The organism is Spirillospora sp. CA-108201 (genome assembly GCF_050936235.1).
Taxonomy (GTDB): domain Bacteria; phylum Actinomycetota; class Actinomycetes; order Streptosporangiales; family Streptosporangiaceae; genus Spirillospora.
Genome location: NZ_JBNJNE010000001.1, coordinates 2,125,875 through 2,182,105 on the forward strand (window position 1 = coordinate 2,125,875; position 56,231 = coordinate 2,182,105).

Annotated in this window: 50 protein-coding genes and 2 pseudogenes (1 of these 52 only partly in view); 19 read left to right on the plus strand and 33 right to left on the minus strand. The window is 74.3% G+C overall.

Annotated elements, in window-relative coordinates; all coding sequences use genetic code 11:
- Positions 1-30 precede the first annotated feature (30 nt).
- From ACQEU6_RS10470 to panD, 3 genes are all read right to left on the minus strand, one after another.
- On the minus strand, positions 31-573 hold the full coding sequence (locus tag ACQEU6_RS10470) for a serine/threonine-protein kinase (RefSeq protein WP_499331044.1): 543 nt from the start codon (positions 571-573) through the stop codon (positions 31-33).
- Positions 574-653: 80 nt separating this feature from the next.
- Complete coding sequence (locus ACQEU6_RS10475; RefSeq protein ID WP_499331045.1) at positions 654-2,222, minus strand: (2,3-dihydroxybenzoyl)adenylate synthase; 1,569 nt, start codon at positions 2,220-2,222, stop codon at positions 654-656.
- A gap of 2 nt (positions 2,223-2,224) precedes the next feature.
- Positions 2,225-2,626, minus strand: a complete 402-nt coding sequence (gene panD / locus ACQEU6_RS10480) for an aspartate 1-decarboxylase (protein ID WP_499331046.1) — start codon at positions 2,624-2,626, stop codon at positions 2,225-2,227.
- 73 nt (positions 2,627-2,699) lie between these two features.
- Between panD and entS the strand changes: the two genes are divergently transcribed.
- Complete coding sequence (gene entS / locus ACQEU6_RS10485) at positions 2,700-3,947, plus strand: enterobactin transporter EntS (protein ID WP_499331048.1); 1,248 nt, start codon at positions 2,700-2,702, stop codon at positions 3,945-3,947.
- 8 nt (positions 3,948-3,955) lie between these two features.
- Here the strand turns inward: entS and ACQEU6_RS10490 are convergent, their stop codons facing one another.
- From ACQEU6_RS10490 to ACQEU6_RS10500, 3 genes are read right to left on the minus strand one after another with little or no spacing between them, the layout of a single operon-like run.
- Positions 3,956-7,354: a non-ribosomal peptide synthetase gene (locus ACQEU6_RS10490; RefSeq protein ID WP_499331050.1), complete on the minus strand. Its 3,399-nt coding sequence runs from the start codon at positions 7,352-7,354 to the stop codon at positions 3,956-3,958.
- A 52-nt stretch (positions 7,355-7,406) separates the two neighbouring features.
- Complete coding sequence (locus tag ACQEU6_RS10495; RefSeq protein ID WP_499331051.1) at positions 7,407-8,423, minus strand: FecCD family ABC transporter permease; 1,017 nt, start codon at positions 8,421-8,423, stop codon at positions 7,407-7,409.
- Complete coding sequence (locus ACQEU6_RS10500) at positions 8,420-9,469, minus strand: FecCD family ABC transporter permease (RefSeq protein ID WP_499331052.1); 1,050 nt, start codon at positions 9,467-9,469, stop codon at positions 8,420-8,422. Before ACQEU6_RS10500 ends, ACQEU6_RS10495 begins: the two co-directional genes overlap by 4 nt.
- A 127-nt stretch (positions 9,470-9,596) precedes the next feature.
- Here ACQEU6_RS10500 and ACQEU6_RS10505 point away from each other — a divergent pair, with 127 nt between their 5' ends.
- The 6 genes from ACQEU6_RS10505 to ACQEU6_RS10530 all read left to right on the plus strand — a co-directional run bounded on the left by ACQEU6_RS10505 (position 9,597) and on the right by ACQEU6_RS10530 (position 14,945).
- Complete coding sequence (locus ACQEU6_RS10505; protein WP_499331053.1) at positions 9,597-10,271, plus strand: TetR/AcrR family transcriptional regulator; 675 nt, start codon at positions 9,597-9,599, stop codon at positions 10,269-10,271.
- Complete coding sequence (locus ACQEU6_RS10510) at positions 10,264-11,166, plus strand: ABC transporter ATP-binding protein (protein WP_499331054.1); 903 nt, start codon at positions 10,264-10,266, stop codon at positions 11,164-11,166. Before ACQEU6_RS10505 ends, ACQEU6_RS10510 begins: the two co-directional genes overlap by 8 nt.
- Entirely contained in the window at positions 11,163-12,800 is a 1,638-nt protein-coding gene (locus ACQEU6_RS10515) for an ABC transporter permease (RefSeq protein WP_499331056.1), read from the plus strand. The genes ACQEU6_RS10510 and ACQEU6_RS10515 overlap by 4 nt, the downstream gene beginning before the upstream one ends.
- A gap of 124 nt (positions 12,801-12,924) precedes the next feature.
- Positions 12,925-13,320 carry an STAS domain-containing protein gene (locus ACQEU6_RS10520; protein WP_499331058.1) on the plus strand — a complete coding sequence of 132 codons (396 nt, stop codon included), beginning with the start codon at positions 12,925-12,927 and terminating at the stop codon, positions 13,318-13,320.
- Between the two features lie 88 nt (positions 13,321-13,408).
- Complete coding sequence (locus ACQEU6_RS10525) at positions 13,409-14,302, plus strand: oxygenase MpaB family protein (RefSeq protein WP_499331060.1); 894 nt, start codon at positions 13,409-13,411, stop codon at positions 14,300-14,302.
- A gap of 13 nt (positions 14,303-14,315) precedes the next feature.
- Positions 14,316-14,945, plus strand: coding sequence for a TetR/AcrR family transcriptional regulator (locus ACQEU6_RS10530; protein WP_499331062.1), 630 nt, complete (start codon positions 14,316-14,318; stop codon positions 14,943-14,945).
- Between the two features lie 21 nt (positions 14,946-14,966).
- On the opposite strand, the gene ACQEU6_RS10535 is transcribed toward ACQEU6_RS10530, so the two are convergent.
- From ACQEU6_RS10535 to ACQEU6_RS10545, 3 genes are all read right to left on the minus strand, one after another.
- The gene (locus ACQEU6_RS10535) at positions 14,967-16,733 is read right to left on the minus strand and encodes a sensor histidine kinase (RefSeq protein WP_499331064.1); all 1,767 of its coding nucleotides are present in this window, start codon (positions 16,731-16,733) and stop codon (positions 14,967-14,969) included.
- A 291-nt stretch (positions 16,734-17,024) separates the two neighbouring features.
- Complete coding sequence (locus tag ACQEU6_RS10540) at positions 17,025-17,699, minus strand: response regulator transcription factor (RefSeq protein WP_499331066.1); 675 nt, start codon at positions 17,697-17,699, stop codon at positions 17,025-17,027.
- Positions 17,690-19,492, minus strand: a complete 1,803-nt coding sequence (locus tag ACQEU6_RS10545; protein ID WP_499331067.1) for a sensor histidine kinase — start codon at positions 19,490-19,492, stop codon at positions 17,690-17,692. Before ACQEU6_RS10545 ends, ACQEU6_RS10540 begins: the two co-directional genes overlap by 10 nt.
- A 443-nt stretch (positions 19,493-19,935) precedes the next feature.
- On the opposite strand from ACQEU6_RS10545, the gene ACQEU6_RS10550 reads away from it, so the two are divergent.
- The gene (locus tag ACQEU6_RS10550) at positions 19,936-20,643 is read left to right on the plus strand and encodes a nucleotidyl cyclase domain-containing protein (protein WP_499331069.1); all 708 of its coding nucleotides are present in this window, start codon (positions 19,936-19,938) and stop codon (positions 20,641-20,643) included.
- 50 nt (positions 20,644-20,693) lie between these two features.
- Here ACQEU6_RS10550 and ACQEU6_RS10555 read toward each other — a convergent pair whose 3' ends face one another.
- Together ACQEU6_RS10555 and ACQEU6_RS10560 are read right to left on the minus strand one after the other, a co-directional pair.
- A complete protein-coding gene (locus ACQEU6_RS10555; protein ID WP_499340123.1) occupies positions 20,694-21,203 on the minus strand; it encodes an aldo/keto reductase in 510 nt (169 codons plus the stop codon).
- Positions 21,113-21,862 (minus strand): hypothetical protein, encoded by a 750-nt coding sequence (locus ACQEU6_RS10560; RefSeq protein ID WP_499340591.1) that lies wholly within the window; start codon positions 21,860-21,862, stop codon positions 21,113-21,115. The genes ACQEU6_RS10555 and ACQEU6_RS10560 overlap by 91 nt, the downstream gene beginning before the upstream one ends.
- A 68-nt stretch (positions 21,863-21,930) precedes the next feature.
- On the opposite strand from ACQEU6_RS10560, the pseudogene ACQEU6_RS10565 reads away from it, so the two are divergent.
- Positions 21,931-22,068: pseudogene (locus tag ACQEU6_RS10565) on the plus strand (SDR family oxidoreductase); the annotation flags it as partial.
- Positions 22,069-22,160: 92 nt separating this feature from the next.
- On the opposite strand, the gene ACQEU6_RS10570 reads toward ACQEU6_RS10565, so the two are convergent.
- From ACQEU6_RS10570 to ACQEU6_RS10585, 4 genes are read right to left on the minus strand one after another with little or no spacing between them, the layout of a single operon-like run.
- Positions 22,161-22,841, minus strand: a complete 681-nt coding sequence (locus ACQEU6_RS10570; protein WP_499331071.1) for a GntR family transcriptional regulator — start codon at positions 22,839-22,841, stop codon at positions 22,161-22,163.
- A 52-nt stretch (positions 22,842-22,893) separates the two neighbouring features.
- On the minus strand, positions 22,894-23,025 hold the full coding sequence (locus ACQEU6_RS10575) for a hypothetical protein (RefSeq protein ID WP_499331072.1): 132 nt from the start codon (positions 23,023-23,025) through the stop codon (positions 22,894-22,896).
- Between the two features lie 4 nt (positions 23,026-23,029).
- Positions 23,030-23,515 (minus strand): dihydrodipicolinate synthase family protein, encoded by a 486-nt coding sequence (locus ACQEU6_RS10580; RefSeq protein WP_499331074.1) that lies wholly within the window; start codon positions 23,513-23,515, stop codon positions 23,030-23,032.
- Between the two features lie 54 nt (positions 23,516-23,569).
- A complete protein-coding gene (locus tag ACQEU6_RS10585) occupies positions 23,570-23,728 on the minus strand; it encodes a hypothetical protein (protein WP_499331075.1) in 159 nt (52 codons plus the stop codon).
- Between ACQEU6_RS10585 and ACQEU6_RS10590 the strand changes: the two genes are divergently transcribed.
- Complete coding sequence (locus ACQEU6_RS10590; protein ID WP_499331077.1) at positions 23,729-24,121, plus strand: hypothetical protein; 393 nt, start codon at positions 23,729-23,731, stop codon at positions 24,119-24,121. It abuts the gene before it with no gap.
- A 10-nt stretch (positions 24,122-24,131) separates the two neighbouring features.
- Here ACQEU6_RS10590 and dinB read toward each other — a convergent pair whose 3' ends face one another.
- From dinB to ACQEU6_RS10605, 3 genes are all read right to left on the minus strand, one after another.
- Positions 24,132-25,307: a DNA polymerase IV gene (gene dinB, locus ACQEU6_RS10595; RefSeq protein WP_499331078.1), complete on the minus strand. Its 1,176-nt coding sequence runs from the start codon at positions 25,305-25,307 to the stop codon at positions 24,132-24,134.
- A 122-nt stretch (positions 25,308-25,429) separates the two neighbouring features.
- Positions 25,430-28,318, minus strand: coding sequence for a glycoside hydrolase family 48 protein (locus ACQEU6_RS10600; RefSeq protein ID WP_499331080.1), 2,889 nt, complete (start codon positions 28,316-28,318; stop codon positions 25,430-25,432).
- 165 nt (positions 28,319-28,483) lie between these two features.
- Positions 28,484-29,521 carry a LacI family DNA-binding transcriptional regulator gene (locus tag ACQEU6_RS10605; protein WP_499331082.1) on the minus strand — a complete coding sequence of 346 codons (1,038 nt, stop codon included), beginning with the start codon at positions 29,519-29,521 and terminating at the stop codon, positions 28,484-28,486.
- 290 nt (positions 29,522-29,811) lie between these two features.
- Here ACQEU6_RS10605 and ACQEU6_RS10610 point away from each other — a divergent pair, with 290 nt between their 5' ends.
- Positions 29,812-31,305 carry a cellulase family glycosylhydrolase gene (locus tag ACQEU6_RS10610; RefSeq protein WP_499331084.1) on the plus strand — a complete coding sequence of 498 codons (1,494 nt, stop codon included), beginning with the start codon at positions 29,812-29,814 and terminating at the stop codon, positions 31,303-31,305.
- Between the two features lie 44 nt (positions 31,306-31,349).
- Positions 31,350-33,080 (plus strand): glycoside hydrolase family 6 protein, encoded by a 1,731-nt coding sequence (locus ACQEU6_RS10615; RefSeq protein WP_499331085.1) that lies wholly within the window; start codon positions 31,350-31,352, stop codon positions 33,078-33,080.
- A gap of 134 nt (positions 33,081-33,214) precedes the next feature.
- Here ACQEU6_RS10615 and ACQEU6_RS10620 read toward each other — a convergent pair whose 3' ends face one another.
- The 4 genes and pseudogenes from ACQEU6_RS10620 to ACQEU6_RS10635 form a co-directional block, all read right to left on the minus strand.
- The gene (locus ACQEU6_RS10620; protein ID WP_499331086.1) at positions 33,215-34,282 is read right to left on the minus strand and encodes a lytic polysaccharide monooxygenase; all 1,068 of its coding nucleotides are present in this window, start codon (positions 34,280-34,282) and stop codon (positions 33,215-33,217) included.
- Positions 34,283-34,404: 122 nt separating this feature from the next.
- On the minus strand, positions 34,405-35,235 hold the full coding sequence (locus tag ACQEU6_RS10625) for a carbohydrate ABC transporter permease (RefSeq protein ID WP_499331088.1): 831 nt from the start codon (positions 35,233-35,235) through the stop codon (positions 34,405-34,407).
- Positions 35,232-35,402 (minus strand): hypothetical protein, encoded by a 171-nt coding sequence (locus tag ACQEU6_RS10630; protein ID WP_499331090.1) that lies wholly within the window; start codon positions 35,400-35,402, stop codon positions 35,232-35,234. The genes ACQEU6_RS10625 and ACQEU6_RS10630 overlap by 4 nt, the downstream gene beginning before the upstream one ends.
- A gap of 620 nt (positions 35,403-36,022) precedes the next feature.
- Positions 36,023-36,745: pseudogene (locus ACQEU6_RS10635) on the minus strand (extracellular solute-binding protein); the annotation flags it as partial.
- Positions 36,746-36,989: 244 nt separating this feature from the next.
- Here ACQEU6_RS10635 and ACQEU6_RS10640 point away from each other — a divergent pair.
- Both ACQEU6_RS10640 and ACQEU6_RS10645 read left to right on the plus strand, forming a co-directional pair.
- On the plus strand, positions 36,990-38,045 hold the full coding sequence (locus ACQEU6_RS10640; protein WP_499331091.1) for a LacI family DNA-binding transcriptional regulator: 1,056 nt from the start codon (positions 36,990-36,992) through the stop codon (positions 38,043-38,045).
- The gene (locus ACQEU6_RS10645; protein WP_499331092.1) at positions 38,042-40,363 is read left to right on the plus strand and encodes a beta-glucosidase; all 2,322 of its coding nucleotides are present in this window, start codon (positions 38,042-38,044) and stop codon (positions 40,361-40,363) included. Before ACQEU6_RS10640 ends, ACQEU6_RS10645 begins: the two co-directional genes overlap by 4 nt.
- 9 nt (positions 40,364-40,372) lie before the next feature.
- Here the strand turns inward: ACQEU6_RS10645 and ACQEU6_RS10650 are convergent, their stop codons facing one another.
- A complete protein-coding gene (locus ACQEU6_RS10650) occupies positions 40,373-40,642 on the minus strand; it encodes a hypothetical protein (protein WP_499331094.1) in 270 nt (89 codons plus the stop codon).
- Positions 40,588-41,577, minus strand: coding sequence for an ROK family transcriptional regulator (locus ACQEU6_RS10655; protein ID WP_499331095.1), 990 nt, complete (start codon positions 41,575-41,577; stop codon positions 40,588-40,590). The genes ACQEU6_RS10650 and ACQEU6_RS10655 overlap by 55 nt, the downstream gene beginning before the upstream one ends.
- Before the next feature lie 91 nt (positions 41,578-41,668).
- On the opposite strand from ACQEU6_RS10655, the gene xylB reads away from it, so the two are divergent.
- Together xylB and xylA are read left to right on the plus strand one after the other, a co-directional pair.
- Entirely contained in the window at positions 41,669-43,051 is a 1,383-nt protein-coding gene (gene xylB / locus ACQEU6_RS10660) for a xylulokinase (RefSeq protein WP_499331096.1), read from the plus strand.
- 9 nt (positions 43,052-43,060) lie between these two features.
- Positions 43,061-44,221 carry a xylose isomerase gene (gene xylA / locus ACQEU6_RS10665; RefSeq protein ID WP_499331098.1) on the plus strand — a complete coding sequence of 387 codons (1,161 nt, stop codon included), beginning with the start codon at positions 43,061-43,063 and terminating at the stop codon, positions 44,219-44,221.
- A gap of 142 nt (positions 44,222-44,363) precedes the next feature.
- Here the strand turns inward: xylA and ACQEU6_RS10670 are convergent, their stop codons facing one another.
- Genes ACQEU6_RS10670 through ACQEU6_RS10685 form a run of 4 tightly spaced genes read right to left on the minus strand, consistent with a single transcriptional unit; the run spans position 44,364 to position 47,831 of the window.
- Positions 44,364-45,569: an ABC transporter permease gene (locus ACQEU6_RS10670; RefSeq protein ID WP_499331100.1), complete on the minus strand. Its 1,206-nt coding sequence runs from the start codon at positions 45,567-45,569 to the stop codon at positions 44,364-44,366.
- Complete coding sequence (locus tag ACQEU6_RS10675; RefSeq protein ID WP_499331101.1) at positions 45,566-46,252, minus strand: ABC transporter ATP-binding protein; 687 nt, start codon at positions 46,250-46,252, stop codon at positions 45,566-45,568. Before ACQEU6_RS10675 ends, ACQEU6_RS10670 begins: the two co-directional genes overlap by 4 nt.
- Positions 46,249-47,292 (minus strand): peptidoglycan-binding protein, encoded by a 1,044-nt coding sequence (locus ACQEU6_RS10680; RefSeq protein WP_499331103.1) that lies wholly within the window; start codon positions 47,290-47,292, stop codon positions 46,249-46,251. Before ACQEU6_RS10680 ends, ACQEU6_RS10675 begins: the two co-directional genes overlap by 4 nt.
- The gene (locus ACQEU6_RS10685; RefSeq protein ID WP_499331105.1) at positions 47,292-47,831 is read right to left on the minus strand and encodes a hypothetical protein; all 540 of its coding nucleotides are present in this window, start codon (positions 47,829-47,831) and stop codon (positions 47,292-47,294) included. The genes ACQEU6_RS10680 and ACQEU6_RS10685 overlap by 1 nt, the downstream gene beginning before the upstream one ends.
- 179 nt (positions 47,832-48,010) lie before the next feature.
- Here ACQEU6_RS10685 and ACQEU6_RS10690 point away from each other — a divergent pair, with 179 nt between their 5' ends.
- Positions 48,011-48,667 carry a response regulator transcription factor gene (locus ACQEU6_RS10690; protein WP_499331107.1) on the plus strand — a complete coding sequence of 219 codons (657 nt, stop codon included), beginning with the start codon at positions 48,011-48,013 and terminating at the stop codon, positions 48,665-48,667.
- Positions 48,664-49,929 (plus strand): sensor histidine kinase, encoded by a 1,266-nt coding sequence (locus tag ACQEU6_RS10695; protein WP_499331109.1) that lies wholly within the window; start codon positions 48,664-48,666, stop codon positions 49,927-49,929. The genes ACQEU6_RS10690 and ACQEU6_RS10695 overlap by 4 nt, the downstream gene beginning before the upstream one ends.
- Here the strand turns inward: ACQEU6_RS10695 and ACQEU6_RS10700 are convergent.
- Together ACQEU6_RS10700 and ACQEU6_RS10705 are read right to left on the minus strand one after the other, a co-directional pair.
- The gene (locus ACQEU6_RS10700; RefSeq protein ID WP_499331110.1) at positions 49,912-50,982 is read right to left on the minus strand and encodes an ABC-2 transporter permease; all 1,071 of its coding nucleotides are present in this window, start codon (positions 50,980-50,982) and stop codon (positions 49,912-49,914) included. The genes ACQEU6_RS10695 and ACQEU6_RS10700 overlap by 18 nt on opposite strands.
- A gap of 48 nt (positions 50,983-51,030) precedes the next feature.
- Positions 51,031-51,984, minus strand: a complete 954-nt coding sequence (locus ACQEU6_RS10705) for an anti-sigma factor RsbA family regulatory protein (RefSeq protein ID WP_499331111.1) — start codon at positions 51,982-51,984, stop codon at positions 51,031-51,033.
- Positions 51,985-52,214: 230 nt separating this feature from the next.
- Between ACQEU6_RS10705 and ACQEU6_RS10710 the strand changes: the two genes are divergently transcribed.
- Positions 52,215-52,721 (plus strand): mycothiol transferase, encoded by a 507-nt coding sequence (locus tag ACQEU6_RS10710; RefSeq protein WP_499331112.1) that lies wholly within the window; start codon positions 52,215-52,217, stop codon positions 52,719-52,721.
- Here ACQEU6_RS10710 and ACQEU6_RS10715 read toward each other — a convergent pair.
- The 3 genes from ACQEU6_RS10715 to ACQEU6_RS10725 form a co-directional block, all read right to left on the minus strand.
- Entirely contained in the window at positions 52,711-54,027 is a 1,317-nt protein-coding gene (locus ACQEU6_RS10715) for a glycosyltransferase family 4 protein (RefSeq protein ID WP_499331114.1), read from the minus strand. The two genes, ACQEU6_RS10710 and ACQEU6_RS10715, sit on opposite strands and share 11 nt — an antisense overlap.
- A 60-nt stretch (positions 54,028-54,087) precedes the next feature.
- Positions 54,088-55,281, minus strand: coding sequence for a L,D-transpeptidase (locus ACQEU6_RS10720; protein ID WP_499331116.1), 1,194 nt, complete (start codon positions 55,279-55,281; stop codon positions 54,088-54,090).
- 192 nt (positions 55,282-55,473) lie between these two features.
- On the minus strand, positions 55,474-56,231 hold the 3' portion of the coding sequence (locus tag ACQEU6_RS10725) for a L,D-transpeptidase (RefSeq protein WP_499340125.1). Its footprint extends 385 nt past the window's final position; only the last 758 of its 1,143 coding nucleotides appear in the window; its start codon lies off the right edge, out of view — the gene reads right to left on this strand; the stop codon is at positions 55,474-55,476.

Below are 56,231 nucleotides of genomic sequence, written 5' to 3' on the forward strand. Positions count from 1 at the left end.
TGTCCGGTTCGGTGTTCAGCACGGAGTGCATCAGCTTGGGCAGGGACTCGCCGTGGAAGGGGTGCGGCCGGACGCGGCGAACAGGATCGTGGCGCCCCAGGCCCAGACGTCCACGGCGGGCCCGGGGCTCTTCCCCTGGAACACCTCGGGCGCCATGTACCGGGGTGTTCCCTTCATCCCGGTCGCGCTCTGCGACATGTCCTCGGTGCGGGCGATGCCGAAGTCGATGACGCGGGGGCCGTCCGGTCCGAGCAGCACGTTGGCGGGCTTCAGGTCGCGGTGGACGACGCCCGCCCGGTGGACGGCGGTCAGCGCGGTCGCGCTCCCGACCGCCAGCCGGTACAGGTCGTCCGGCTTGTACGGGCCGTCGTCGTCGACGGCCTGCTGGAGGTTCGGGCCCGCGACGTACTCGCTGACGACGTACGGCAGAGGGTCGTCCAGGTCGACGGCGAGGACGCGCGCCGTGCAGAACTGCGAGACGCGCCGCACCGCCTCGACCTCGCGGACGGACAGGTCGCGGTGCAGGGCGGAGTAGGAGCGGGTGCCACAGACGTCTCCCAGCCCAATAGACATGATCGTCTATTAGGCTGCCGATCCGGGCGGCGGCATTTCGCGCGAACCAGTGAACACCGGTCGACGAACGGGCGGAGAACTCATCGGAGGCGCGCGGCGAGCGCCTTCTTGCTGATCTTGCCGACCGGCGTCCGGGGGAACGCGGCGGCGGTCTCCAGGCGGTCGGGGTGCTTGTAGGCGGCGACGCCCCGGGCGCGGAGGAAATCCTTGATCTCGCGCAGGCCGGGGGCCTTCTCCCCCTCCCGGATGATCAGGAAGGCGCAGGTGCGCTCACCCATCACCGGGTCGGGGACGCCGACCACGGCCGCGTCGTGGACCGCCGGGTGGGCCAGGAGGTGGTTCTCCAGCTCCTCGGCGGAGATCTTGTCGCCGCCCCGGTTGATCTGGTCCTTCTCGCGGCCCTCGACGATGAGGTGGCCGGACGGCAGCTCCCTGACCAGGTCGCCCGTGCGGTAGAAGCCGTCGGGGGTGAAGGAGCGGGCGTTGTGCTCGGGTGCGCGGTAGTAGCCGCGGAGGGTGTAAGGGCCCCGGGTGAGGAGTTCGCCCACGTCGCCCGGGGCCACCTGCTTGCCGTCCTCGTCGACGACGCGGATCTCGTCGGCCGGGGAGAGGGGGCGGCCCTGGGTGCGTTCGATCAGGTCGCGCGGGTCGTCCAGACGGGTGTAGTTGAGGAGGCCCTCGGCCATGCCGAAGACCTGCTGGACCTGGCAGCCCAGAGCGTCCGGGATCTCGGCGGCGCGTTCGGCGGCGAGCTTGGCGCCGCCCACCTGGAGCAGCCGCAGGGACGAGATGTCCTCGTCCGACCAGGTCACCGCGTCCAGCCAGAGAAGGGCGATCGGGGGGACGACCGCGCAGACGGTGGCGCGCTCGCGCTCGATGAGGGGGAACGCCTCGTCCGGAGAGCCGGAGGGCGAGAGGACGACCGTGCCGCCCGCGGCGAAGACGCCGAGGATTCCGGGGCAGGCCAGGGCGAAGTTGTGCGCGGCCGGGAGCACGACCAGGTAGGCGGTGTCGCGGTCGAAGCCGCAGAGTTCGGCGCTGGCCTCCAGGTTGTAGACGTAGTCGCGGTGCGTCCGGGGGATCAGTTTCGGGAGGCCGGTCGTGCCGCCGGACAGGAGGAAGACCCCCACGTCCGACGGGTCGGGGGCGGGGGCCGCCACCGGCTCGGCGTCGACGGAGGCCAGGGAGGCGAACTCCGCGGCGTCGCCCTCGACGATCACGTGCTCCACGGGGAGGGTGCGGGCCAGGGCGCGGTAGTCGAAATCGCCGTCGCGGTCGGCGCAGACGTAGGCGCGGGCCTCGGAGAGTTCGCAGAGGTAGCGGATCTCGCTCTCGCGGTGCGCGGGGAGCGCCAGCACTGGCGCGGCGCCGATGCGGACGAGGGCGAGGAAGGCGACGACGAAGCCCGCGGTGTTCGGGAGCTGCACGACCACGCGGTCGCCGCGGCGCAGGCCCAGGGCGAGGAGGCCGGCGGCGGTGCGGTCGGCGCGGGCGTCGAGTTCGGCGTAGGTGAGGCGGTCGTCGCCCGCGACCAGGGCGAGCGCGGCGGGGTCTCCGCGCAGCACGTCGCCGAGGAGGCGGTCGGTCCAGTAGCCCTCCGCCTCGTAGCGGGCTTCGAGGCCGGCGGGCCAGGGGGTGAAGCCGTCCACGGTCACCGCCCCGCGAGCTGCGCGGGCGCGCCGGGGACCGGCTCGGACGGGTCGGACCCGAGGGCGACGACGCGGTTCGCGGCGTCGACGTGGACGACGCGGGGCTCGTGCCGGGACGGCTCCTCCACGCCCGCGTAGGTGATGATGATCACCAGGTCGCCGGGCCGGACGAGGCGGGCCGCCGCGCCGTTGATCCCGATGACGCCGCTGCCCGCCTCGCCGGCGATGGCGTAGGTGACGAGCCGGGCGCCGTTGTCGATGTCGACGAGGTGGACCTGCTCGCCCTCCACGATGTCGGCCGCGGCCATCAGGTCGGCGTCGATCGTCAGCGAGCCCACGTAGTGCAGGTCCGCCTGGGTGACGGTCGCTCGGTGGATCTTCCCGTTCATCAGCGTCCGCTGCACGTCTCCTCTTTCTCACGATCAACTAAGGCTAGGCTAACCTTAGCTACTCGATCGGCAGAGGAGAACCCCGAGGATGCTCCGGCGACTGGTCATCGACGTCGGGCCGCTGCGCGCCAGCAGGCCGTTCCGCAACGTGTTCATCGCCCGCACCGTCTCGGTCTTCGGGATCGGCATGCTGGCGGTCGCCCTTCCGGTGCAGGTGTACGACCTGACCGGGTCCACCGTGCACGTGGGCGGCGTCTCCGCCGCCGAGGGCTTCGCGCTCCTCGCGGGATTCCTGTGGGGCGGCGTGCTGGCCGACCGGCACGACCGGCGGCGCCTGATGCTGCGAGCGCGCGCCGCGGCCGGGATCGGGTTCGTGCTGCTGGCGCTCAACGCGTTCCTGCCCTCCCCCTCGCTGGCCGCCCTGTACGCGCTGGCGGCGTGGGACGGGCTGATGACCGGCGTCAGCATCACCGCGCTGCTGGCCGCGACGCCCGCGCTGGTCGCACCCGACAAGCTCGTCGCGGCGGGGGCGCTCAACGCGCTCACGGTCCGGCTCGGGTCGATGGCCTCCCCCGCGCTCGGCGGGCTCGTGGTGTCGGCGTTCGGCGTGGGCTGGAACTACGCGGCCGCGGCGGCCGGGACGCTCGGCACCCTCGCGCTGCTGACCGGGCTGCCGCCGCTCAAGCCCGCCGCCGCCGAGGAGGCGGACGCCAACCCGCTGAAGTCGGTGTGGGACGGGTTCCGCTTCGTCGCCTCGCATCGGGTCGTCGGGTCGCTGATGCTCCTCGGCCTGCTGTTCATGGTCGCGGGCGGCATCCCCGTCCTGATGCCCGCGTTCGCGAGCCGGAGCCTGGACGGCGGCGCCACCACGGTCGGGCTGCTGTTCGCCGCGCCGGCGTGCGGCGCGGTGCTGGCCTCCCTGACGAGCGGCTGGACCGGGCAGGCCCGGGCGCCGGGCCTGGCGCTGCTCGTCGCGTCCGTCTCCGGGTTCGCCGCGCTCGCGTGCCTCGGCCTGGCCCGCCACCCGGCGCTCGCCGTCGCGATCCTGTTCGTCTACGGGTTCGTCCAGTCGATCGAGGAGATCCTGCGGTACGGGCTGATCCAGTCCCACACGCCCGACTCGCATCTCGGACGGGTGAACGCGCTGTGGTCGGCGCAGGAGACGGGCGGCGGCGCCATCGGCTCGCTCGGAGCCGGGGCGCTCGGCCGGTACCTCGCCCCGGGCGCCGCCATCGCCTTGTACGGGACGGTCAGCGCCGTCCTCGCCCTGGCGCTCGCCCTGACCCTCACCGGGCTCCGGACCGCGACGCTGCGGCCGGAGCCCGAGCCGGGCTGATCCCCGGATCATCCGAGGCGCGCGGTCAGCTCCTCCTCGGTCATGGCCTCGACCTCCAGCCAGATGGCGGCGACGGACTCCAGGCGTCCCGGCGTCTCCTCCAGCTCGGCGAAGCGGCGGCAGATGCGCGCGACCGTCCGCTCGGCGAACAGGACGCGGACGGGCAGCGCCGTCGTGTCGAGCGCCTCGCGCAGCCGCGCGAGCACGGTGGTGGCGAGAACGGAGTCGCCGCCGAGGGCGAAGAAGTCGGCGTCCGCGCCGACGCGTTCCCTCCCCAGCACCTCGGCGACGATCCGGGCCAGGACCTTCTCCAGTGACGTTTCGGGCTCGGCACAGGCCGCGGACGCCTCACCGGCCTCGGCGGCGGCCAGGACCGTGAGCGCCTTGCGGTCGACCTTGCCGTTCGCGGTGAGCGGCCATTCGTCCACGCGCACGAGCAGTTCCGGGACCATGTGCGGGGGCAGCAGCTCGCGGACGCGGGCGAGCACGGCGTCGCGGTCGGTCCCGGCGGGCGCCGCCACCGCGGCGGCGAGGCGGCCTCCGGCGAGGAGCGCGACGGCCCGCCCGACGGCGGGATGGTCGCGCAGCGCGGCCTCGACCTCGCCGAGCTCGATCCGGAACCCGCGCACCTTGACCTGGTGGTCGCGGCGGCCGAGGAACTCGATGGCGCCGCCCGGGCGGTAGCGGGCCAGGTCACCGGTCCGGTACCAGCGGGTGCCCTCCCGGAGGACGAACCGGTCGGCGGTCCGGGCCGGGTCGCCGACGTAGCCGTCCGCGACGCCGGCGCCGCCGATCCACAGCTCGCCGGTGACCCAGTCGGGGCGGTCGCGGCCCAGTTCGTCCACCACCCGGCACGCGACGCCGCGCAGCGGCACCCCGTACGGGACGGCGTGCCAGTCGGCGGGGACGTCGCCCGCGACCTCCTGCACCGTCGAGTGGATCGCCGTCTCGGTCGTGCCGCCGAGCCCCACGAAGCGGCAGCCCGGCGCGCTCTCCCGCACCAGGCCGGGCAGGTGCGTGCCCACCCAGTCGCCGCCGAGCAGGACGAGCCGCAGGCTCTCCGCCGGGCCCGCGCGCAGCAGCATCTCCAGGACGGACGGGACGCAGTTCAGCACGGTCACCGACCAGCGCCGCACCAGCTCGCTCCACCGGGCGGCGTCGCGCCGCTCGTCCTCGTCCGGGACGACGACCGCGCCGCCCGCGTGCCAGGCGGCGAACAGGTCGAACACCGACAGGTCGAAGTCGAGCGCCGACACGGCGAAGGAGACGTCGTCCTCCCCGATCGCGAACCGCTCGACCAGGTCGCCGATGGTGTTCATCGCCGCGCCGTGCGACACCTCCACGCCCTTGGGCTCGCCCGTCGAACCGGAGGTGAACAGGACGTAGGCGACCTGGTCGGGCCGCACGGCGACCGGTCCGGGCAGCGGGTCGGCATCGGCGAGGCCGCTCGGGGTGAGCGAGGCCGCGACGCCGGCGCCCGCGCGGATCCTCGCGCGCCGCGCCTCCGGCTGCTCGGGGCCGATCGGGACGTAGGCGGCGCCGGCCGCCAGCGCCCCGAGCGCGGCGGCGGCCTGGCCGGGGCCCTTCGGAAGTTCGATCGAGACCCGGTCGCCGGGGCGGACGCCCTGCGCCGCCAGCGCCGCCGCGATCCGCAGGGCGCGGCCGGCGAGCTCGCCGTAGGACATCGTCCCGCCGTCGCCCCAGTGCAGGGCCGGGGCGTACGGGCGGCGCGCGGCGTGCTCGAAGAAGCCCTCGGTCAGGGTGCGCGGCGCGGGCGCGGGAGTGGCGTTCAGCCCGTGCCGGACGCGGAGCTGCGCGGGCGTCGCGGCGATGGCGAGCGGCGCGTCCCAGTCGGCGCCGGGCGCGCCGAGACGGGTGACCGCGGCGGTGTAGGCGTCGAACATCGCCTCCGCGACGCCGTCCGGGAACGCGGGCAGGCGCACGTCCCAGTTGAGCAGCAGGCCGCCGGACACCTCGGTCACCTGCGCGTCCAGCAGCACCTGCGGGCCCTGCGAGATGATCCAGCCGGGTTCGCCGAACAGTTCGCGGACGCGATCGCCGAACAGCTCGCCCAGGTTGAGGGCGCTGGTGTAGACGATCGGGGCGAGCACCTGCTCCCCGCGCAGCCGCGACAGGTCCCGCAGCACCTCCAGACCGGAGTAGTCGCTGTGCGCTCCGGCGGTGTGCAGGTTCGCCTGGAGGGCGCGGGCGCGGGCGACGAACGGGAGATCCTCGGTGAGGTCGGCCTCCAGCATGATGGACCCGGTGAAGTCGCCGACGACCTTGTCGACGTCGGGGTGGACGGGCTCGCGGTGGAACAGCGGCAGGTTCAGCAGGAACCGCGGCGTCGCCGACCAGGTCCCGACCACCTCGGCGAACACGGCGGCGAGCGCCATCGCGGGGGTGACGCCCTCGGCGTGGGCGCGGGCGATGAGGCGGTCCTTGCCGTCCGGCGGCAGCCAGTGGTGCCTGCGCTCGACGCGGTTCCCCGGCTCCGGGACGACCGGCAGCTCGGGCGGGCCGGGAAGGCCGGCGAGCCGGTCGGCCCACCAGCGGCGGTCGGCGGCGCGGGCCTGCGCGCGGGGGTCGTCGGCGAGGTAGCGGGCGTAGCCGTAGCGGATCGGCGCGAGGGTCTCGCCCTCGTACAGCGCGGCGAGGTCGGCCAGCATGACGCGGTAGCTCATCGCGTCGGCGGCGACCATGTCGACGTCCAGGTGGAGGCGCGCGGCGCCGTCCGGGAGGAGGCTGAGCCGGGCGTCGAAGACGCGGCCGTCCTCGATGGGGAGCCGCTGCCGCGACATCTCGTCCCGGACGCGCTCCAGCTCGGAGTCCGCGTCGTCCGAGGAGCGCAGGTCGTGGACGGTGACGAGCGGCCCGGGGCGTTCGGGCAGGATCCGCTGCGTCCCGTCGTCGCGGACGGCGGCGCGCAGCATCGGGTGCCGCCGCACCAGCGCGCCCACGGCCGTCTCGAAGCGGGACGGGTCGATCGCGCGCCCGTCCAGCTCGACGTACAGGTGGGCGGCCACGGAGCCGAGCTCCTGGCCGGAGTCTCGGCCGATCCAGTACGCGTGCTGCATCAGCGCCAGGGCGAAGGGGTCGTCCGGTTCGACGGCGGCCTCGCCGGGATCCGCGCCCGGTGCCGCGCCCGTTTCCGCGCCCGTTTCCGGGGCGGGCCCGGCCGACGCCTCGACCTGGCCCTTCTCGGCGAGGAGGTCCCACCACCCGGCGAGCGTCGGACGTTCGGCCAGCTCGGCGAAGCGGATCTCGATCCCCCCGCGCCGGAGCCGGCCGGTGAGCTGCATGAGCCGGATCGAGTCCATGCCCAGCTCGATGAGGTTGTCGTCCGCCTCCGCGCGCTCGCCCAGCACCTCGGCCAGCGCGGCGTGGAGCTCATCCCAGGTCAGCACGGAACTCCTCTCAATTTAGGTAAGGCTAACCTAATTGCGACGTTCGGCTCCGTCAACGCCGGCCGGAGAAGGACAGCAGCCATGCCAGGTACACGCCGCCGAGGACGCCGGTGACGACGCCGACCGGCACGGCGACCGGCAGGTGCAGCGCGACCAGGTCCGCGCTCGCCAGCAGCGCGGCCCCGGTCAGCGCGGCGGGCAGCAGCTGCGCGCCGGGCCGCCGGGTCAGCCGCCGGGCGAGCTGCGGCGCGGCGAGCGCCACGAACGGGACGGGGCCGGCCGCGGCGGTCGCCGCCGCGACCAGGCCCACCCCGGCGATCGTCAGCAGGGCCCGCGTCCGCTGGACGGGCACGCCGAGCGCCCGCGCGGCGTCGTCGCCCAGCTCGCCCATGCCGAGCGGCCGGGCCAGCAGGAGCGCCGCGGGCACGAGCACGGCCAGCGCGAGCGCGAGCGGGACGGCCTGGTCCCAGTCCCTCCCGTTCAGGCTGCCGGTCAGCCAGAACGCGGCCTCGTACGCCTCGCGCAGTTCGGCGCGGGTGATGAGGTAGGAGTTGAGCGCCTCCAGCATCGCCGCCGCCGCGACGCCGATCAGCACCAGCCGGACCCCGTGCACGCCGCCGCCCCGGCGGTAGGCGACCAGGTACACCGCGAGAGCGGTCAGCACCGCGCCCGCGACCGAGCTGACGGTGATCGCGACCGCGCCGCCGCCGAACACCAGGATCTGCAGCAGCGCGCCGGTCGCCGATCCGGTGGTGAAGCCGATGAGGTCGGGACTGCCGAGCGGATTGCGGGAGATGCTCTGGAAGACCGCCCCGGACATGCCGAGCGCCAGACCGGCGAGCAGGCCGGTGACGGCGCGGGGCAGGCGCAGGGTGGTGACGATGAACTCGGTGGCCTGGTCGCCCTTGCCGAGCAGGACGCGCACCACGTCCGGCGGCGCGATGGGGAACTCTCCCGAGCCGACCACGAGGACGGCCGCGCCGACCGCGACCGCGGCCAGCACCCCGCACACCGCCGCCGTGCGCGGCTCCCAGCGCAGCGACACCCCGGCCGCACGGATGACTCTCACAGGTCGCGCGTCCTTCCCCTCCGGACCATCACCGCGAACAGCGGCGCACCGAGGAACGCGGTGACGATGCCGGTCTCCAGTTCTCCGGGCGTGACGACGCGGCCGAGGATGTCCGCGCCGAGCAGCAGGACGGGCGCGAGGAGCAGCGCGTAGGGCAGGACGAGCCGCTGGTCCGGGCCGACCGCCGTCCGCACGATGAAGGGGACGGCCAGCCCGAGGAACGTGATGGGCCCGGCCGCCGCCGTCGCGGCCCCGCACAGCAGCACCACCGCGAGCGACCCGAGCGCCCTGGTCCGGCCGGGGCGGGAGCCGAGGGCGCGGCCCGCGTCGTCGCCGAGGCCGAGGGCGTTCAGCGGGCGGGCGAGCGCCAGCGCGAGCAGCGTCCCGGCGATGATGAACGGCAGGACGCGCAGGAAGACCGGAACGTCGCGGCCGCCGAGCGTGCCGACCTGCCAGAACCGGAAGCCGCCGAAGGTGCGGGGGGTGAACAGCATCACGCCGGCCGTCATCGCGCTGAAGACCGCGTTGACGGCGGCCCCGGCCAGGACCAGCCGCGCCGGGGACGCGCCGCCGCGCCCCCGGGCGCCGATCAGGTAGACGAGGGCCGCCGCGCCCGCCGCTCCGGCGAAGGCCGCCCACACGTAGACGAGCAGGTCGTCCACGCGGAACGCGCCGATGACCAGGACGACCGCGAGGGCCGCGCCGCCGTTCACGCCGAGCAGGCCCGGTTCGGCGAGCGGGTTGCGGGTGAGCGCCTGCATCACCGCGCCCGCCAGCCCGAGCGCCATGCCGACGGCGACGCCGAGGAGGGTGCGGGGCAGCCGCAGCTCGTGGACGATCAGCTGCGCCCGGGAGCCGTCGTCCGGGGAGAACACGCCGGGGATCACGTCCGCGACCGGGACGTCGCCGGCGCCGATCGCGAGGCTGGCCCCGATCGTCAGCAGCAGCACCGCCGCGAGCAGGGCGAGCCACCACGGCCGCGCGCCGCGCGACAGCCCCTGCCCCTCCGGGGATTTCGACGGGTGTTCTCGCGCGGGGGAAAGCACGCGGTAAGGCTAGCCTAAGCTAACTCACCCCTCAACGGCCCCGCCGCATCCGCTCGCACCCATCAGCAATACATGTGTATGGTATACATAGATATTGGAAGCTGAACGTCTGTATTGGAGGTGGGGAATGGCGAGGACCGGCCGGGCCGCGAGCCCGGCGCCCGAGGACCTGACGGCGCGTGCCAAGATCCGGGACGCCGCGCTGCTGCAGTTCGCCGAGCACGGCACGAAGGGTGCGACGTTCCGCGGGATCGCCGAGGCCGCCGGGGTCTCGGTGGGGCTCGTCCAGCACCATTTCGGCTCGAAGGAGGAACTGCGCGAGGCGTGCGACGCCTACGCGCTCGACACGATCCGCCGGCTCAGCTCGACGTCCGCCGGCGAGGCGATGGGCGACCCGGGGCTCCTGGCCGCGGCCGTCCAGGCGGACCTGCCCGTCCGGCGCTACATGGCCCGCGCGCTCGTCGACGGCTCGGCCGCGGCGGACCGCTTGTTCGACGACCTGGTCGCCGTGACCGAGGGGTACCTGGCGGATCCGCCGCCTGGAACCGTCCCGCCCACCACCCGCGACCTGCAGGCCTACGCGGCCGCGACCGTCGCGATGACGACCGGGATCGAGGTGCTGCACCGGCACCTCAGCCGGGTCCTCGGCGCCGACACCTTCACCCCCGAGGGCTCGCTGCGGCTGCGCCGCGCGGTCCTGGAGATTTTCGACGACCGGCTGCTCGAACCGGAGACCGTCACGCTCGCCCACGCGGCGATGGACCGGTACGAGGCGGGTCTCAAGGGAGACGACGATGAATGACGTGGTCCGGGCCGAGGGCCTGGTCAAGACGTTCGGCCGGACGCGCGCGCTCGACGGCCTCGACCTGCGCGTGGCCCCCGGCGAGGTGCACGGGTTCCTCGGCCCCAACGGGGCCGGGAAGTCCACGACCATCCGCGTCCTGCTCGGGCTGATGCGCGCCGACTCCGGCTCCGCGAGCCTGCTCGGCGGCGACCCGTGGCGCGACGCCACCGCCCTGCACCGCCGCATCGCCTACGTCCCGGGCGACGTCACGCTGTGGCCGAACCTGTCCGGCGGCGAGGTCATCGACCTGCTCGGGCGGCTGCGCGGCGGGCTCGACGGGAAGCGGCGGGACGAGCTGCTCGGCCGCTTCGAGCTCGACCCGAAGAAGAAGGGCCGCGCCTACTCCAAGGGCAACCGGCAGAAGGTCGCCCTCGTCGCGGCGTTCGCGTCCGACGCGGAACTGCTCATCCTGGACGAGCCCACCTCCGGCCTCGACCCGCTCATGGAGGAGGTCTTCCAGGAGTGCGTGCGGGAGGAGAAGCGCGGCGGGCGCACCGTCCTGCTGTCCAGCCACATCCTCAGCGAGGTCGAGGCGCTCTGCGACCGCGTCACCATCATCCGCAAGGGCCGGACGGTCGAGACCGGCACACTCGACGAGCTGCGGCACCTGACCCGCACGTCCATCCGGGCCGAGCTCGCCGGCGCCCCGGACGGCATCCCGCTGCCGGGGGCGCACGACGTCCGCATCGACGGCACCGCCATCACGTTCGAGGTCGAGACCCCCGAGCTGGACGCCGCGCTCAGGGAGCTCACCCGGATCGGCGTGCGGACCCTGACGAGCCGGCCGCCCACGCTGGAGGAGCTGTTCCTGCGCCACTACGAGGACGACCTCGCCAGGGAGACCGCCTCATGACCGCCACGACCCTGCCCGCTCCGGCGCGGGCCTCCGGCCGCGGCGGCGGCCTCGCGGGCGCCGGCATGCTGCTGAAGATCTGGCTGCGCCGCGACCGCGTCATGATGCCGGCCTGGATCTACGGGCTGACCGCGCTCGTCTCCGGCACCGTCTACAGCCTCAAGCACGAGTACGACACGCCCTCGGCGCTCGCGAGCTTCGCGCGCGGCGTCAACGACAACCCGTCCACGCGGGCGCTCTACGGCCGCCTCCTGAACGACGGCGGCATCGCGGGGCTCTGCGCGTGGCGGATCGGTGCGACCGGCGCCGCGTTCACCGCGGTGATGTGCGTCCTGCTGGTCGTCCGGCACACGCGGGCCGAGGAGGAGACCGGCCGGCTGGAGCTGGTCGGCGCCGCCGCCGTCGGACGCCGCGCGCCGCTCACCGCGGCGCTCATGACCGCCGTGACCGCCGCCGGGACCCTGGGGACCGTCGCCGCGCTCGTGATGATCCTCTTCGGGTTGCCGGCGGCCGGCTCGATCGCGTTCGGGCTGTCCTGGTTCGGCGCCGGCCTGGTGTTCTCCGGGGTCGCGGCGGTCACCGCCCAGCTCGCCGAGACCTCGCGCCTGGCCGGCGGCCTGGCGTTCGCCGTCCTCGGCGCGTCCTTCCTGGTGCGCGGCGTGGCCGACGCGGGCTCGGCGCACTGGCTGTCGTGGCTGTCGCCGATCGGCTGGGCGCAGCGCGTCCGCCCGTTCACGGGCGAGCAGTGGGCCGTCCTGCTGCTCCCCCTCGCCGCGTTCGTGCTGCTGGTCGCCGCCGCCTACCTGCTGACCGAGCGGCGCGACCTCGGCTCCGGGATCCTGGCTCCGTCCCTCGGCCCGGCGCGGGCCGCGCCGTCCCTGCGCGGCCCGTTCGCCCTGTGGTGGCGGCTGCAGCGCGGGACGCTGCTCGGCTGGGCCGCCGGGTTCCTGGTGTACGGGCTGGCGATCGGCGGCGTCGCGGACGGCGTCGGCGACCTGGTGAACGGCAGCGACGCCGTCCTGGACGACATCCGCAGGATGGGCGGCCAGCAGGACATCGCGGACGCGTTCCTCGCCACGGCCATGGGCCTCATGGCGCTGTTCACCGCCGCATACGCGGTGCAGAGCGTGCTGCGGCTGCGCGCCGAGGAGAGCGGCGGGCGCCTGGAGCCGGTCCTCGCGACCGCCGTCGGCCGCACCCGCTGGGCCGTCGCCGCCCTGGCGAACACCGTCGCGGGGACGGTGGTCATGCTCGCCGCCGCCGGCCTGGGCGTCGGCCTGGTCCACGGCGCCCGGTCGGACGACCTGGCGGGCCAGATCCCCCGCCAGCTCGGCGCGGCGCTGGCCCAGCTCCCGTCGGTCTGGGTCGTCGCCGCCGCCGCGATGCTGCTGTTCGGCGCGCTCCCCCGCGCGACGTCCGCCGCATGGGGCGTGCTCACCGTCTTCCTGCTCCTCGGCCAGGTGGGACCGCTCCTGCGCCTCCCGCAGGCGGTCATGGACCTGTCCCCCTTCACCCACACTCCGAAGCTGCCTGGAGGCGACGCCGACCCGCTCCCGCTCCTCGCACTCACCGCGGTGGCGGCCGCCCTGGCGGCGGCCGGGCTGGCCGCCTTCCGGCGCCGCGACGTCAGCTGAGCGGCGCTTCGCCGGATGTTTCCCGGGCGGGCTCCGGCGCGCCCGCCCGGGAACCCGCATGACCTCCCCTTTCACGGGTACCTCGCAATCTCGCGCAATCTCGTGACCACGGGAGGTGATCGTCATGTCCATCGGAACCGGCGAGACGCCGGAGGGAACCCCCATCGATCCGCTGCGGGTCCGCAGCGACGTCCGCGGGCCCTGCCTGCTGGTGGAGGCGGAGGGGGAGCTCACGATCCTGACGGCCGACGCGCTGCGCGAGCACGTCCTGGCCGACATGCGGGCCATGGGCGCGCCGCCGCTGATCGTCCTGGACGTCGGCGAGGTGAGCTTCTGCGACTCCTCCGGGCTGAACGCGATGATCACACTGTGGAAGGCCGCCCACGCGGCGGGGGGCGAACTCGTCCTCGCCCGCCCGGAACGCCGGTTCCGCACGATCATCGAACGCAGCGGCCTGGACCGGCACCTCATCGCCCACCCCACCACCGAGCAGGCCCTCGACGCGCTCTCCGCACGCTGATCCCGCCGTCCGCGCCCCGGGCCCTTGCCCTCCGCATCCATACGGTGATACGAAATCCGTACTATCGTCTCACCGACGGCGAGGGCCCATGCGACGCCCCGACTCCCCGCCCCCCGCTCCCGTGTCCGCGGAGCCGCCGCCGGCGGGCGCCATCCCCGGCTCGTCCTCGCTCACCCGGCGGTACGCGGGCGACTGGCGCGGCGTGTTCATCAGCAGGTCCACCCTGCTCCTCCAGGTCGCGCACCCCGTGGTCGGCGCCGGCGTCGCCGACCACTCCGCGTTCCTCGGCGACCGCTGGGGCCGTCTGACGCGCACCCTGGAGTCGACCTTGGACTTCCTCGGCTACCGGGGCGAGGAGCGCGGCCGGAAGGAGGCGGCGCGGCTCCGGGAGGTCCACAGGGACATCAAGGGAGTCGATGCCGACGGACGCCGGTACCACGCGCTGAACCCCGAGGCGTACCTGTGGGTCCACGCCACGCTCTACCACGGCATGGTGCGGACGCAGGAGCTGTTCGGCCGGCCCCTCGGCCCCGTCGAGGAGGCGGCCCTGTTCCGGGAATGGCGCGACCTCGCGCTCGCCCTCGGCATCACCGGGCGGCACCTGCCGGACGGCCCGGCCGCCTTCCGCGCCTACTTCGACGGCATGGTCCAGGACCGGCTCGAACGCAACGCGACCGTCGACCTGCTCATGCGCCTCGACCGCGAGCCGCTGCCGCCGCCCCCGTCCTGGCCGCTGCCGAGGGCCGCCTGGACGGGGCTCGCGCTCCCGCCGACGCGGCTGCTGCGCGCCACCGGCGTCGCCGCGCTCCCGCCCGTCCTGCGGGCACGGTTCGGCCTGCGCTGGACGGCGTCCGACCGGCGCCGCTTCGAGGTCTTCGCGCGCGGCGTGCGGCTCGCCCACGCCGCGACCCGGGCCCCGCTGCGCCACTCCCCCGTCGCCGCACGCGCCGTCCGCTCGGCTCGGAGGGGGCGCGGCGGCTAGAGTCGGCGCCACGATGACGAGCGACGACGAACTCCTGCGGAGCCTGCTCACCGGCGGCCCGGCGAGCGAGCCGCAGACCGACCGCATCCTGGACGCCGCCCTGCGGTCCTTCGAGACCTACGGGCCGCGCCGCACCACCATGGACGACGTAGCGCGCGAGTCCGGCCTCGGCCGCGCCACCATCTACCGCCGCTTCCCCACCAAGGGCGACCTCGTCACCGGCGTCCTGCTGCGGGAGGCGCGGCGCTTCTTCGCCGAGCTGGACGAGGCCGTGGCGGCGCTGCCCACCCTGGAGGAGCGCCTCGTCGAGGGCTTCGCCGTCACCCTGCGCATCAGCCGCGAGCAGCGGCTCATGACCCGCCTCATGGTCGTCGAACCCGAACTGGCCCTGCCGCACGCCACGGTCAAGGCCGGGCCCCTCCTCGCCGCCGCCCGCGGCTACCTCGCCGGCCGGCTGCGCACCGCGCAGCGCCTCGGCGCCGCCCCCGCGGACGTCGACCCCGAGGTCGTCGCGGAGATCCTGGTCCGCCTCACGCACTCCCTCGTCCTCACCCCGGACGGCCACATCCCCCTCGACGACGCCGGCGCCCGCGACTTCGCCCGCCGCTACCTCCTGCCGATCGTCCGCAACGCCCCCTCCTGACCGCGCGGCCCGGCCTGCGGGTCAGGCGCCCTCTCCGGACGGCAGGACGATGCGGACGGCGGTGCCCTCACCCGGCGGGCTCTCGACGGTGACCCGGCCGCGCAGCGCGCGGACGCGGTCGGTGAGGCCCGCCAGGCCGCCGCCCGGGTCCGGGGAGGCGCCGCCGACGCCGTCGTCGCGGACCTCGGCGGCGATCCCGTCCGGCCCCGGCCGGACGGAAAGGCGGATCGCGTCGGCCCGGGCGTGCTTGACGGCGTTGGTGAGGGCCTCGCAGAGCGCGAAGTAGAGCGTCGACTCGATCTCGGGCGGGAACCGGCCCGCGGGCATGTCGAGACGGACGGGCACGGCCGCGCGGGCGGCGACCAGTTCCATCGCCGGGCCGAGCCCCGCGTCGGCGAGGATCGCCGGGTGCATGCCGCGGGCCAGCGCCTCCAGCTCGGCGACCGCCTCGGCCAGCTCGCGGCGGCAGGTCCCGGCCTGCTCGCGGGCCCGCGGGTCGGCCGTCGCGGCCTCCAGCCGGGCGAGCATCTCCTCCAGCGCGTGGAGCCGCCGCTGCGCGCTGTGCTTCAGGTCGGCGGCGAGCCGCTCGCGCTCGGCCGCCTGGATGCGCACCAGCCGCTCGCGCGCCTCGCGCGCCCGCTCCAGGTTGGCCTGCGCGGCGGCCTGGAGCCGGACGGTCTCCAGCGCGCGGCCGCCCGCGACCAGCGCCGCCTCGACGAGCGGCTCGTGGTCGCGGAGCGCGGCGGCGAGGTCGACGGTGGCGAGGGGCTCGCCGCCGGACGTGCGGACCTGGTGCCGCCAGCGTCCCGCCGCGCCTCCGGGCGCGTCGCGCACGCGGCGGCCCTCCACGTCGACGTAGCCGCCGTCCGCCCACATCCACAGGTCCAGGGCGCCGTCGCCGAGGACGGCGCGGAGCGCGTCGCGGACGCGCGCCACCGAGACCGGGGCGACGAGCAGGCGCTGCATCCGCTCGGCCACCGTGAGCTCGGCCAGCCGGGCGCGCAGCGCGGTGCCGAGGAACGCCAGCGGCAGCACGGTGGCGAAGACGCCCTGGAAGAGGTAGACGTCCAGCACGTCCGCCAGCTCCGCGTCACTGCCGATGAGCGTGCTCTGGACCACCAGGGCGCCGGTGACGCCGAACGTCACGGCGACCGCGACGGGGACGGTGAGCGCGCGGTCCAGCCGCCCCGTGCGCGGCAGGCGGGCCACCAGGATCACCACGAGCGCGCCCGCCAGCACGGTCATCGCACCGGCCAGGCCCCGCTGGACGCAGTGGAAGACCTCGTGCTCGGGACGCAGCGCCGGCCAGGTAGCCGACGCCGCGAAGCCGTTCCACTCCGGCCGGGAGACGGCGCACAGCAGCGCCTGCCCGCCGACCATGATCACCACGGCGGCGGCGGTCCACGCCTTCGCGGCGGCGCCCTCCAGCCGCCCGCCCGGGTACAGCAGGACGCCGACGCCGATCGCGACGAAGAACACCGACTGCGCGAACACCGACACCAGCGGCGCCGCGCCGGTGTTCCAGGCCACCGCCCAGGTGACCGCCCACGCCGCGGCGGCGGCGACGAACGCCGTGCCGCTGCGCCGGCCGGTCCGGCCCGCCGCGAACAGCCCGCCCGCGACGGCGAACCCGCCGCAGCACACCAGGGTGACCGCCGCGGCGGCGGGCTGGGCGCGCCAGTGCGGCCAGCCGCAGACCAGCGCCAGGGCCGCGACCGCCGCGCCCGTGGCCAGAGCGCGGCGGACCCGCGCGCCGAGCCACGGCGGCCACCGGGGGACGGGCCTCACCGCGATCCTTCCGTGTCGTCCCGGGAAACCACCGCCCGGGACAAGGGTTTTCCCGGATGCGCGCGCAGGGCGGCGACGGGAGCATGGAACCGTGCGGGAAACGGCCGCGTCACGAACCCGCGTACGGGTTCGCGGCGCCTCGCGGTGGCGTGCGGGGGCCACCACCGGGGTCACCTGACGCGACCGGACTCGCACAGGCAGTTTTCCCCACCGCCGCCCCGCGGCGCGAGGGTCCGTTATCCGATCGATGCGCGGGACACCGGTGAGCGCGCGCCGGGCCTCCCGCCGCGGTCAGCGGGGCTCGGCCGCGCGCAGCCACGTCAGGACGGCGAGCACGCGCTTGTTGCTGTCCTGGGGGCCGGGCGGCCCGCCGGGCGTGGTGATCTTGAGCTTGGCGAAGATGGCCCGCACGTGGTCCTCGACCGTCCGGGCGGACAGGTGCAGCCGCCTGCCGATGCCGGCGTTGGAGTGCCCCTCCGCCATCAGCGCCAGGACCTCCCGCTCGCGCCCCGACAGCCGGGACAGCTCCTGCTCGCGGTGCCGCGCCTCGACCAGCCTGGTCACCACGTCGGGGTCGATGACGACCTCGCCGCGGCCGACCCGCTCCAGCGCCGAGCGCAGGTTCTCCACGTCCGTGACGTGGTCCTTCAGCAGGTATCCGACGCCGCGCGGCCTGCCGCGGAACAGCTCCATCGCCTGCGGCGTCTCGTTGAAGGCCGACAGGACCAGGACGCCGAGGCCGGGATGGCGCTCCAGGAGCCGGCGCGCCGCGACGACGCCCTCGTTGGTGAACGTGGGCGGCATGTGCAGGTCGAGGATGGCGACGTCGGGCGGGTCGTCGGCGACGTGGGCCAGCAGCTCCTCGCCGGAGGCGGCGGACGCCACCACGTCGATCCCGACCGTGGTGAGGAGGGTGGTCAGAGCCTGCCGGAAGATCCCGCTGTCCTCCGCCACGGCTACTCGCATGGCAGGTCCATCCTTACCGTCAGGCCCGCGCGGGGGCCGCCGCCGACTTCCACCTCGCCGCGCAGCGCCCTGATCCGGCCGGAGGGAGCGGCCAGTTCGGCGGCGGGGTCACCGGGACAGGCGCCGTCGAGCCCGACCTCGGCGACCACCCGTCCGCCGTCCTCGCCTACCCGCACGAGGATCCGGGTGGCACGCGCGCGCTCGACAGCGTACGACAGCGTCTCGCACAACGCGGAGTAAAGCGTGGACTCGATCTCGCGGGAGAACCGGCGCGGCGTGACGTCGAGCGCGACCCGGGTGCCGAGCCGCTCGGCGACGACCTCCAGCGCCGGGCCGAGGCCGTCCTGGACGAGCAGCGCCGGCTGCATCTCCCGGGCCAGCGCCCGCAGCTGGGCGAGGGCCTCCTTCAGCTCGGCGCGGCAGGCGCGGGCGTGCTCCTTCACCGCCGGGTCGCCCGTGACGGCCTCCAGCGTGCCGAGCATCGCGCCGAGCGCGAGCAGCCGCTGCTGCGCGCCGTCGTGCAGGTCGCGGGCGAGCCGCTCGCGCTCGGCGGCCTCGGCCCGCACGAGGCGCCGGTAGGCGGCCCTGACCTGTTCGAGGCCCGCCTGCACGCCGGCCTGGAGCCGCGCGGTCTCCAGCGCCCGGCCGCCCGCGACGAGCGCGGCCTCCACGAGGGAGCCGTGGTCGCGCAGCGCGCCGCCGAGCTCGACGACGGCGAGCGGCTCCCCGGAGGCGCCGCGCACCCGGTGCCGCCAGCGCCCGCCGTCTTCCGCCGCGCCGCCCCCCGGGTCGCCCGCGTCGCCGGCCTCCGGGCCCAGGTCGACGGGCCGCCCGGCCGTGTCGACGTAGGTCCCCTCCGTCGGCGCCCAGAACCAGAGCTCCAGGGTCGGGTCGTGCAGGACGTCGCGGAGCGCGTCGCGGATCCTCTCCACCGACACCGGGGCGGTCAGCCGGAGCATCCGCCCCGCGACGGTCAGCTCGGCGATGCGGACCCGCAGCCCGGACGCCAGCAGCGTCAGCGGGACGAGCACGACGACCGCGCCCTGGATCACGTAGACGTGCAGCAGGTCGTCCAGCGGGATCGACGCCTCCATGATCGGCTTCTGCGTGAACGCCGCCGAGACGCCGACGAAGCCGATCGCGACCGTCACGGGCAGGGCGAGCAGGCGCCGCAGCCGGCCCATCCGCGGCAGCCGCAGCAGGAGGACGACGGCGAACGAGAGGGCGAGGAGGAGGTACAGGGCGGCCGACACCTTGAGGACGGCCTTGAAGAGCTCCAGGTCGGGATAGAGGGCGGGCCACCACACCGAGTCGCCCCGGAACGCGGCCCATTCCGGCTCGGACGTGACCCACAGCGCCGTGGGGCAGCCCCACAGGACCAGGCACGCCGCGGCCGTCCAGATCCGGTCGCCCAGGTACTCCAGCCGCCCGCCGGGGTAGAGCAGGACGCCGACGGCGAGCGCGAGGTAGAAGTCGGCCTGGGCGTAGGGGGACAGGATGGGCCCGACGGTCGCGTCCCAGCTCGCGGCCCAGTTGACCGCCCAGAACACCGACGCGGCCGCGAACAGCAGCCCGGTGCGGCGGGTGCGCGGCCCGGTCGCCAGCAGCACCCCCACCACGGCGATGGCGGCGCAGCTGACCAGGGTGGTCGCCGCGGCGGCCGGATGATCCCGCCAGTACGGCCAGCCCGCGAGGAGCGCCAGCCCCGCGACCGCCGCGCCGGCGACGAGGGCGCGCCTCGTCTCCGTCCCGAACCACGGCGGCGACCTGCGCCTGCGTGGCGCGGAAATCACCACGACCATCCTTTCCATGCTGGGACCTCGGCCCGCGTCCTGCCACCGCGAACCCACGGGACGCGGGTCCGTGCTTTCCCGGGGGCGCGCGCCGGCCGTGCGCCCGGGCGGCGGGCGCACGGGCATTTTCCCCGACCCGGGGCGCGTGGTCGAAGGGGCGTTATCCGATCGATGCGGGACGCGTCCGGCCGATTCCGTCCCGATCTCGCGGGACTCCGGCCCCCGGGGCGCCGGGACCATGCGGGACGCCTTTCCCTTGACGGGGACGCCGCCGCGATGTCCGGCGGATTCCGGCACTTTTCGCGCCGACAAAGGAACTTGCCCTAACCGGGAAAACCCGGCAGTCCGGCCGGGGTCGCCTGGGTTGCGGGGGTGGAATGCGAATGTCAGGATCGTTTCCGCCGCGCCGACGGGGGACCCGCGATGAAAGGGGCACGGGGGAAATGGACCACGAGACGGCGGAGGCGGCGGCGGGCGGCGCGCGGGCGGGGGCCCCGGGTCCAGCGCTCGTCGACGTGCCCCGCCCACGGCTCCGGGTGGTGGAGCGGACCTCGGTCCGTCCCCGCTACCGGGCGATCATGGCGGTGGACATCGAGGGATCGACGGCCCGCACCGACCCGGTGAAGGCCGAGTTGCGCGGGACGCTCTACCGGCTTCTGGAGGAGGCGCTGGTACGGGCGGGAATCGAGTGCCGGCACCGGGAGCCCTATGTCGACCGGGGCGACGGCGCGCTCGTTCTCGTGCACCCGCTCGACGAAGTGCCGAAAACGCTCCTGCTGAACTCGGCCGTTCCCCTGCTGTCGGCATTATTGGCCGAATACAATTCGGGCCTGACCGCCGCGCCGGACCGCGAACGGCGAATCCGCATGCGCGTCGTCGTGCACGCCGGAGAGGTCAACAACGACGGCCACGGCAGTTTTGGAGAGGCGCTCGACGTCGCCTTCCGCCTGCTGGACTCGGCGGAGGCGAAGGACGCCCTGCGCCGCACGGCGGCGCCCCTGGTCCTGGTGGTGTCCGAGGACATCTACCACTCCATCGTCCGGCACGGCTACGACGGGATCCGGGCCGACGCCTACGCGCCGCTGGTCCGGCTGGAGGTCACCGGCCGCAGCCACCAGGGCTGGGTGCACGACGCCGCCGCCGCGCGATGAGCGCGTCCGGACCGCCCCCGCCGGTCCGGGCGCGCGCCGCCGTCCGCGGCTCACGGACCTTCGGGGTCCACGACGCCGCGGTCCGCCCAGAACGGCTCCATGAGGGAGCGCGGCCGCTGCGCGCCGACGCGTTCCAGCACGTCCAGCGCGGCGATGTCGTCGGTCAGCTGCCGCATGCCGCTCGCGCCGAACAGGACGGTCGCGGTCGAGGGACGCGTGAGGGTGAAAGCGATGCACAGCTGCGCCGGCGTGGCGTCCAGCCCGGCGCCGAGCTCGGCGATGCCCTCGGCGGCCTCCCGGACGCGGGAGCGGATGTCGCCCGGGTCGCGCCCGATCCGCCGGGACGGCCTGGCGTTCCCGGCGAGCATGCCGCCCTCCAGGACGTCCGACGCCTGCAGGGCCACCCCCTCGGCGAAGACGGCGGCGAACGGCTCTCCGTCGGGGATGGAGCGCCGGCACGGGCTGTACTTCAGCTGGGCGAGCTGCGGGCCCGGGGAGCCGGCGGCGAGCGCGTGCTCGCGGATCGTCCGGATCGCCGTGGCCGACCGTTGACGCCCCAGCGGCCGAGCAGCCCCTCCTTCTCCCGCGCGGCGAGGTCCTCGGCGCGACGCCGCAGGTCGACGTGGTCGCGGCGGACGTCGCCGAGGACGGCCACGTCCGCGTGGTCGGCGCCGACGCGGAACAGCGCGCCCGCGAGCTGGTCGCGCAGCGACTGCTCGGGATATCCCTCCAGCCGCAGCTTGGTGGACGGCAGGTAGTCGTCCCGGGCGATGCCGGCGGCGCGGACGATCGCCGAGAACAGCACGTCGGTGACACCGGCGGGTGGCCGGGCATCCCGTAGACGGCGACGTCGAAGAGGTCGACGCCGGAGTCGACGGCGTGCCGGACCATGGCGACGGAGTCGGCGAAGTCCATCCGGTCGTAGGTGTGCCAGGAGCCGAGGGACAGCACGGAAGCCTCGGGCCCGGCGGCGCCGAGCCTGCGGCGGGGAATCTGCGCGGGCACGGGTTTCCCATCGGTTGGGGTTGATGACGGCCTTGACCTGCTCCTGCCGCGCCATCGAGGCGAGCGCGCCGGACGCGTCGCCGAGGCCGCCGGTGGCGCCGAACAGGTCGTCCCAGGCGAAGCGGTCCTGGAACCCGCGCAGGAACTCGACGGAGCGGTGCAGGTCGCCGACGTCGCCGTTCAGCGAGCCGAGCACGTCCAGCTCCTTGCCCATGACCGCACCGAGGGCGATCGGCTCGGGCCGCGGGCCGGTGCTGCCGACGATGGCGGGCCCGCGCCGCCCGGGAGTCGCGCATCCCGCTCAACAGGATCGCCACGACGGACGACATCGCCCCGCTGGTGCTGTTCCTCGCCTCCGACCAGGCGGACCACATCACCGGCACCGTGATCCAGGTCGACGGCGGCCAACTGCTGGTTTGACCCAGGGGGCGACCCCCTGGAACCCCCGTCACGAGCCGGGCGCGCCGTTCCTCATGCCTCGTCCGGTGGGAACGGCGCGTTCGGCTTTCCGGTCACTTGTGCGGGACGGGGTGCGCGCCGTGGAGCGCGTCGGCGGTGGCGTTCTTGTGGGCGCAGGCGACGCGCTCGATCTCGGCCGGGTCGCCGCCCTCGGCGATGAGGTCGAGGATGTGCCCGTGCTCGACCACGGAGCGGCGGGCGCGGCCGGGGACGTAGCTGAAGGTCGAGCGGCGCATGTGGTCGAGCCGCGCCCACTCGGCTTCGAGCAGGGAGCGCAGGTGCCCGTCCGGGCAGTGCTCGTAGATCGAGAAGTGGAACTCGCGGTTGAGCGCCGTGAACGCGGTCGGGTCGAACTCCTCCAGCGCCTCCACCATCCGGTCGTTGATCTTGCGGGAGGCGGCGATGTGCGCGGCCGTCATGGGCGGCGCCGAGATCGCGGTGGCGTAGCCCTCCAGCCGCGCGAGGATCTGCAGCGTGTGCTCGACCTGCTCGGCGTCGAAGACCGCGACCCGGGCGCCGACGTTGCGCACCACCTCGACGAGCCCGTCGGACTGGAGCCGGCGCAGCGCCTCGCGCAACGGGATCGTGCTCACCCCGGTCTCCTGGGCGAGCTGGTTGATGACCAGCCGGTACCCGGGCACGTAGGTGCCTTCGAGGATGCGCGACCGCAGCAGCTCGTAGCAGAACTCGGCCTTGCTCTCCTTGGTCTGGGCCTGCTTCTTCGCGGCACTCACCCGGTTCTCCTCATCCTCGGCCCGCACCCCCCGGACGTGTTCGCCGGCCCGGTCACCGCGACAGCGCGTCCAGGACGGCCACACGCCAGTGCGGCCCGCCCAGCACCTCGTGGTGGGCGCCGGGCACCGTGACCGGTTCCGCCTCGCCGAGCTCCTCGGCGAGCCGGCCGATTCCTCGTGTCAACTCATCATTCCCTCCGACGACGAAGACGGGAGGAACCTTCGCGTTCCACGGGCCGCCCTCGAACGGCACCGCGCGCAGGCCCTCGACGCACGGCACGAACCCAGCGCCGCCGAGGGCGAGCAAGCGGCAGGCACAGCAGCTCGATGCCGGACCAGACGAGCAGCTCGGGCCCGCAGGCGTGCAGGACGCGGGAGAAGTGCTCGAAGTCCCTGGTCGTCTCCTTGAGCCCGACGACGTTGCCGAAGTCGGCGAACAGCCGCCGGACGGTCTCGGGCGCGATGTCCACGGCCGTCCGGGACGGGACGTTGTAGATCACCAGCGGGAGGTCGGGGAACTCGCGGGCGACGGTCGCGTACCAGTCGTACAGGGCCCGCTGGGTGGGCCGCGCGTAGCACGGGTGATCACCAGGGCGCCGTCGGCGCCGGCGTCGCGGGCCGCGGCAGCACGAGGACGCGGGCGCGCTGTACCTGCGCGGCACCGACGAGCTCACCCACCACTCCCTCGTCCTGCGCTCCGGGCCCGTCGCCGCCCTCGACCACATCGCCTACCGGGTGCGGACGCCCGAGGACGTCGACCGGGCCGAGCGGTTCTTCGCCGCCCTCGGCCGGCCGGTCCGGCGCGTCCCGCCGGGGCGGGGACGCACGGCGTCGGCGACGCCGTCCGCGTCCTCGACGCGCTCGGCTTCACCGTGGAGTTCTTCCACGTGATCGCCTGCGGGGAGCGCCTCCTCCAGCGCTACGACCTGCACCGCGGCGCGCAGATCGCCCGCCTGGACCACTTCAACATCTGCACGCCCGGCATCCCGGCCGCCTACGCGCACTACGCGTCCCTCGGCTTCGGCTGCTCGGAGACGATCGAGGGCGACGAGCACGAGCTGTACGCGGCGTGGATGTACCGCAAGCAGACCGTCCACGACGTGGCGTTCACCGGCGGCGCCGGTCCCCGGCTGCACCACGTCGGCATGGTACAAGGAGGCCAGCCCCGTCCTCGACCTGGACGGACGCCTCCAGCCGGTCTCGGAGTCGGTGCCGGACGAGTCCGCCGTCCGGGTCGGGGCGGACGGCCTCGGCATCGTGGAGCCGTCCTGACCGGGTGACCGCGCCGGTTCAGTCGGGCAGAAGCGGCACCGGGTCGCCCTGGTCGCGGCCGAGCAGGACGGCGCGGGTGATGGCGGACGAGCCGAACCGGTCCCGGACGCCGTCCACCGCGCCGTCCACCGCCATCGCCTGGTCGAACGGCAGGGTGAGCTGGACGGCGCGGTCGTCGTGCAGGTTGCCCAGCGAGAGGCCGATCAGCGTCAGGCCGCGCTCGTCGACCAGGGGCATGGCGGCGGCGAGCAGGCTCCGCGCCGCGGCCAGGACCACGGGGGTCTCGGCGGTGGCCTGGGGCAGCGTGTGCGAGCGCGTGGCCCGGGCGTAGTCGCCGAACCGCAGCCGGAGGGTGACCGTCCGGCAGACGCGGCGGGACTTGCGCAGCCGGCCGCCGAGCCGGTCGACCAGCCCGACGAGCATCGCGTCCAGCTCCGCCGCCGGACGGGGGCGGCGGCCGAGCGCCCGCTGCGCCCCCATCGACCGCCGCCGCACGCCCGCGCGCACGGGCCGCGGGTCGCGGTTGTGCGCCAGCGCGTACAGGTGGCGGCCCGCCCCCGGGCCGAGCATCGACACCAGGGTGGACTCCGGCATCCCGGCCACGTCGCCGACCGTCGCCGCGCCGAACCCGGCGAGCTTGGCCGCGGTCGCGGGCCCCACGCCCCACAGCCGCCGCACCGGCAGCGGGCGCAGGAACTCCAGCTCGCCGTCCGGCGGCACCACCAGCAGCCCGTCGGGCTTGGCGACGCCGCTGGCGACCTTGGCGAGGAACTTGGTGCGGGCGACCCCGACGGTGATCGGCAGCCCGACCTCCTCGGCGATCTCGCGCCGCAGCCGGACCGCCACGTCCACCGGCGCGCGGCGCAGCCCGTCGGCGTCGAGGAACGCCTCGTCGATCGACAGGCCCTCCACCAGCGGCGTCGTGGCGCGGAACACCGCGAAGACCGCCTTGCTCGCCGCGCTGTAGGCGCTCATGCGCGGCCGGACGACGACCGCCCGCGGGCACAGCCGGCGGGCCTGCCCGCCGCTCATCGCCGTCCGCACGCCGCAGGCCTTGGCCTCGTAGCTCGCGGCCAGCACCACGCCCGTCCCGACGATCACCGGCCGCCCGCGCAGGGCGGGGTCGTCCCGCTGCTCGACCGACGCGTAGAACGCGTCCAGGTCGGCATGCAGGATCGTCGCACCACCGGACACGAACATATGTTCGCATACACGGCCGTCGCTCCAGGTGGCGGGCCCCCTGGGACGAGCGGAGGCCCGTCGCGGCAGGCGTCGCGACGGGCCCCTCGTGCGGGTGGGTCACTCGTGCGGACGGGTCACTCGTTGAAGAGGCGGCCGTAGTCGGCCATGGCCAGGGCTATGTCGGCCTGGGCCCAGAAGCGGTGGTAGGTGAACACCGGGGCCGTGGAACTCTGGCCGCTGGCGTACGCCCACACACGCGCGTAGTCGGGGTCGCTCTTGTAGAAGGAACGGATGGACATGAAGGTCGAGCCGGAGTTGATCGGGTCGCCGTTCGGCATCGTGCCGCTCCAGCCGGCGGGGACGTAGACGGGGTCGGCGAGGCGCTTGTAGTCGGACCTCGTCTCCTGGACCGAGACGCCCTTGGCGTCGGTGTGCTTCCAGATCGCGTCGAGCAGGTCCTTGGCGGCCTGCTCGGCGGCGGCGTCACCGGACTTGGCCGCGTAGTACGTCAGGGTCTTGGCGTACGCGGCGGCCACGCCGACGTCGTCGGTGTAGTCCTGCACCGAGACGTGCAGGCCGGTGTTGGCGGGCGGCATCCCGGTGGCGGCCGCCCAGTTCGCGTCCGGCTGCCCCGTCCACTTGAGCGTGGAGGGGATCTTGATCCCGCCCGTGGACGGGGCGACCGTCGTCTGCGACAGCGCCCAGGAGACCCACTTGTCGAGGATCGCCTTGGCGGACGCGTCGCCGGTGACCTGGTAGTACTCGGCCACGCGCTCCATCGACCACGCCTGGAAGCCGAACCACTGGTTGCTCGGCGGGTCGTGGTAGACGGGCTGCCAGTCGTAGGCCATGCCGAAGAACTCGGTCAGGCCGGCCGGGGGCGCGCTGTAGCCGCCCTCCCAGCTGTTGGTGACGCCTCCGGCGATGGCGCCCTCGGCGGACTGCAGCCACCTGTAGAGCTGGAGCTGGCGGGTGAGGCTCTTGCCCCAGTCGGCCTTGGCCGTCGCGCCCTTGGGCGCGAGCGCGGCGTCGTTCACCAGGGCGTAGGCCGCCAGGGGGTTCTGGTAGCCGAAGTGCGAGGCGCCGTCGCCGATGCGCCACGCCCAGCCGGCGCTGGTGTCCGTCGCGCCGCCCCACGCGTAGTACCAGGACAGCAGGTAGTGCTCGCTGTCCTTGCCCGACCCGGCCGGGCAGGACGAGGGCGAATCGCAGTCGCCGATCTTCTTGAAGTACTTGTCGAAGAAGGAGTAGCGCAGGTAGTCGCCCATCTTGCCCGCCTTGGCCACGGTGGCCGAGACGTCACCGGACTTGCCCTGGTCCTTGGCCCAGGCGTTCGCCCAGTACGCGGCCTGGATGGCGCGCGCGTCGGCGTCCGGCGCGTCGGTGAACTTCCACTGCCTGGCGTAGGAGGAGTCCTTGATGAACAGGTCGAGGTAGCCGTTGGTGCCGCCGAACGCGAACTTGTCGCACGTCGGCTGCGGGACGGTCTCGAACACCGACTCCTGCGACCCGCGCTGGTAGGTGTTGATGTAGGAGGGGCCGTCCGCGCCCGGACCCTGCTCGCAGCCGCCGCCGGGCGTGTTGCCGTACCCGTAGACGTTGTCCACGTCCTGCAGCCAGTGCATCCCGTAGATGTCGTCGGTGCCGTAGGCGGACTTCAGCTCGCTCGCGATCGGGTCCTGGCCGACCGGGACGCTGCCGTCGATCAGCGAGGGGTAGTCGCTCACGGCGGGGTGCTCGGCGGCGTAGGTGGCGGGCTTGGAGGCGTTGTAGAAGGAATTCGTCGGCTGGTCCGCGTGCGTCGGGATCATGTACTTCTCCATCAGCGCCCAGGAGGCGTTGAAGGGGGCCCAGTTCTGCGTGACCTTGCCGTACATGGACTCCAGCCAGATGAGGTAGCTGTAGGCCTCCGACGTCGTCTCGTGCCCGTGGTCGGGGGCCTCGACCATGAACGTCTCCACCGAGTGGTACGGGATGCCCTCGGGGCTGAAGTAGCCGTTCGCCGGGTCCTTGATCTTGTTGTACTGGTCGAGGAACCGCTGGGTGTAGGCGCCGCCGGAGCCGGCCACCTCGGTCGCGGTGACCTTGGCCGCCGCGAAGCCGGGCGCGGCGGAGGTGAAGGTCGCCTGCCCCGTCCCGGAGGCGTCCGCGGTGATCGTCACGTTCTGGGCGGTGGACCAGTTCTGCGGCGTGAAGGTCAGCGTCCCGCCGCCGGTCACCGACAGGCCGGCGTTGCCCGCGGTCCGGGTCGTCGTCACGGTCACCGCCGCGGACGGGGCCTGCGACAGCTTCACCGCGTACGCGGCCTTGGCGCCCTGCGCGACGGTCAGCGCGGCCGGGCTCGCCACGACGCTCGCCGCCGCCGTCACCGTGACGCCCACCGGCGCGGACTCGGCCGTCGCACCGGCGCTGTCGGTCACCCTGGCGTAGAGGGAGTAGGAGCCCGCCGCGGCGGGCGTCCAGTTCAGCCCGTACGGGGCGGTGGCGTCGGCGGCGCCGAGCGACCCGCTCTGGTCGAAGAACTCGACCTTGGACACGCTCGCGCCCGAGCCGGCCGCGGCGGTCGCGGCGATCGGCACCGAGGCGCCCACCGAGTACGTCGCGCCGGCGGACGGGCTCGTCAGCGCCACCGTCGGGGCGGACGAGCTCTGGTTGCACGGCGTGCCGTTGAGGCTGAACGCGGTGGGGTCGGTGTTGGTCCCGCTGTAGGTGAACTGCGCGCCGACGTTCACCGAGGCGCCGGAGGCGAGCGTCCTGTTCCAGGTCTCGTTCTCGACGGTGACCTGCCGGCCCGACTGCGACCACTTCGCCGACCAGCCGCTCGCCAGCTTCTGGTCGCCCGCGTAGGAATAGGTCAGCTTCCAGCCGTCCAGCGCGTCGCCCTGGTTGGTGATGTCGATGCTCGCGGTGAAGCCGCCGCCCCAGTCGTTCTTCCTGTAGACGACCTTGCACGCCGCCGCCGCGGCGTGCGCCGGGGCGATCACGCCCAGACCACCGCAGAGCAGGGTCAGCGTCGCGCCCACGGCCGTGAACGCACGCCATCGTCGATGTCTTCTCGGTCTTCTCACCGGTGTTCCTTCCTGTCGCGCCCGGCGTCCGGGCATGGCGGTCTCCACCGCCGGCGGAGCACGGCGACGGCGGGGTCGCGGAGGGCGGGATCGCGGAGGGCGGGGATCGGCCCCGGTCCGTCAGCCCGACTCCCGGATGATCAACTTGGTGCGCAGCACGACGCCGCGCTCGGTGTTCGGCCTGCCGCCGGTGCAGGCGCGCAGCTCGCGCGCCAGGCGGGCGCCGAGGTCCTCGGCCGGCTGCCGGACGGTCGTCAGCCGGGGCCGGACCTGCTGGGCCACCGGGGCGTCGTCGAACCCGACGACCGCGACGTCGTCGGGGACGCGGCGCCCCGCCCGGCGCAGCGCGTTCAGCGCGCCGACCGCCATCTGGTCGGACGCGGCGAGCACGGCGTCGACGTCCGGCCGGCGCTCCAGCAGGCGGCGCATCGCCCGCTCGCCGGACAGCCGGCCGAAGTCGCCCTGGCAGACCAGCCCGTTGACGCCCATCCCGGCCTCGCGCGCCGCGAGCCGGTAGCCGGCGAGCCGGTCCACGGCGGAGCCCATGTCGGCGGGTCCGGCGATGGTGCCGATCCGGCGGCGGCCCGAGGCGAGCAGGTGCCGGACGGCGGCGTGCGCGCCGCCCGCGTTGTCGACGTCGACGTAGGGCAGCGCCACCTCGTCGAGGGGGCGTCCGGCGAGCACCACGGGGGCGCCGGCGGCGGCCTGCACGAGCGGTGCGACCTGGTCGCGGCGGGCGCCGACGAGCAGCACGCCCTCGGCCCGCCCGCCGCGCAGGTAGCCGGTGGTCGCCCGCCACTCGTCCGCCCGGCCGGCCATGAGGACGACCAACGGCGAGCGGCCGCCGAGCTCGCGGCGCACGCCCCACAGCAGGCGGGCGAAGTACGGGTCGCCGAGGACGCGGCATCCGTCCTCGCAGACGACGGCGGCGACGGTGCCCGACGACTCCCGGTCGGGAGGGCCGCTGCGGCGCCGGACGTAGCCGAGCCGCTCGACCGCCGCCTCGACCTGGAGGCGGGCCGCCCTGCTGACGCGCGCCGACCCGTTCAGAACGCGGGACGCCGTGGCCGGCGACACGCCAGCCAGCTGCGCGACGTGGGCGAGGGTGGGCGGTCGGTCGGGGAGGGCGGGGTCATGCGGGGGGTGGGTGACGGTCACGCTTGCGGCACTCCCTTCGGGGGTTCCCGGCCTTTCGAGGGGGTGGACCGGGTCGGGAGTAGTGGGAGCGCTCCCAAGAATCTGATCGGACGCGCATCGTGTCAAGGGTCGCGACGAAACCGAATTCGGGCCCGCCCGCACCCGCCGCTCACCGCGCGCACAAGGCGCCTGAAAATTCATGAAAGGAATGGAACAGGGCTTCCCCGCCGCGTCCGAGCCGTTCTACGTTCACCGCAGTCCAGGAGTGGGAGCGCTCCCAAGCCGCATCATCCGACGTGAAGGCGGAGATCATGAGATCCCTTTCCCCGCGCACCGCCGCGGTGGCCGCGCTGACCGGCGCGATCTGCGCGGCGGGCTCGCTCGCCGCGGGCGCCGGGACCGTGCTCGGCGCGGCGCCGGCCCGCGCCGCCGTCGCCTGCGAGGTCGGCTACACCGTCAACGACTGGGGCACCGGCTTCACCGCCGCCGTCACGATCACCAACCGCGGCCCGGCGGTGGACGGCTGGACGCTGACCTACTCCTACGCGGGGAGCCAGCGCCTCACGGGCGGATGGAACGGCCGGTGGACGCAGTCGGGCGCGACCGTCACGGTCGCCAGCGAGAGCTGGAACGCGGCCCTCGCGACGGGCGCGTCCGTGCAGGCCGGGGCCCAGTTCGCCTACAGCGGCGCCAACGCCGCGCCGACCGCCTTCGCACTCAACGGGACGGCCTGCGACGGCGGCGGAGAACCGCCCACGGACCCGCCGACCACTCCCCCGCCCGGCGGCCCGGCCCCCAGGCTGAAGGTCTCCGGCAACACGTTCGTGAACGCCGCCGGCGCCGCGGTGCGCCTGCGCGGGGTGAACCGCTCCGGCGGCGAGTTCGCCTGCGTCCAGGGAAACGGCATCTGGGACGGCCCGATGGACGCGGCGTCCGTCGCCGCTATCAAGAACTGGAATGTCAACGCCGTCCGCGTGCCGCTCAACTCCGACTGCTGGCTGGGCTTGGACAACGTCCTTCCCGCCTATCGCGGAACGGCCTACCAGAACGCCGTCAAGAATTACGTGGGGCTGCTCGAACAGAACGGCATCACGCCGATCCTCGAACTGCACTGGAGCCGCGGATTGTGGACCGGCTACGACAGCCATTGCCAGACCGCCGCCGCGGAATGCCAGAAGCCGATGCCGGACGCCCGGTACGCGCCGGAGTTCTGGAAGCAGCTCGCCACCGCCTACAAGGGCGACACGGCGGTCGTCTTGGACCTGTTCAACGAGCCGTACCCGAACAACCTCCAGGTCATGGACTACGCCCAGTCGTGGAGGTGCTGGCGTGACGGCGGCTCGGCCTGCACCGGCCTGACCTACGAGGCGGCGGGCATGCAGGACCTCCTCGACGCCGTCCGCTCGACCGGCGCGCAGAACGTCGTCATGGCCGCGGGCAGCAGCTACTCCAACGACCTCGGCCAGTGGCTCGCCCAGAAGCCGTCCGACCCCACCGGGAACCTGGCGGCCGCGTGGCACTCCTACAACTTCAACTACTGCAAGGACGCGTCCTGCTGGGACCAGCAGATCGCGCCCGTCGCCGCGCAGGTCCCGCTCGTCGCGGGAGAGATCGGCGAGAACACCTGCGGCCACTCCTACGTCGACTCGCTCATGGCCTGGCTGGACGCGCGCGGGGCGTCCTACCTCGGCTGGACGTGGAACACCTGGGACTGCTCCGCCGGCCCGTCGCTGATCAGCTCCTACGACGGGACCCCGACGGCGTACGGCGCCGGGCTGCGCGCCCACCTGCGCTCCGCCCCCTGACCCCACCGCAAGAAGGCCCACCCCAACCAGATGGAGGAATCCGGATGAAACACCCCTCCGCGCGCGGCGGCCGCGGCGCGCTGCGCCGCGGCGCGGCGGCCGCCTCGGTGGCCGCGCTGCTCGCCTCAGGCACGGTCGCGCTGGCCCAGGCCCAGGCCAGCGCGGCCGCCGGCTGCAAGGTCGACTACACCACCAACGACTGGGGCACGGGCTTCACCGCCTCCGTGACGGTCACCAACCTCGGCGACCCGATCAGCGGCGGCTGGACGCTGGAGTGGGACTTCGCCGGCGACCAGCAGGTGACCTCGGGCTGGAACGGGACGTTCACGCAGTCCGGCAAGCACGTCACCGTGAAGAACCCGAGCTGGGCGCAGACGCTGGCGACCAACGCGACGGCGAACCCCGGCTTCCAGGGCACCTACTCCGGCGCCAACCAGGCGCCGGCGCAGCTCAAGCTGAACGGGACCGTCTGCACCGGGTCGGCGGGACCGACCGACCCGCCCACCGACCCGCCCACCGACCCGCCGACGGGCAACCGCGTCGACAATCCCTACGCCGGGGTCAAGGCGTACGTGAACCCCGAGTGGTCGGCCAAGGCCGCGGCCGAGGCCGGTGGCAGCGCGATCGCGAACCAGCCGACCGGCGTGTGGCTGGACAGGATCGCCGCCATCCAGGGCGCGGGCGGCGCCATGGGCCTGCGCGCCCACCTCGACAAGGCCCTCGCCCAGGGCGCCGGCGTGATCCAGCTCGTCGTCTACGACCTGCCCGGACGCGACTGCGCCGCGCTGGCGTCCAACGGCGAGCTCGGCCCGAACGACCTCGACAAGTACAAGACGCAGTTCATCGACCCGATCGCGCAGATCCTCGGCGACGCCAAGTACGCGGGCCTGCGGATCGCCACGGTCGTGGAGATCGACTCGCTGCCGAACCTCATCACCAACGCCGGGGGCCGGCCGACCGCCACCGCGAACTGCGACACGATGAAGGCCAACGGCAACTACGAGAAGGGCATCGCCTACGCCCTGCAGAAGCTCGGCGCCATCTCCAACGTCTACAACTACCTCGACATCGGCCACCACGGCTGGCTCGGCTGGGACGACAACTTCGGCCCGTCCGCGCAGCTGCTCGCCACCGTCGCGCAGGCGTCCGGCTCCAAGGGCAACGTCGCCGGCTTCATCACCAACACGGCCAACTACGGCGCCTTGCAGGAGCCGTACTTCACCATCAACGACTCCGTGAACGGCACGTCCGTCCGGCAGTCCAAGTGGGTCGACTGGAACCGCTACACCGACGAGCTGTCCTACGCGCAGGCGTTCCGCCAGGAGCTCATCAAGGACGGGTTCGACTCGGGCATCGGCATGCTCGTCGACACGAGCCGCAACGGCTGGGGCGGCGCGAACCGCCCGGCCGGTCCCGGCCCGAAGACGAGCGTCGACGCCTACGTGGACGGCGGCCGCACCGACCGGCGCATCCACCTCGGCAACTGGTGCAACCAGGCCGGCGCGGGCCTCGGCGAGCGGCCCAAGGCGGCCCCGGCCGCCGGCGTCGACGCCTACGTGTGGATGAAGCCCCCGGGCGAGTCGGACGGCGCCAGCACGGAGATCCCGAACGACGAGGGCAAGGGCTTCGACCGGATGTGCGACCCCACGTACACCGGCAACCCGCGCAACAACAACAACATGAGCGGCGCGCTGGCGAACGCCCCGCTGTCCGGGCACTGGTTCTCGGCCCAGTTCCAGGAGCTGCTCAAGAACGCCAACCCGCCCGTCAAGTAACCGGCCACCACGGAAACGGCCCCGTGACCCGCTCCGGTCACGGGGCCTCTCGTCGTCCTGGAGGCGGCGCCCGGGAAAGGGAGCGGCCCGCGGCGTCCCCTGTCGGACGCCGCGGGCCGCGGGCTGCTCGGGCCTCAGGAGGTCATGCAGTGCGGCTCGATCGCGGTCGGCGAGCCCGGCGCCTTCACCGTGAACCCGAACGTGGTCGAGGCGCCCACGGCGAGAGCACCGTTGTAGTTCGCGTTCCTGACCGTGACGTCCGGTCCGGACTGCGTGAAGCCGCCGTTCCACAGGCTGTCGACCGCCTCCCCGTTGGCGAAGGTGAAGTGGGCCATCCAGCCGTTGAGGGGGAGCGTGCCGGTGTTGGTGACGGTCACCTCGCCCTGGTAGCCGCCGCTCCAGGCGCCGACGGAGCGGTACCCGGCCTTGCAGACCTTGCCCGGGTCGCCGGGCGGGTCGGTCGGCGGGTCGGTCGGGCCGCCGCCGTCCTCGCCGACGCCGGTCACCTCGCCGCTGCCGCCGTCGAAGACCACGTCGGAGCAGCCGTAGAACGTCTCGTTGCTGTCCGAGCGCTGCCACACGGTGTAGAGGAGGTGGCGGCCGCTCTTTCCGGACGGCAGCCTGGCGTTCCAGTGGTAGTAGGCGCCCTCGCTGCCGGGCGAGCCGACGCTGGGCGGGTCGGTGACGCTGGAGAACGGCTGGTCCTCCAGGTCGTCCCAGGCGAGGGGCCTGGTCGGGCTCCAGCTGTCCTTGGTGATGTAGGTGCGGAACGTTCCGGGGTGGGCCGCCCACTTGTTGTACCGGAACTCGATGTCGGCGCCGGAGGTCAGGTGCGTGACCGGCCAGTCGCCGCGGGCGAGGTCGTAGCCGCCGAAGTCGTAGACGACCGCGCCTCCGCTGCACAGCCTGCCGTCGGGGATGAACCCGCGGGTGCGGCCGGCCCCGTCCGAGCGCAGGACGGCGAACCAGTTGTAGAGCGAGTTGGGGCCGCTCTGCGCGACCGCCGCCGCGCAGGCCGGGTTGTGGGGGACGATCTGCCCGGTCGGGCTCAGGCCGTCCTTCCAGCACAGGTAGGTGCGGCTGCCGGGCGTCATCATCGCGCCGTGCGCGGACGCCGGCGCGGCCGTCAGCAGCGCGCCGGCGATCATCGCGGGGCCGAGCACCGCCCCCGCGGCCAGTGCCCTTCGTCTTCGCTTGCCCATGTTCCTCCCGTCACCGGGCCGAGGAGAGTGCTGTCCAGCGGAAGCTAACTCCGTCCCGTGCGGCCGGTGAACGGGCCTTTCAGGCTTTCATCCCCGCCGGGACGCGGCACGGCCACGCGGGTTCAGCCCTTCGTCGCGCCCGCGGTGAGGCCTCCGATCAGCTGGCGCTCGGCCACCGCGTAGAAGGCGATGGCGGGGACCATCGCCAGCACGATGTAGGCGATGACGAGCGCGTAGTTCGTCGAGTACTGCCCCTGGAACTGCTGGATGCCGACGGGGATCGTCTGCCATTTCGGGTCGGCCAGCACCAGCAGCGGGAGGAAGAAGTTGTTCCAGCTCGTCACGATGGCCAGGACCGACACGGTGCCGAGGGCCGGCCTCGCCATAGGCAGCAGGATGCGCCAGAAGAACCCGAACCGGCTGCAGCCGTCCATGATGGCGGCCTCCTCCAGCTCCGCCGGGATCGTCCGGAAGAACGACCGCAGGATGATGATCGTGATGGGCAGCGCGAACGCGGCCTGCGGCAGGATCACGCCGAGCGGATGGTCCAGCAGGCCGAGCGAGCGCAGCAGGACGAACAGCGGCAGCACCGCCACGGCCGGGGGGAAAATCAGGCCGGCCGCGAACAGCGTGAAGAAGAACTCCCGGCCCCGGAAGGCGTAGCGGGCGAACGCGAACGCCGCGAGCGCCGACGCCGCGACGGTGAGCAGCGTGGTGGCGACCGCGATCATCACGCTGTTGCCGATCTGCCGCCAGAAGTCGCCGGACGACAGGATGCCCGTGTAGTTCGACGCCTTCCAGGGCGAGGGCAGGCCGACCGGGTCGGTGGTGAGGTCGCCCGTGGTCTTGAAGCCGGAGACGGCGGCGTACAGCAGCGGGACGACGACGACGAAGGAACCGAGCACCCAGACCAGCGTGTGCCGGGACGCGCTCCGCGCGAGGCCCGCCCTCATCGGCGGCCTCCCGCGGAGGTGACGGCGCCCTGGAGGTCGCGGCGCAGCGCGTAGCGCTGGTAGAGCAGGGAGAAGACCATGCTGATGAGGAACATGGCCACGCTGATCGCGCTCGCGTAGCCCATCTGGTACCGCTTGAACCCGAACTGGAACATGGTGACGGCCATCGTCTCCGTGGAATGCGTCGGCCCGCCGGTCGTGCCTCGGCGGGGACGCCCTGCAGCCCGGCCAGGTAGATCATCATGTGGAAGCCGAAGTACTTCCAGGTCATGACGGCGAACAGGGTGGGCAGCGCGGTACCCGGGTCGGAGAACCACTTCCCGGCGAGTCCGCCGACGAGCGGCAGGCCCCCGGCGAGCGTGTCGGCGAGCCCGGTGCCCGGCAGGAAGATGATGCCGAACAGGACACCGGCGATCACCTCGGACAGGATGTAGGGCGCGAAGAAGACCGCCCGGTAGACCGCGCGGCCGCGCATCCGCTGGTTCAGCAGGACGGCCGTGCCGAGCGCGATCGGCAACTGGACGGCGACCGACAGCACGACCAGGACCAGGCCGCGCCAGAGGTCGCCGCGGAAGACGGCGTCGCCCGCCAGCTTCCGGTAGTCGTCCAGGCCGGCGAAGTCCTCGGGCCGGCCGAAGCCGCCCCAGGTGAACAAGCTCGTGTAGAACGCGACGAAGATCGGGATCCCCGCGCCCATGGTGGCGGCCTGGCCTCCAGGCGCGTCATAGCCGGCGTTCTGGAAGCCGCTCTGGAAGGGCTGGAGGTCGACCAGTTCCTTGAGGTGCTGCCCGGCCTGGACGAACGCCGGGGCGGTGAAGTCGTCGGACTTGGCGGCCTGCTCCATGGCGGGCATGCCGCCGACGCGCATCGCCAGGTAGGCCCAGTAGTAGTGGCCGGGCCACTTGTCCTTGCCGCCCAGCGCGACGGGAGTGACGCCGGCGCCCTTGAGCTTGCGGACGGCGTCCAGGAACTCCGCCCAGGTCTTCGGGGTGTCCTTGATCCCGGCCTTGGCGAAGTGCCGCTTGTTGTACCAGAAGCCCACCATGCTCATGTCGTACGGGATGGCGTAGGTCTTGCCGTCGAACCGGTACGCCTTCTGCGACACCGGCGTGATGGTGCCGAGCAGGCTCGCCCCGTCGGAGGTGAGGTCCTTCACCAGCCCCGCGTCGATCTGCTGCTTGAGCACGCCGCCGCCCCAGGTCACGAAGACGTCCGGCAGCTTCCCGGAGGCGACCAGCGCCGTCATCTTCGACTTGTAGGCCTCGTTCTCCAGGTTGGTGAGCTTGATCCTGACGTTCGGGTGCGCGGCCTCGTAGGCCTTGGCGATCTGCGGAGAGAGCGACTTGGACGGCTCGGTGGTCGCGATGTCCATCCACTCGACGGTCACCCCGCCCCCCGATCCGGAGCCGCCGTCGCCGCAGGCGGCGAGCACGGGCGCGGCGGCGGCCAGCACGGCGCCCGCGGAGACTGCGGTGAGGAGGGAGCGGCGCGACAGCGGTGGGGTGCCCATGATGGCCTCCTGGATCCGGGGGGTGCGCTCGGCCGGGAGCGGCGGGACGAGACCGCTCGTTCGAAACTTTTCGAAATTCTTCGGGCTTGCCGTTGCCGTGGAACTCTAAGAAAGGGCCCCCGCACGGTCAAGGCTTCGGCCGTGAGAGACCTGAATGAAACGCTGGAGAAGTCCGAAGCCAGGCTAGGAGACCGCGAAACATTGCGATACTGTTCGCAATCGTTTCCTCGGGGAGGAGAGAAGCGTGCCCGTGCGCACCACCGACGAGATCCCGGACCCGCCGTCCCGGCCGACCCTGGCACTGATCGCGTCCGAGGCCGGGGTGTCCCCCGCCACGGTCTCCAAGGTCCTCAACGGCCGCACCGACGTGGCCGCCGCGACCCGCGAGCGCGTGGAGGCGCTGCTGCGCACCCACAACTACCCCGGCCCCGGCGGGTCCCGGCGCGCCCGCAGGTCCGGCCTGATCGACCTGGTCCTGGCCGGGCTGGACAGCCCGTGGGCGGTGGAGATCCTGCGCGGGGTCGAGGCCGAGTGCGCCGAGCACGGCACCGGCGTGGTCGTCTCGCTGGTGCGCGACGACGACGCCCGCCCGCCGAGCTGGCAGAACCTGCCCGCGCTGCACCACAGCGACGGGGTCATCCTGGTCACGTCCCGGATGACGCGGCGCCAGCGCGAGCAGCTGGAGCGGGCCGGCGTCGGGCTCGTCCTGGTCGACCCGGTCAACCTGCCCGACGCCGAGATCGCCAGCGTCGGCGCCACGAACTGGGCGGGCGGGCTGGCCGCCACCGAGCACCTGATCGGGCTCGGCCACCGCCGCGTCGCGATGATCGGCGGTCCCGCCGACATGCTGTGCACGCAGGCCCGCGTGGACGGCTACCGGACCGCGCTGGAGCGCGCCGGGATCGAGGTCGACCGGGAGCTCGTCCGGTACGGCGACTTCCACCACCGGGGCGGGTACGCGCGCACCCGCGAGCTGCTGGCGCTGCCCGAGCCGCCCACCGCGATCTTCGCGGGCAGCGACGAGCAGGCCATGGGCGCCTACGAGGCGGCGCGGCTCGCCGGGCTGCGCATCCCCGAGGACCTGAGCGTCGTCGGCTTCGACGACCTGCCCACCTGCGAGTGGCTGTCGCCGCCGCTGACGACCGTCCGGCAGCCGCTGGAGGAGATGGGCCGCGTCGCGGCCCGCACCCTGCTCCAGCTGCTGGACGGCCGGCCGCCGCTCACCCCGCGCGTGGAGCTGGCCACCGACCTGCGCGTGCGCGCCTCCACCGCGCCACCGCCCGCCGGGGAGGAGCGATGACCGAAGCCGTCCCGGCCCCGAGCGCGACCCGCGGGCCCTGGCAGGACCGCGGGCTGCCGGTCGCCGAGCGGGTCGCCGATCTGCTGGCCCGGATGACGCCCGAGGAGAAGGCGGGGCAGCTCGCCGGCTTCTGGGCGGTGCCGGCCGGGCCGGGCGAGCCCGTGGCGCCGATGGAGGACGACTCACGCGAGGCCGCTCCGCGCCTGGAGGAGATCCTCGACCGCGGCCTCGGCCAGCTCACCCGCGCGTTCGGCACCGTGCCGGTCGCGGCGGCCGAAGGCGCCGCCCGCCTCCGCGAGCTCCAGGGCCGCGTCGCCGCGGGGAACCGGTTCGGCATCCCGGCGATCGCGCACGAGGAGTGCCTCAACGGCTTCATGACGTGGGGCGCCACCGTGTTCCCCAGCCCGCCCGCGTGGGGCGCCGCCTTCGACCCCGAACTGGTCGGCGAGATGGCCGCCGCGATCGGGGCGAGCATGCGGGCGGCGGGAGTCCACCAGGGCCTCGCGCCGGTACTGGACGTCGTCCGCGACGCCCGCTGGGGCCGCACGGAGGAGTGCGTCGGGGAGGACCCCTATCTCGTCGGGGTCCTCGGCACGGCCTACGTGCGGGCCCTGGAACGATCCGGCATCGTCACCACGCTCAAGCACTTCGCGGGCTACTCCGCCTCCCGGGCCGGCCGGAACATGGCGCCGGCGCCGATCGGCCCGCGCGAGTTCGCCGACGTCGTCCTGGAGCCGTTCGTGATGGCGCTGCGCGACGGCGGCGCCCGCTCGGTCATGCACTCCTACACCGACGTGGACGGGATGCCCGCCGCGGCCGACGAGCGCCTGCTGACCGGGCTGCTGCGCGAGGAGCTCGGCTTCGCGGGCGTCGTCGTCGCCGACTACTTCGGCATCTCGTTCCTGGAGAGCCGGCACCGGGTGGCCGGGTCGCGCGGCGAGGCCGCCGCGCTGGCGCTGCGCGCCGGGATCGACATGGAGCTGCCGACCGTCCGCTGCTACGGCGAGCCGCTGACCGAGATGGTCCGGCGGGGCGCCGTGCCCGAGGAGCTGCTCGACCGCGCCGCCGGCCGCGTGCTGGCGCTGAAGGCCCGGCTCGGCCTGCTGGACGGCGCGCCGGCCGGGGGCACGGGTGCGGAGCTGGAGTTCGATCCGCCGGAGCACCGGGAGCTGGCGCGCCGGCTGGCCGAGGAGTCGGTCGTCCTGCTGGCGAACGGCGGCGTGCTGCCGCTGCGCTCCGGCGACGGCGTGGTGCTGGCGGGGCCTCTGGCGGACGACCCGTTCGCGATGCTGGGCTGCTCCACGTTCCCGAGCCATGTGGGCCGCCGGCATCCGGAGATGCCGCTCGGCGTGCCGATCCGGACGCTGGCGGACGCGCTGCGCTCCGAGCTGCCCGGCGTGCGGGTCGCGGCATCGCACGACGTGTCCGTCGCCGAGGACTCCGACATCGAGGCCGCCGTCGCGGCGGCGCGCGGGGCCGAGGTGTGCGTCCTCGCCCTCGGCGACCGGGCCGGGCTCTTCGGCCGCGGCACGTCCGGCGAGGGCTGCGACGCCGAGACGCTCGCGCTGCCGGGCCGGCAGGCCGAGCTGGCCGCGGCCGTCCTGGACACCGGGACGCCCACGGTCGTCGTGATGCTGACCGGGCGCCCGTACGCGATCGAGGCCCTCGCCGACCGCGCCGCCGCCGTCGTGCAGGCGTTCTTCCCCGGCGAGGAGGGCGGCGGGGCCGTCGCGGGAGTCCTGTCGGGCCGGGTCGAGCCGTCCGGGCGGATGCCGATCAGCGTGCCGCGCCGCGCGTCCGGCCCGCCGGTCACCTACCTGCGGTCGCTGATGGACGGCGGGCACCACTGGAGCGCGGTCGACCCCGTCCCCCTCTACCCGTTCGGCCACGGGCTGACCTGGACGTCGTTCGAGTACGCGGACCTGCGCCTGGACGAGCGGGCGGCGACCGACGGGACCGTGGCGGTCAGCGCCGTCGTCCGCAACACCGGGGCGCGGGCCGGGACCGAGGTGGCGCAGCTGTACCTGTCCGACCCGGTCGCCTCGGTGGTGCGCCCCGCGCGCTGGCTCGCCGGATGGGCCAGGGTCCGGCTGGAGCCGGGCGAGGCGGCGCGGGTCGGTTTCCGGGTGCACGCCGACCGGACCTCGTTCACCGGCCCGGACCTGCGGCGCATCGTCGAACCCGGAGTCGTCGAGGTCTCCGTGGGGCGGTCGAGCGCCGATCTGCCGCTGCGCGGCTCGTTCACGCTCGACGGCCCCGTCCGCGAACTCGGCCCGGACCGGATCCTCACCGTCCCGGTGGAGGTCACGCCGCTGTGACCGCCCGCTCTAGAGGAGCAGCGCGGGGTCGGCGATCACGCGTTCCACGACGAGGCCCGCGGCGCCGAGGACCGCGGCCCCCTCCGCCAGGCCGGAGATCTCGACCGGCGGCACGCCGCGCCGCAGCGAGCCCGGCCCCTCCGCGAGGACGCCCTCCAGCGGGGGGCGGATCCAGGCGGCCAGCGGGGAGAACACCCCGCCGAGCACGATGGTGTCCGGGTCGATCAGGTTGACGGCCGAGGCCAGCGCGCCGCCGAGCGCCCGGCCCGCCCGGGCCACCGCGTCCAGCGCCGCCGCGTCGCCGGCGCCCAGCCGGTCGACCAGCCTGCCGACCGACCCCCGGGCCCCGCGGCGGGCCGCGTCACCGGCAGGCCCGCCGCGCGCAGCATCGCCTCCTGGCCGGCGATCTGCTCCAGGCAGCCGCGCCCGCCGCAGGAGCAGGCGGGGCCGGACGGGTCGGCGACCAGATGCCCGAGTTCGCCCGCGAAGCCGTGCGCGCCGCGGAACACCCGCCCGTCCACGACGATCCCGGCGCCGATCCCGACCTCCCCCGAGACGTGCACGAAGTCGCCGAACCGGGCGCCGTCGCCGAACCACAGCTCACCGAGGGCCGCGAGGTTGGCCTCGTTGTCGTACTCGGCGGGCAGCGCCGCCGCGAGTCCCGGAGCCCCGGTGACGGGGACGTCCGTCCAGCCGAGGTTCGGGGCGTGCCGCACCACCCCGTTCTCGCGGTCGAGCAGGCCGGGCAGGGCGACCGCGGCGCCGGCGACGGTCAGGCCCTGCCCGGAGGCGGCGGCGACCGCCTCGCCCGCGAGCGCGGACAGCGCCGCGAGCACGGCGCCGGGCTCGCGCCCGCGGTTGTCGGAGCTGACGACGTGCCGGTAGCGGACCTGCTTGACGAGGTCGAGGACGCAGGCGGCGAGGTAGTCGACGTTGACCTCCAGGCCGAGCCCGGCGGCGCCGTCTCCGTGGACCGACACGCCCACCCCGGGCCGCCCGCGCTCCCCCTCGTGCACCGGCGCGCCGTCCCGCACCAGGCCCGCGCCCTCCAGCAGGGAGACGAGATTGGACACCGTCGTCTTGGTGAAGCCGGTGAGCTCGGCCAGGCGCGCGCGGGTCACGGGCTGGTGGCGGGCCACGTGCTCCAGGACGACGGCGAGGTTCCGCTCGCGCATCGTCGCGTGCCGGACGGGGGCGTTCGCGGACTTCGTCATGGATGAACCCTAAATGAATCACGTGGATAGGCAGGGCAGAGGCCCTCTGCTAGGTTAATTAGTCCAAGCTCTTTACGAAAGGCGGGACCGGATGCCCGAGCGCCTGGTCGCGGGCGTCGACTCCTCGACCCAGTCGACGAAGGCCGTGCTGTGCAGGGCCGCGGACGGCGCCGTGGTCGCGGCGGCCTCCGCCCCGCATCCGGACGGCGCCGAATGCCACCCGGACCACTGGTGGAACACGCTGAGCCAGGTCCGGGGCCTCCTCGAACGCGCCGACGCGGTGGCCGTCGCCGCGCAGCAGCACGGCATGGTCGCGCTCGACGGCGCGGGCGTGCCCGTCCGGCCCGCCCTGCTGTGGAACGACACGCGCTCGGCTCCGCAGGCGCGCGCCCTCGTCGAGGAGCTCGGCGGCGCGAAGGCCTGGGCGGATCGGACCGGCAGCGTGCCGCTGGCGTCGTTCACGGTGACCAAGCTGCGCTGGATGGCCGAGCACGAGCCCGACCGCGCGCGCCGCACCGAGCAGGTCATGCTCCCGCACGACTGGCTGACGCTGCGGCTCGGCGCGTCCGAGCCGGTGACCGACCGGGGCGACGCGTCCGGCACCGGCTACTGGTCCCCCGCGACCGGCGCGTACCTGCCGGAGGTGCTGCGCGCGGCTCTCGGCCACGACGCCGCGACGCCCCGCGTCGCGGCACCCGGCGAGCGCGTCGGCGAGACGGCCTGGGGGGCGGCGCTCGGTCCCGGCACCGGCGACAACATGGGCGCCGCGCTCGGACTCGGGCTGGAACCCGGCGACGTCGTCGTGTCGATCGGCACCTCCGGCACGGCGTTCGCGGTCGCCGGGGAGCCCGCGGCCGACGCCTCCGGGCTGGTCGCGGGGTTCGCCGACGCCACCGGCCGGTTCCTGCCCCTCGTCTGCACGCTGAACGCCGCGCGGATCCTGTCGGCCGCCGCCGCGATGACCGGCGCCCCGCTGGACGAGCTGTCCGCGCTGGCCCTCGCCGCCGAGCCCGGCGCGGGCGGCCTGACGCTGCTCCCCTACCTCGACGGCGAGCGCACCCCCGACCGGCCGGACGCCAGCGGCGTGCTCGCGGGGCTCACCACGTCCAACGCGACGCGGGAGAACCTCGCGCGGGCCGCCGTGGAGGCGCTGCTGTGCTCGCTCGCCGACGCCGTCGACCATCTCGCCGCGCAGGGCGTCCGGCCGCGCCGCGTCCTGCTGATCGGGGGCGGCGCCCGCGCCGGAGCCGTCCGCGCCCTCGCACCCGCGATCTTCGGGACGCCGGTGACCGTCCCCGAGCCCGCCGAGTACGTCGCGCTCGGCGCCGCCCGCCAGGCGGCCTGGGCCCTGGCCGGGACGCCGGAACCGCCCGCCTGGCCGGCGCCGCCCGCGACCGAGCACACCGCCGGCCGCACCGACGCCGGGGTCCGCGCGCGCTACGCGGCGCTGCGCGACGCCGCCCCGCAGATCTGAGGAGGAACCATGAGCGACTACACGCCCGCACCCGAGGACCGCTTCTCGTTCGGCGTCTGGACGGTCGGCTGGCAGGGCGTCGACGTGTTCGGCCCCGGCACCCGCCCGCCGATGGCCGCCGACCGCGCCGTCCGCGAGCTGGCCGAGATCGGCGCCTACGGCGTGAACTTCCACGACAACGACGTCTTCGACTTCGCCGCCGCGCCCGCCGAGCGGCAGGGCGCGATCGACGCGTTCCGCAAGGCCCTGGACGAGACGGGCCTCGTCGTCACCACCGCCACCACGAACCTGTTCGGGCACCCGGTCTTCAAGGACGGCGCCTTCACCGCCAACGACCGCGACGTCCGCCGGTTCGCGCTGCGCAAGGTCATGGACAACCTGGACCTGGCCGCCGAACTGGGCGCCCGCACCTACGTGTGCTGGGGCGGGCGGGAGGGCGCGGAGTCGGGCGCCGCCAAGGACGTCCGAGCCGCGCTGGACCGGTACAAGGAGGCGTTCGACGTCCTCGGCGCCTACGTCGCCGACCAGGGCTACGACCTGCGCTTCGCGATCGAGCCGAAGCCGAACGAGCCGCGCGGCGACATCCTGCTGCCCACGATCGGCCACGCCCTCGCGTTCATCCAGACCCTGGAGCGCCCCGACACCGTCGGCCTGAACCCCGAGGTCGGGCACGAGGAGATGGCCGGGCTGAACTACGCGCACGGCCTTGCGCAGGCGCTGTGGCAGGGCAAGCTGTTCCACATCGACCTCAACGGGCAGCACGGCCCCCGCTACGACCAGGACCTGCGTTTCGGCGCCGGCAACGCGCGCGGCGCGTTCTGGGTCGTCGACCTGATCGACCAGAGCGACTACGACGGCCCGGTCCACTTCGACTTCAAGCCGCCGCGCACCGAGGACGACCAGGGCGTGTGGGAGTCGGCCGCCGCGTGCATGCGCAACTGGCTCATCCTGCGAGCGAAGGTCCGCGCGTTCCGCGCCGATCCCGACGTCCAGGCCGCTCTGCGCGAGGCCAAGCTGGAAGAGCTCGCGCAGCCCACCCTGGCGGACGGCGAGGACTGGCGCTCCGTCCGCGACGCCACGGTCGACGCCGACGCCCTCGGCGCCCGCCGTACCGCCTTCGAACACCTCGACCAGCTCGCCCTGGAACACCTCTACGGCGTGCGGAGCTAGAGGTGTCTGTACCTCTCAGGGGGCGACCCCCTGGAACCCCCGTTGCGGGTCGGGCGGCCTCCTGGCGCTAGAGCGCCTTCCAGCCGCCCGACCCGTGCCGTGGTGCGGGCTCCTGTCTGCTCACTGAGCCTCGCCCCTGGGTTCAGGGGGTCGCCAGGGCCTCGGTGGGGGCCAGGCGGGCTGCTCGCAGGGCGGGGTACAGGCCCGCGACGCCGCCGATGAGGAGGGTGGCGACGATGCCGCCGGCCATCGCCCACACCGGGACGACGGTCGGCCAGCCCTGGGTCATGGCGAAGACGGCGGTGACCACGATGCCCGCGGCGACGCCGCCGACGCCGCCCAGCACGGCCAGCAGTTGCGACTCGGCGAGGAACTGGAGCCGGATCTGGCCCCGCGTCGCGCCGAGGCTGCGGCGCAGGCCGATCTCGGCGCGGCGCTCCAGCACGGAGATCACCATCGTGTTCGCGACGCCGACGCCGCCGACCAGCAGCGCGACGCCGCCGAGGCCGAGGAGCAGCCCGGTGAACGCCCGGTCGCCCGCCTGCTGCGCGGCCAGCGCGTCCGAGGGGCGGCTGACCTCGACCTCGTTCGGCGCCTGCGGGTTCGCGGTCGCGGCGAGCAGGTCCCGCACCTTCGCCACCGCGTCCTTGCGGGCCCGGGTGTAGACGGTGGTCGGATGGCCGTCGAAACCGAGGCTTGACGCGGCGGCGTCCCAGCCGACGAGCGCCGCCGAGTCCAGCTCCGGAGCCAGCTGGTTCGGCTCCAGGACGCCGACGACGGTGAACCACTGCGAGCCGAGCCACACCTGCGCGTTCGGCGTCGCGACGCCGAGCCGGTCGGCGGCCGCCGACCCGAGCACGACGGCCGGGTACTTCGCCGTCCCCCCGTTGAGCCAGGTGCCGGCGGCCATGGTGAGGCCGACGGTCCGCGGCAGGTCGAGGCGCGCCGCCAGGACGCTGATGCCGCCGCTCTCCCCCTCCGGGATGTGGTCGTTGCGGTAGACGGCGGTGTCCTCCAGCTTCGCCGTCGCCGACGCCGACCGCACGTCCGGCATCCGCGCCACCATGCCGACGGACTCCTCCGGGAGCTCGGCGTCCCCGCCGAACAGGTCCCGGCCGGGGCCGACCGTGAGCAGGTTGGTGCCGAGCCGGTCGAGGGTGGCCTGCAACTGCGCGCGGCTGGACGTCGAGATGCCGACCACGCCGATCATCGCGGCGATGCCGATCGCGATGCCGAGGGCCGACAGGAAGACCCGCATCGGACGGGACCGCAGTCCGGCGGCGCCGACGCGCAGCACGTCGCCGGGGCCGAGCCTCGCCGGGGCGTCCCCGGAGGTGCTCCCGTTCACGGCGCCCCCACCCGCGCGTCGTCGTGCACGATCCGCCCGTCGCGCATCCGCACCTGCCGGGGCAGCAGCGCGGCGATGTCCCGGTCGTGCGTGATCAGGACGACGGTCGTGCCGCCGCCGGCCAGCTCGCGCAGCAGGTCCAGGACGCCCGCGCCCGACGCCGAGTCCAGCGCGCCGGTCGGCTCGTCCGCCAGCAGCAGCGCCGGCTCCCCCACCACGGCGCGGGCGATCGCGACCCGCTGCCGCTCGCCGCCCGACAGCTGGTGCGGCCGGTGGTCGAGGCGGTGCCCGAGCCCGACGCGCTCCAGCGCGCGGCGGGCCCTGCGGCGCCGCTGCGGCAGCGGCACGCCCCCGTACAGGAGCCCGTCGGCGACGTTGTCGAGCGCGCTCACGCCCGCGGCGAGGTGGAACTGCTGGAACACGAAGCCGATCCGCCGGGCGCGCAGCGCGGACAGGCGCCGGTCCGCGAGCCTCGACACGTCCCCGCCCTCGACGAGGACGGTGCCGGCGCTCGGCCGGTCGAGGGTGCCGAGCAGGTGCAGCATCGTCGACTTCCCCGATCCGGACGGCCCGACGATCGCCACGAGCTCGCGCTCCTCGACGGTCAGCGACACCCCGTCCAGCGCGGTGACCCCGCCGGGGTAGGTCTTGGTGACCTCCCTGAGCTCCACGACCGGGCTCATGACGGCACCCCGACCTTCATGCCCTCCGCGAGGCCCGCCCCCGAGACCTCGACGCGGCCTTCGGTGAACACGCCCGTCTCCACCGGCACCGTGCGGACCCGCCCGTCCTGGACCACCTGGACGGCGTAGCCGCCGTCCCCCTGGGCGAGCAGCGCGCCGATCGGCACGGCGAGGACGTCGGGATGCCGGTTCGCGGTGAGGTGCACCTCGACGGGCGCCTTGTCGTAGGAGCCGAGCTTCGCGCGGCCGGCGACCGCGATCTCGACCTCCACGGTGGTCGGCTGGTCCTGCGCACCCTCCTTGGCGACCTTCCCGACCGCGGAGATCCGCCCGGTGACGGCGTCGCCGGACGGCAGCCCGATCTCCACTTCCGCGCCCTTCCTCGCGAGCCGCTGGTACTCGACGTCCAGGTCGACGGACACGACCCGGGTCGTGCCGGTGTAGGTGAGGACGGGCCCTCCGACGCGGTCCCCGACGTTCGCCTTGCGCTCGGCGACCCGGATCCGCCCGGACGCGACGACGGCCGCGCCGGGGGCGACCCGGCCGGTCTCGTCGACGCCGAGTGCGTCCTGCCAGCGCCGCACGGCCGCGGCGGTGGCGGCGTCGTAGGTCCTGTCGACGGTGAACCCCGTGTAGCCGAGGGCCCGCAGGTTCCGCTCGAACTGCAGGACGTCCGAGCCCTTCGTCCCCGGGGCGAGCGTCCTGTACAGCGGCAGCCTGCCGTACAGCAGCGGTACCGGCCTGTCGTCGACCCTGTACACCGCCCTGCCCCGGGAGACGACCGCCCCGGGCCCCGCCAGCCACGTGAGGGTGCCGTGCCCGGCCCCGGCGACGGTGCGGGTCCCGCCGTAGCCGAGCGTGCCGTCCACGTCCTGCGTCTCGGTGAGCGTGGTGCGCTCGACCGCCGCCGTCGCGGGCGGCAGGGCGCTGCGCGCGGCGGCGGGACCGCCGCCGCCGCCGAGCCCGACCGTCGCGAGCCCCGCGCCGCCGGCCACGACGGCCCCGGCCGCGCCGAGGACGACGGTGCGCTTCCCGGCCACTAGTCGCCGCCCCGGGTCGTCCCCATGAAGCCCCCGCCGCCGGGCGAGAGCTTGGCACAGGCCTTCTGGGCGCTCTTGAACGTCTGGCTCTCCGGGTCCAGCCCCGTTCCCTTCCCCGCCCTGATCTTCATGGCGCCGTCCGGCTCGGGGTCGGGGAACGCGCTGACGCCCTTGTCGCGCATGCACTTGGCGAACGCGCGCATCTTCGCCAGTTCCTCGGGCTTGGGCTTGGGCGGCTTCCCGCCGTTCGGCATCAGGTGGGCGCACTTCTTCTGCGCCGCCTGGACGCCGGCGTCGTCCCCCGGGCCTCCCTTGCCCGCTTCGCCCGGCTTGGCGGACGCGCGGATCTCGATCCGGCCGTTCTTCGGGTCGGGCATGTCCACCCCGTTGGCGCGCATGCACTTGGCGAAGTCGCGCATCTTCTGGTCGTCGCTCGCGGCCTTGGCGGTGCTGTCCCCGCCGTCCCCGCCCCCGCAGCCCTGCGCCCCGAGGGCGAGGGCGGGGACGAGTGCCAGCACGGCGAGCGTGCGTCGTCGCATCGGTCGGTCTCCTCGTCGTCTCCGCCGGCCGGTGCGCCGGCGGCGATGACGAGTCCAGCCCGCGACCGGTAACCCCGGCGTAACCGGATCGCGTTATGCCGGCGTTACGCCCCGTCCCCCAAGCTGGGGCCGACGAGGCGCGCCTGGGGCGCGCCCCAGGGACGGCGGGAGTTGCGGACGTGCGGGTACTGGTCGCCGAGGACGAGCGGATGCTCGCCGACTCGATCGCCGAGGGGCTGCGGGCCGAGGCCCTCGCCGTGGACGTGGTCTACGACGGGGACGCCGCGCTGGAGCGGCTCGGCGTGCACGACTACGACGTGCTCGTCCTGGACCGGGACCTGCCGGTCGTGCACGGCGACGACGTGTGCCGCGCGGTGGTGGAGTCCGGCGCGCTCGTGCGGGTGCTGATGCTCACCGCCGCCGTCACCGTCCCGGCCCGGGTCGACGGATTGCGCATCGGCGCCGACGACTACCTCACCAAGCCGTTCGCGTTCGAGGAGCTGGTGGCGCGGATCCTCGCGCTCGGCCGGCGGGCCCGCCCGGCGGCGCCGCCGGCGCTGGAGCGCGCCGGGATCCGGCTCGACCCGTCCCGCCAGGAGGTGTACCGCGACGGCCGGTACGTGCGCCTGGCGCGCAAGGAGTTCGGGCTGCTGGCCGAGCTGCTGCGCGCGGACGGGACGATCGTGTCCGCCGAGAGGCTGCTGGAGAAGGTGTGGGACGAGCACACCGACCCGTTCACCAACACCGTCCGGGTGACGCTGATGAAGCTGCGCCGCAGGCTCGGCGATCCCCCGGTCATCGAGACCGTCCCGGGAGTGGGGTACCGGATTCCATGAGCGCCGCGACGACCGCGAGGTTCGCCGACCGGCTGCGGCCGACGATCCGGCTCCGGCTGACGATCCTCTACACGGGCCTGTTCCTCGGCGCGGGCATCGTGCTGCTCGGCCTGACCTACCTCCTCGTGCAGAACAACCTGCAGCGTCAGGGGGGTCCCGCGGAGGACCGCGCCTTCACGGCCGTGGGACCCGCGGTGAAGAGCGCGGCGCCGATGCCCGAGGGGGCGACGGATCTCACCGTGCAGAGGGTGCAGGGCGCGCTGATCAAGGGGCGCGAGGACTACCAGCGGGAGACCCTCAACGCGCTGCTCACCCAGGGCGGGATCGCGCTCGGGCTGGTCGGCGCGGCCGGGCTCGGCTTCGGCTGGCTGCTCGCCGACCGGGCGCTGCGCCCCGTGCACGCCATCACCGAGACCGCGCGCCGCGTCGCGCGCAGCCACGACCTCACCGAGCGGATCGCCTACGAGGGCCCGCGCGACGACGTCAAGGAGCTGGCCGACACCTTCGACACCATGCTCGGCCGGCTGGCGCGGGCGTTCGACGGGCAGCGCCGGTTCGTCGCGAACGCCTCGCACGAGCTGCGCACCCCGCTCGCCATCAACCGGACGCTGGTCGACGTGGCGGTGCGGCGCCCGGACGCCACCGACGACGTCAAGCGGCTCGGCGAGTCGCTGCTGGTCGTCAACGGCAGGCACGAGCGGCTCATCGACGGGCTGCTCACCCTCGCCGGAACCGAGAACGTCGCGGTGGACGCCGGGCCGCTCGACCTGGCGGACGTCGCGGGGCACGTCCTGCGGCAGGCCGCCCCCGAGGCGCGGACCCGCGGCCTGACCGCGGACCGCCGGCTCGGCCCGGCCCCCACCTCCGGCGATCCGGTGCTGGTGGAGCGGCTCGTGCAGAACCTGGTGGAGAACGCGATCCGGCACAACCGCGACGGCGGCGAGGTGCACGTCGCCACCCGGGACCGGGACGGCTGGGCCGAGCTCACCGTCGCCAACACCGGGCCTGTCGTCCCCGCCTACGAGGTCGAGACGATCTTCGAGCCGTTCCGGCGGCTCGGCAACGACCGGGTGCGCTCCGACCGCGGCTCGGGCCTCGGGCTGTCGATCGTCCGGGCGACCGCGACGGCCCACGACGGCACGGTGACCGCGGTGCCGCGCCCGGAGGGCGGCCTCCTCGTGACCGTCCGCCTGCCGGGCCGGGACGGCGGCCCGCCGCGCGCCGCCACCGCCGCAGGGACGGCGTCAACCGCTCCCGGCTGAGGCGATCCCCTCGGCCGGAGCGGTCGTGTGCGGGCGCAGCGCGGACGCGGCGAGGGCGACGGCCGTCCCGGCGAGCGCCCAGCCGGCCAGCACCCACAGCGCGTGGCCCGTGGCGTTGCCGGAGAAGTAGACGGTGTTGCGGACGGCCGTCGTCGCCGCGCCCGTCGGCAGCCAGCCGCCGATCGCGCGCCAGAACGGCGGCAGCAGCGCGAGCGGGTAGGCGCCGCCGGCGCTGGGGTTCCCGAGCACGACGAACACCAGGATCGCCAGGCCGATCCCGACGAGCCCGAACAGCGTCTGGAGCGCGGCGGTGGCGGCCGCCGCGGCGAAGACCACGAGCGCCCCGATCCCCCACACCGGGAAGAAGTGGCCCGGCAGCGCGCCGAGGAGGGGACCGGCGACGAGCGCGCCGCCCAGCCCCGACACGACCGCGTACAGGGCGAGGGCGCCCAGCCGGATGACCGTGCGGCGCGCGTTCGCCGGGCGGGCGCCGCCCGCGACCGCGAGGATCGCGGCCGCCAGGTAGCCCCCCACGACCCAGCCGATGACGAGGTAGAAGGAGGACAGGCCCCGGCCGTCCTTGGGGCCGGGCGGCCGGATGTCGACGACCCGCACCTGCCGGCCCTGGGCGGTCTCCAGCCGGTGCGCGACGTCGGTGGCGGTGCCGGCGAGCGCCGGCCCGGCGGCGGAGGCGACCAGGAGCGTGTCGGCGCCGCCGCGCGGATCCACGATGATCGCCGCGTCGACGTCGCGGTGCAGGATGTCCCGGCGGGCCTGCTGCGCGCCGGGGGCGGCCCGGGCCTTCAGCGGCGCGCCCTCCAGCGCGTTCACCTGCGCGACGACCTGTCCCGCCACCGCGGGCGGCGCGACCACCGCGACGGGGATGCGGTGCGGGGTCGGCGAGTGGAACGCGCCGATGTAGGACAGGATGAACCCGAGCTGCAGCAGCAGGACCCCGGCGATCAGGGCGAACGCGCGCAGCGTCACCGCGTCGCGGAGTTCGGCCGCGAACCCGCGGTCGGGCGGCCCCCGGTCGGGCGAGCGAGTGCTCATCCCCGTCGCCTACCCAATCGGCGGCCCGCCAGCTGCGCGAACGCCGTTTCAGGCATCGGCGCCGCCTTCGGACTCCCGCAGGGTGGGGGTGTGCAGCCGGATCGTGGTGCCGCGCGGACCCGACCGCACGTCGAGGTGGTCGCAGATCTGCCGGGCGAGCCAGATGCCGTCGCCCGGCCGCGGGTCGAGCGTCGGCGGATGCAGCCCGATGAAGGGATCGAGGCACGCGGTGGCCGGCAGGTCGACGTCGCAGACGACCTCCCTGGGCCGGCCCCACAGCGCGACGCTCGGGCCGCGGCCCCCGGCGCCGGGCACGACGGTGAGCAGCTCGCCCACCGCCGCCGCGAAGATCATCAGGCGCTCGCCGGCCAGCCCGAGGAGCGCGGTCTCCAGCACGACGGTGTGCCGCATCCGGCCGAGGTCGCCGGTGAACCTCACGGTGACGGCGTCGTCCGGGCGGTCGGCCAGCGGCGCCGCCCGGCCGCGGACGAACGCGACCGGCTCGGTGTACCCGGGGCTCGCGGCGACGTCGGTGCCGTCCACCATGTGCGGGTGGGTGCGCAGCGCGTTGCTGACGATCTCCGTTTCGAGCGTGCGGGCGTCGTAGGGGCAGACCATGTGGATGCCGGTGCCGGCCAGGACCGCGTTGAGAGCGGAGTCCATGCACTCCCACGCCTCGACCTGCCGGGCCGACCGCCCCGCCCACACGGGCTCGGCGAGGATGCGGACGCGCGCGGCGCCGGGATGCCGGTGCCGGTAGCCGGTGAAGGCGGCGACGCGCTGCGGCGGACGGCGGCCGAAGAACGCGGACTCGGCGTAGTCGACGTTGCGGGCGTGCCGCCCGAGGGCCGTCTGCACCAGGCCGAGGTTGGCGGGCGTGGTGGTCACCAGCACCGGCTCCTCCCGCCGGAGCCCCTCGTCGATGAACGGGACCGCCATCCGTAAGAAGTCGTCGTCGCTGGAATAGACGCAGCCTTGGTGCACGAACATGGAGCCGTTCACCCCCGGTCCCCCTCTTCCGACGGCACCGGTGCGCGCCGTCCACGACGTGGCCGACGGGCGCCCCGGCCGGCGAAGGCGTGCCGCGGCGGATGACCCCCGATCGACTACGGCAAGGATCGTATCGATCACAATGAGTATCAAGCGGAACGCCGGAATCCCCCCGACGTCGTGTCCGGATGCCGGAGCCCCCGGGCCTGGAACCCCGACCGGAGCAAGGTAGCGTCGGAGCAATGACCAGTGCTGAACTGCTCACCGACGCGTTCGACCGGATCCGGCAGGTCGTCCACGGGGCGGTCGGGGGCCTCGACGGGCCGCGGCTCGCCCGCCGGCCCGCCGAGGGAGCCAACTCGATCGCGTGGCTCGTCTGGCACCTCACCCGGATCCAGGACGACCACGTCGCCGGTCTCGCCGGGACCGACCAGGTGTGGACGCGGGACGGCTGGGCCGACCGGTTCGCCCTTCCGTTCGACCCGGCCGACACCGGGTACGGCCACACCCCGGACGACGTCGCGGCCGTCCAGGTCGACTCGGCGGACCTGCTCACGGGCTACCACGACGCCGTCCACGCCGGGACCGTCCGGTACCTCTCCGGGCTCACCGACGCCGACCTGCCCCGGATCGTCGACCGGGCGTGGGATCCGCCGGTCACGCTGGCGGTCCGGCTGATCAGCGTGGTCTCCGACGACCTCCAGCACGCGGGCCAGGCCGCCTACGTGCGCGGACTGGTCACGGGCTGACCCCCGCCCGCCGGGACGGCGCCTGCGGCGGGGCGGCGGGGACGAGGTCGCGGATCAGGCGGGACCACCGGGGGCCGACGCGGTCCAGGTGATGGGCCCGCACGGACCGCAGGGCCGTGTCGCCCAGCCGGTCCCGCAGGCCGGGGTCCGCGATCACCGCGCGGAGCGCCGCGGTCAGGGCGTCCACGTCCCCGGCGGGGACGAGCAGCCCGTCGCGGCCGTGGGAGATCATCTCGGCCGGCCCGGTGGGGCAGTCGAACGCCACGACCGCCAGCCCCATGCCCATCGCCTCGATCACGACCATGGGCATGCCCTCGCGGCGCGACGACAGCGCGTAGACCGACGCCCGCTCCATCTCCGCGTGCAGGTCGCGGGTGCGCGGGCGCACCTCGGCCCGCCCGGCGAGGCCGAGGTCGTCGATCAGCGCGCGGAGCCGGTCGCGCCGGGGCCCGCCGCCGAAGACGCGCAGGGTCCAGCCGGGCCGCTCGGCGGCGATCGGCGCGAAGGCGCGCAGGAGCAGGTCGAAGCCCTTGGCGTGGACGAGTCTCCCGGCGGCGACGATGACCTCGTCCACGCGCCGGGACGGCCGGTCCGGCAGCGCGGGCGCGGCGTTCGGGATGCGGACGACGCGCGCGGCGGATCCCGCGAGCGCGGTCGCGTACTCGGCGCGGTCCGCCTCGGTGAGCGTGGTGACGGCGGCGAGCCGGCGGTAGGCGCGGACGATCTGCTCCCGGAGGGCGGGGCGGTAGGCCCCGAGGTGCATGTGGTCCTGCCCGATCGTCGCGACCCCGGCAGGCGCCAGCTCGGCCGCCAGCAGGTTGAGGGACGGCCTGGTCCCGATGAGCACGTCGGGCGGCGCGCGCCAGAACGCGCGCCGCAGCAGGCACACGTCCGTCCAGAGGCTCATGTGGCGGAACGACGCCTCGTCCGCCGGTGTCAGGAGGCTCGGCAGCCTGGCCAGGACGCGCGCCGCGTGCCCCCGGGGCGCCAGGCCGTCGTCGGCGTAGGTGACCGCGGCCCCGGCGGGGAGGGCGAAGAACGGCCTCCCGCTCCGCTTCAGCACGCTGACGATCTCGACGTCGTGGTCGCGGGCCAGGTGGCCGCACAGGTTCAGCACCGTGCGGATCGTCCCGCCGGTCCCGTGCGCGTTCTGCAGCAGCACGCGGACGCGGAGCCGGTCACCGGGCGGCGGGACGCGCCTTCGCCTCAGCGGGCGCAGCGCCCAGAGCGCCGTCCGGCGCAGGACGCGGTGCGCCCTGCGCCGGACGCGGCGCCGCAGTCGCAGCGGGTGCGCTGGCTCGTTCACCGGGTCCCCGATCGCCGACGGCCGTGTCCGGGCCGTTCCCGGGGCGGGGCCCGGTCATCGTCACCCGGTGGTCACGGTTCGGTTGAGGGCGCTGCCCTTCACCCACCGGTCCCACGACATCTGGTAGTAGCTCCAGCCGTTGAGCGGGTCCAGCTTCCGCTTGCTGCCGGTGATGATCACCGGGTCGCCGCGGTAGGACCACTGGTAGTACCAGCGGGCTGCGGCGGGCGGGGAGTTGAGGCAGCCGTGGCTGACGTTCTGGCGGCCCTGCGCCCAGGTGGTGGCGGCCATCGAGTGGATGTACTCGCCGCTGTTGGAGATCCGCACCGCGTGCGGGATGACCTCCTTGTAGCCGCCGTTCGCCTTGTCGTCGGGCTTGACCCCCATCCACTCCGACGTCATGATCGCCGGATTCTCCTTGCCCATGGTCAGGTGGATGCCGCTGGTGGTGAGGTAGGTGTCGACGCCGTTGACGACGCGGCCGCCGCGGCCGGCGCTGATCCCCCAGCTGCGGATCTTCTTGCCGTTCTTGGTGGCCACGAGCTTGTGCGTCTTGGTGCTGACCTTCACCATGTGCTCGTCGCCGATGCGGAAACCGCGGGTGACGTCCGACACGCCGTAGGTCCGCTTGCCCGACCTCACCCCCGCCAGCTTGGCGGTGAACGTCACCTGCTGGTTCGGCGCCCACCAGGTCCCGTTCTTCGTACGGAAGATCACCGTGGTGTCGTTCGTCCAGAACCAGGCGCCGGTGGCGGGCGTGGTCGACTTGACCTCGAGGGCGCTCTCGACGGCCTTCTTGTCGGCCACCGGGCGGTTGAAGGTCACCTGGATCGGCATGCCGACCCCGACCTTCTCGTTCTTGTTCGGGGTGATGTCGACGATGCTCAGCTCGCTCGCGGCCTTGAACGTGGCGAACGCGGCGTTGACAGTGGCCGTCTTCCCCTTGGGGCTCTTCGCGACCGCCGTGACCTGGTACTTGGCGCCGGGGCGCAGCGTGCGCGACTTCCAGCTGGTCTTGTCGGCGGCCATCGTGCCGTCCACGGGCTTGCCCCTGAGCGTGACCGCGACCTGTTCGAGCGTCCCTCCCGCGGCGGTGACGACGACGCCGTCCTCGGGCTTGGCCTTGGTGTTGCCGTTGCCCGGATTGATCGTCACCTGGGGGACGCTCGCGTCGCCCTTGTCCCCGACCGTGACGCCGGAGTCCTTCTCTCCCCCGCTGCAGGCCGTCGTGAAGAGGAGGACGACCCCCGCCATTCCCGCGCCAGCCCGAACCCCTGCGGAAATCCTCCGCTGCACCCTTGACCTCCAGAACCCGCCGTCTACCTGAGTGACATTAGCGACAAAAGTCGTCGATCATGCCATGTCCCGGGGTTTTTGCAGGTGCCCGAGATCAAAGCGTTGTAAGACGGAGGTTTCGTCGGTCTCCCCCCGCCCCCGGCAGCCGTCTCAGCGGAGCGCGCTGCCCTGCCGCCACTTGTCGAAGGACAGCTGCCAGACGCTCCAGCCGTTGTCCCACTCGACCTCCCGGTCGGTCCCGGTCAGGTCGATCACGTCACCGCGCTGCATCGTGTCGTAGAACCACTTGGCGTTGGCCGGGCTGACGTTCAGGCAGCCGTGGCTGACGTTCGCCGAGCCCTGCGAGCCGACCGACCAGGGCGCCGAGTGCACGTACTCGCCGCTGTTGGAGAAGCGGACCGCGTAGTTGACGACGGTCTTGTAGTAGCCCGCGTCCCCTTCCTTGCGTCCGGGGGACGTCATCGTGACCGGGTTGCCCTTCTCCATCAGCAGGTGGACGCCGCTGGTGGTGGTGAACTCCCGCGTCTCGCCGTTGCCGGCGCTGAACGGGACGGTGCGCAGCTTCTCGCCGTCCCGCGTCACCGTCATGCGGTGGTCGCCGATGTCGCCCTTGGTGATCTGCGCCGCGCCGATGCTGATGGCCGCCTTCGCGTCCTTGGCCCCGTAGACGCCGCCGCCCGCGTTCACCCCGGCGAGGTTCGCCTGGAAGCGGACCGTCTGGTGCGGCTGCCAGTACGTCTTCGTCCGGTAGATCACCTGGTCGGAGCCGACCCAGCGCCACGCGCCCTCGACGGGCTTCTCCGGGGTGACGCGCAGCGTCCGCTCCACGGCGGCCTTGTCGGCGACGGGCCGGTTGAACCGGACGAAGATCGGCATGCCGACGCCGACCTTCTCCCCGGTGAGGTTCG

What these genes read in the sequence shown, in the direction of transcription:
- ACQEU6_RS10470 (WP_499331044.1), bottom strand. Translation starts at nt 573, where the DNA reads ATGTCTATTGGGCTGGGAGACGTCTGTGGCACCCGCTCCTACTCCGCC.
- entS (WP_499331048.1), top strand. Translation starts at nt 2,700, where the DNA reads ATGCTCCGGCGACTGGTCATCGACGTCGGGCCGCTGCGCGCCAGCAGG.
- ACQEU6_RS10505 (WP_499331053.1), top strand. Translation starts at nt 9,597, where the DNA reads ATGGCGAGGACCGGCCGGGCCGCGAGCCCGGCGCCCGAGGACCTGACG.
- ACQEU6_RS10510 (WP_499331054.1), top strand. Translation starts at nt 10,264, where the DNA reads ATGAATGACGTGGTCCGGGCCGAGGGCCTGGTCAAGACGTTCGGCCGG.
- ACQEU6_RS10515 (WP_499331056.1), top strand. Translation starts at nt 11,163, where the DNA reads ATGACCGCCACGACCCTGCCCGCTCCGGCGCGGGCCTCCGGCCGCGGC.
- ACQEU6_RS10520 (WP_499331058.1), top strand. Translation starts at nt 12,925, where the DNA reads ATGTCCATCGGAACCGGCGAGACGCCGGAGGGAACCCCCATCGATCCG.
- ACQEU6_RS10525 (WP_499331060.1), top strand. Translation starts at nt 13,409, where the DNA reads ATGCGACGCCCCGACTCCCCGCCCCCCGCTCCCGTGTCCGCGGAGCCG.
- ACQEU6_RS10530 (WP_499331062.1), top strand. Translation starts at nt 14,316, where the DNA reads ATGACGAGCGACGACGAACTCCTGCGGAGCCTGCTCACCGGCGGCCCG.
- ACQEU6_RS10540 (WP_499331066.1), bottom strand. Translation starts at nt 17,699, where the DNA reads ATGCGAGTAGCCGTGGCGGAGGACAGCGGGATCTTCCGGCAGGCTCTG.
- ACQEU6_RS10550 (WP_499331069.1), top strand. Translation starts at nt 19,936, where the DNA reads ATGGACCACGAGACGGCGGAGGCGGCGGCGGGCGGCGCGCGGGCGGGG.
- ACQEU6_RS10560 (WP_499340591.1), bottom strand. Translation starts at nt 21,862, where the DNA reads ATGGGCAAGGAGCTGGACGTGCTCGGCTCGCTGAACGGCGACGTCGGC.
- ACQEU6_RS10610 (WP_499331084.1), top strand. Translation starts at nt 29,812, where the DNA reads ATGAGATCCCTTTCCCCGCGCACCGCCGCGGTGGCCGCGCTGACCGGC.
- ACQEU6_RS10615 (WP_499331085.1), top strand. Translation starts at nt 31,350, where the DNA reads ATGAAACACCCCTCCGCGCGCGGCGGCCGCGGCGCGCTGCGCCGCGGC.
- ACQEU6_RS10620 (WP_499331086.1), bottom strand. Translation starts at nt 34,282, where the DNA reads ATGGGCAAGCGAAGACGAAGGGCACTGGCCGCGGGGGCGGTGCTCGGC.
- ACQEU6_RS10625 (WP_499331088.1), bottom strand. Translation starts at nt 35,235, where the DNA reads ATGAGGGCGGGCCTCGCGCGGAGCGCGTCCCGGCACACGCTGGTCTGG.
- ACQEU6_RS10630 (WP_499331090.1), bottom strand. Translation starts at nt 35,402, where the DNA reads ATGGCCGTCACCATGTTCCAGTTCGGGTTCAAGCGGTACCAGATGGGC.
- ACQEU6_RS10645 (WP_499331092.1), top strand. Translation starts at nt 38,042, where the DNA reads ATGACCGAAGCCGTCCCGGCCCCGAGCGCGACCCGCGGGCCCTGGCAG.
- ACQEU6_RS10655 (WP_499331095.1), bottom strand. Translation starts at nt 41,577, where the DNA reads ATGACGAAGTCCGCGAACGCCCCCGTCCGGCACGCGACGATGCGCGAG.
- xylB (WP_499331096.1), top strand. Translation starts at nt 41,669, where the DNA reads ATGCCCGAGCGCCTGGTCGCGGGCGTCGACTCCTCGACCCAGTCGACG.
- xylA (WP_499331098.1), top strand. Translation starts at nt 43,061, where the DNA reads ATGAGCGACTACACGCCCGCACCCGAGGACCGCTTCTCGTTCGGCGTC.
- ACQEU6_RS10675 (WP_499331101.1), bottom strand. Translation starts at nt 46,252, where the DNA reads ATGAGCCCGGTCGTGGAGCTCAGGGAGGTCACCAAGACCTACCCCGGC.
- ACQEU6_RS10685 (WP_499331105.1), bottom strand. Translation starts at nt 47,831, where the DNA reads ATGCGACGACGCACGCTCGCCGTGCTGGCACTCGTCCCCGCCCTCGCC.
- ACQEU6_RS10695 (WP_499331109.1), top strand. Translation starts at nt 48,664, where the DNA reads ATGAGCGCCGCGACGACCGCGAGGTTCGCCGACCGGCTGCGGCCGACG.
- ACQEU6_RS10700 (WP_499331110.1), bottom strand. Translation starts at nt 50,982, where the DNA reads ATGAGCACTCGCTCGCCCGACCGGGGGCCGCCCGACCGCGGGTTCGCG.
- ACQEU6_RS10710 (WP_499331112.1), top strand. Translation starts at nt 52,215, where the DNA reads ATGACCAGTGCTGAACTGCTCACCGACGCGTTCGACCGGATCCGGCAG.
- ACQEU6_RS10720 (WP_499331116.1), bottom strand. Translation starts at nt 55,281, where the DNA reads ATGGCGGGGGTCGTCCTCCTCTTCACGACGGCCTGCAGCGGGGGAGAG.